Raw genomic sequence first — 57,671 nt, forward strand, 5'->3', positions numbered from 1 at the left:
AGCAGGTTGCGCTGCAAGCACCGCAGGTGCATCCGGTGAAGGAGCGGGCAGCCGAATACCAGGAGAAGTTGCGCGATGCCGCGGTTGCCGAGGCGGCGGCGGAGCGGAAGCGTCGGGAGGAGGCCGCTGCGGCGTCGCGGAAGACAGTCCGTGCGGCGGCGGCGGAACTCGCCAAGGCCAAGGCTAAGGCCAAGGCGGCGGCGGCAGCGAAGCCGTACGATGGCCCGATCCCGGAATCGTGTGCGGAGTTCACCGGCAACCGGAAGATCGGCTGCGCGGAGATGCTCAACGCCGGCTTCGAGATCGACCAGTTCCCCTGTCTGGACAAGCTTTTCACCAAGGAGAGCGGCTGGAACCACAAGGCCCGCAACCCGTCATCCGGCGCCTACGGAATTCCGCAGGCGCTACCCGGTAGCAAGATGGCCTCGAAGGGCGACGACTGGGAGACGAACCCGGCAACCCAGATCCGGTGGGGGCTTGGCTACATCAAGGGTCGGTACCAAACGCCGTGCAAGGCCTGGGCCTACATGCAGGAGGTGGGCTGGTACTGATCCCCAGCGTGGGCTGGTAATGATCATCGGGCGGCGGCAGAGTGTGCTTGGTCACACCCTGTCGCCGTCGGTCTGATTTTGACCGCCGGCCCAGGTGGCGGCTGTCGCCGCGAGCTGATAGCTGTTGACAGGTGAGCCTGCTATCGGAGGGCAGTGACCCGTACCGGTTCGGCACCGAGGCGTTCTACGCCGCGATCGGCCGGTCCTTCGTCGCCATGTGCGCGGTGGTGCCGTTCCTCTTCCTCATCGAGGCCGTTGACCAGGGCCTGGCATTCGGGCTCGACCCGGCGGCCGGCATCATCCCACAGCGCCTCGACGGCCTGGATGGCGTCTTTTTCTCACCGTTTCTGCACCACGGCTTCGATCACCTCTACAGCAATAGCATCCCGCTGATCCTGCTCGGCACCTTCGTGCTCGCGGCCGGTGTGCGTCGCTTCCTCTGGTCCACGCTGATCATCATTCTGATCAGCGGACTCGGCACCTGGTTCACCGGTTCCCCGAACTCCATCGTCGTCGGTGCGAGCGGCGTCATTTTCGGCTACTTCGGCATCCTGCTCACCCGGGGCATCGTGGAGCGGAGCTGGTGGAACTTCGCGGTCGTTCTTCTGGTCGGCCTCCTCTATGGCTGGCAACTCGTCGGCATTCTCCCCACCGACGAGCGGATCTCCTGGCAGAGCCACCTCTTCGGGCTGCTGGGCGGGGCGGTCGCCGCGATCGTCTTCCGGCGGCGTCAACCGGGCCTGGGCGGCTCGCACTACTCCGACTCGACCCGCATCTTCGGCTGACCGGAGCGGCGATGACTGACTGTCGGACATCCTTGCCCGGCGGCTTCGGCCCCTCTACCGTCAGGGATTAGCGTCGGTTGAGCCGGGAGCGGAAAGCGACGGTACGCCCATGCACGAGGTCGATGTCGCGGTAGTCGGGGCCGGGCCTGCCGGCCTCTTCGCCGCGTACTACGCCGGTTTCCGCGGACTCTCGGTGGCGGTGGTCGACGCGTTGCCCGAGCCCGGTGGCCAGATCACGGCGATGTACCCGGAGAAGTTGATTCACGATGTCGCCGGATTCCCGGCCGTCAAGGGCCGGGATCTGGTGGCCAACCTGGTTGCCCAGGCCGCCCCGTTCGACCCGCGCTACCTGCTCGGCACGCGGGCAGAGAAGCTGTCCTACGCCGATGATCGGCCGGTGCTCGGCCTGGCCGGGGGCGAGCAGCTCCGCTGCGGCGCGGTAGTGATCACCGGCGGGCTGGGCAGCTTCACACCCCGCCCGCTGCCGGTCGCGGAGCGCTTCGTCGGCACCGGAATCGTCTACTTCGTGCCGCAGCCGGCCGAGCTCACCGGCCAGGACGTGCTCATCGTCGGTGGCGGGGACTCCGCCTTCGACTGGGCGGTAACCCTCCAACCGCTGGCCCGTTCGGTGACCCTCGTGCATCGCCGGGAGAAGTTCCGCGCGCACGCCGCCACCGTCGCCCGGGTCCGCGCCCTGCCGGTGCGGGTCGTGGTGAACGCGGAGGTGACGAGGCTGCACGGGGGTGGCGCGGTGACCGGTGCCGAGATCACCGTCCGGGGCGGTGCGGCGGAGTCGTTGCCGGTCAACACCGTCGTCGCGGCGCTCGGCTTCACCGCCGACCTCGGCCCCTTGGCGGAGTGGGGCCTGCGCCTGGACCGCCGGCACCTCGTGGTTGACAGCACCATGGCGACCAACCTGCCGCGGGTCTTCGCCGCCGGGGACATCACCGAGTACCCGGGCAAGGTCCGCCTGATCGCCACCGGCTTCGGTGAGGCCGCGACCGCGGTGAACAACGCGGCCGTGGCGCTCGATCCGGCGGCGCACCTCTTCCCCGGACACTCCTCCGACGGGACCTGACTCTCTGGTGACCGGCTTACCGGGGTAGGCCGATGAGGTCGGCCATCAACGCGATCTGGTGGTCGAAGTAGTCGTCGCGGTGCGACAGTCCGCCCTTGATCCGGCCGAAGAGCTCGAAGCTGATCAGCCCGAAGAGCTGGGTCCACCCCGCCATCCCCCGGGCGAGCAGCGCTGCCGGCATCCCCGGGACGAGGCTCGCCGCGATGTCGGCGAGGTCGTCTCGGACGGGTTGGGGCAGGTCGGCGGCGGGGGGTGGGGTGAGCTGTCCGGCGGCAAGCCCGTCGCGGGCGATGCCGAGCAGGGTCATTGGTGGGCGCATTGCCGGCTCGACTGTGTCGTCGGGCGCTGCGTAGCCGGGAACCGGGCTGCCGTAGAGCAGCGCGTACTCGGAGGGGTTGGCGAGGGCCCAGGCCCGGGCCGCCCGACAGCTGGCGAACCAGCGTCCGCGCAGGTCGTCGCGGTCCACGGCGGCGTCTGCTGCCTCGACCGCGTCGCCCAGGGCCACGTACGCCTCCAGGATGAGCGTGGTGAGCAGGTCGTCCCGGCTGGGAAAGTAGCGGTAGATCGCCGAGGAGGCCATGCCCAGCTCTCGGGCGACCGCTCGCAACGACAGGTTGGCGCCGTCGGTGGCCAGATGGCGGCGCGCCGCGGCCTTGATCTCATCGATCATTTCGGCCCGCACCCGGGCCCGGAGCGAGTTGGCGACCATCTCCTTACTCTCTCACGCGCAGGGCGCTGATCCAATTCGAGAACAGTGCTCTTGACAGGTCTGGCAACTATCGACACACTTTTCTTGTGAGCATCGCTCTCGAAGTGATCTCTTGATCCGAAAGGTGAGCTCTGATGTCGATTAACGTGATTGTCGGTGCTGGCCCGGTCGGCACCGCGACCGCCCTCCTCCTCGCCCAGCGAGGGGAGCAGGTCCGGCTGGTCAGTCGCCGTGGTGCCGGTCCCGAGCATCCGGCCATCGAACTCATCGCTGCGGATGCCACTGATCCTGCCCGCCTGATCCGCCTGACGGACGGCGCCGTTGCCCTCTACAACTGTGCCAACCACGCGTATCACCGGTGGGCCCTCGACTGGCCGCCGCTGGCCGCCGCCCTGCTCACCACCGCCGAGCGGACCGGTGCGGTGCTTGCCACGATCGGCAATCTCTATGGGTACGGCCCGGTTGACGGGCCGATGACCGAGGTCGCCCCGCTGGCCGCGACCGGCGTCAAAGGGCGGGTGCGCAAACAGATGTGGGTCGACGCGCTGGCCGCCCATGAGGCAGGCCGGGCCCGGACGACCGAGGTTCGTGGCTCGGACTACCTCGGGATCGGGACCAACTCGATCACCAGCCGGATCCTGCCGAACGTGCTGGCCGGCCGCCGAGTGGTGCTGCCGGTCAACTTCGACGTCCCGCACACCATCACCTACGTCGGCGACGTGGCCCGAACCGTGGTCGCCGCCGCCACCGACCCGGATGCCTGGGGACGGGCCTGGCACGTGCCCAGCCCGCCCGCGCTCAGTCTGCGGGAGTTGGCCACCCGCGCCGCGACCATGGCCGGCATGCCCACGCCGCGGCTGACCCGCCTGCCCTACCCGGCGCTCTGGCTGGGTGGCCTGGTCAATCCGCTACTCCGGGAGTTGCGGGAGACGGCATATCAGTTCGATCGCCCGTACGTGTTGGACTCCTCGGCCACCCAGCGGGCCCTCGGGATCGAGCCGACCGCGCTCGATGAGGCCCTCGCCGAGACCCTTAGCGCGCTGAGCCAGCACCCGGCGCCGGCTCGGCGCAGCTCAGCTCCTAACGCCGCGCGGCGATGAGGACAGCGACCAGGGTCAGTGCCGCGCCGAGCAGGGTGGTGGCGTCCGGGTGGGAAGCCTCGGTCGGTAGGACCACGTCGAGTAGGACAGCGCCGACCACCTGGCCGGCGATCGTGGCCAGGCCGAGGAGCAGGACCCCGGTGAACTTGACAACAGCGGCGGCGATCGCGATGAAGGCGACCCCGATCGGCCCACCCAGATAGAGCCACGGCTCGGCCGGCGGTGAACCGGCGGGCAGCCCGCGTACCGCGATGTCCACCGCGAAGACCGCCAACAGGGCGATGGTGCCCACCGCGAAGTTGACCAGCGTGGCGGTCAGTGGGCTGCCGGTCGCCCGACCGACCAGCCCGTTGACGGCCTGCTGCCAGGCCACCGCGATCCCCGCGAGCAGCGGCAGCACCGCCAGCGCCAGCTCGGCCGGGTCCTCGAGCCGCCCGCCAACGGCCAGCCCGACCGCGAGCACGGTGAGCACCGCCCCGAACAGGCGCCGTCCGGTGACCTGCTGACGTCCGCTCGGACCGATGCCGGCCCAGTCCACGAGGAGACTGGAGCCGGACTGGCCGGCGACCACCGCCACGGTGAAGACGGCGACGCCGAGGGTGCCGACCGTGAGGCCCTGCGTCGCCACCAGGAACGCCCCGCAGAGTCCGCCGAGGCACTGCCACGGGCGCAGCGTGCCGGCGGTCAGCGCGGCGCGGAGGGCGGTCAGCCCGCGCCGTCCGCCGGAAGTCACCGGCACCAGCACCAGCAGCACCAGCAGGCCCAGCCCGAACGAGATGACCGCCGTGGCGACCCCGTCGGCCAGGCGTACGCCCAACTCGCCGTTGATCCGGGATTGCCCGGCGACGGCGACTCCGGCAGCGGTCGCGAGCGCCACCCCGACCAGCCGATGGGCCGGGGGCGGCCGGACCTGTGCCCCCGGCACCGCTTACTCCTGTTCGGCGAGGGGGCGGCCGTCGAAGTCCACCGCCGAGTACAGCGCCAGCTTCTCCAACCGGTGATATGAGTCGATCACGCGAATCGTGCCGCTCTTCGAGCGCATCACGATCGACTGCGTGTACGCTCCACCGGCCTTGTACCGGACGCCGCGGAGCAAGTCACCGGAGGTGACACCGGTGGCGACGAAGAAGCAGTTGTCACCGGTCACGAGGTCGTCGGTGCCGAGCACCCGGTCCAGATCGTGGCCGGCGGCGATGGCCTTCTCCCGCTCCTGCTCGTCACGCGGCCAAAGCTTGGCCTGAAGGGCGCCTCCCATGCACTTCAGGGCGCAGGCCGCGGTGATCCCCTCGGGGGTGCCGCCGATGCCCATCAGCACGTCAACGTCGGACTCCCCGCGGGCGGCGGCGATCGCACCGGCGATGTCCCCGTCCGAGATGAAGCGGATCCCGGCCCCGCTGCGGCGGACCTGGTCCACCAGCCCGTCGTGTCGGGACCGGTCCAGCACACAGACCGTCACCTCGGAGGCGTCGGTGCCCTTGACCTTCGCGATCCGGCGTACGTTCTCGGCCACGCCGGCGTTGATGTCCACCACGTCGGCGTAGGCCGGGCCGACAGCGAGCTTCTCCATGTAGAACACGGCGCTCGGGTCGAACATCGCCCCACGTTCGGCGACCGCCAGCACCGCCAGGGCGTTCGGCATGCCCTTGCTCATCAGTGTGGTGCCGTCGATCGGGTCGACCGCGACATCAACCTTTGGCCCGCTCCCATCACCGACCTCTTCCCCGTTGAAGAGCATCGGCGCGTTGTCCTTCTCACCCTCGCCGATCACTACGATTCCGCGCATCGGAATCGAGTTGATCAACTTGCGCATCGCGTTGACGGCGGCGCCGTCGCCGCCCTCCTTGTCACCCCGGCCGACCCATCGGCCGGCGGCCATCGCCGCGGCCTCGGTCACCCGGACCAGGTCGAGGGCGAGGTTGCGATCGAGATTCTGTGGGGTCCGCGTCGTGGTGTTCGTCATGACGGCTCCTCCTCGCGACGTTGCGGGGTGGCCCGGCGGGCGTGGTCGCCGCCGGCTTTGTCGCTGATCCTCACATGATCGGCCACCCTGCGTGGTGGTGGGGCGGTGATGGCTTGGTCACGTCTGATCGGGTGGCTGCGAAGATAGGGGGGTGGAACCCGCACAGCCCGCCGACCGCGTCCCTGCCGACCAGACCGCGCCGGAGCTCTCGCCGGTCGAGCCGACGCCCACCGGTCCGGCCGCGCCCGCGACTTCCGAGGAGCCGGCGTTGGTCGAGCCGACCACCGGCCCGGCCGCACCCGCGACTTCCGAGGAGCCGGCGTTGGTCAAGCCGACCAGCGGCCCGGCCGAGATCCAGAGCGCCGGGGAGACCAGTGCCGCGGGGGAGGCCGCCGGCGCGGGGGCGAACAGTGCTGAGCGGGAGGCCGGCGAGTCGTCGGCGCCGCCCGCTGGGGCGGACACCACTCGTTCGGAGCGTTCGCCGAAGGACATGGCCATCTCGCTTCTCGTGCTGCTGGTCCCGATCGCCCTGCTGCTCGCCTTCTACCGGGGCTTCCTCGGGGGAGACCAGGCAACCGTCGTGGACCCGGCGCCCGCGTTGGACTCGGCGCAGGCAGCGGCGGCCTTTCCGGTCAGTCAGCCGCAGGGGCTGGACGCGGGGTGGCGTACCGTCCGGGCCGACTTCCGGACGGTCGAGGACGGGTCGACACTGCGCCTGGGCTACCTGAGCCCGGAGGGGCGGGGGGCCCAGATCGTGCAGAGCAGCGTGCCGCCGGAGCTGTTGCTCCCCACCGAGCTGACCGATCAGGGGCAGCCCCAGGGCCGGACTGACCTCGCGGGACGCACGTGGCAGCGGTACACGGCCCGCGGCAACGAGCAGGCGTTCGTGCTCCTCGAACCGGACCGCACCGTGATCGTGGTCGGCGATGCCCGAGACACCGAGCTGCGAGAGTTGGCCGGGGCGCTGGGCTGAACCCGGCCGGACCAACCGGAAGCGGGGCGGGGCCGCGGTCAGTCGGTGGGTTCCTGCCGGGCAGCATCCAGGCGGGCCCGGGCGCCGTCCAGCCACGCCTGGCAGACCCCGGTCAGCTGCTCACCGCGTTCCCAGAGGGCCAGGGACTCCTCCAGCGTGGTGCCGCCGGCCTCCAGCCGTTCGACCACCGACGCCAACTCGGCGCGGGCCTGTTCGTAGCTGAGCCGCTCGTCCTTCGTCTCCTCGGTCATCGCTCACATCCCACCACATCTACCCGTTCGGGCTACCCCCGCCGTGCCCGGTACGCCCTTGATGGCCTCGCCCCGACACCGGTACCGGTTCCGATCCCAACGGCGGCAGAGAACCGCTACCGCCGTTGGGCCTCCGGGCGGTGCTCTCCGGCGTCGATGGTCGCGGCCAGCTCGCCGTCGGCCAGCCGGACCCGCACCGGATCTCCGACGGCGACCTCGGAGACCGCGCGGACGACGTTGCCGTCGGCCCGCCGTACGATCGCGTACCCCCGGTCGAGGGTGGCGGCCGGGGAGAGAGCCCGGAGCCGGGCCCGGGTGTGCCGAAGGTCGTCCTCGGCCGCGGTCAACCGGTGGGCGAGACAGCGGTCGGCGCGGTGGCGCAGCCCGGAGACGTCGGTAGCCCGTTGCTCGATCATCACCTCGGGCCGGGCCAGCACCGGCCGGGATCGCAGCAGCTCCAGCCGGTGTGCCTCACGGTCAACCAGGTTGCGTACCGCGCGTTCGAGTCGGGACCGGGCCTGCCCGATCAGGCGTACCTCCTCGGTGAGGTCGGGGACGATTCGCTTGGCCGCGTCGGTCGGGGTGGAGGCGCGGATGTCCGCGACGTAGTCGAGCAACGGCGCGTCGGTCTCGTGGCCGATCGCGCTGACCACCGGGGTACGGGCGTCGAACACCGCCCGGCACAGCGCCTCATCGGAGAAGGGCAGCAGGTCCTCGATGCTGCCGCCGCCCCGGGCGATCACGATCACCTCGATGGCGGGGTCGGCGTCCAGCACCCGCAGCGCGTCCACGATCTGCGGCACAGCGGACGGCCCCTGCACGGCCACGTTGACCGTCCGGAACGCCACCGCCGGCCAGCGCCGGCGGGCGTTGGTACGCACGTCCCGCTCGGCGGCGCTGGCCCGGCCGGTGATCAGCCCGATCCGGTGCGGGAGGAAGGGCGGGCGGCGCTTGCGCCGGGGGTCGAAGAGCCCCTCGGCGGCCAGCAGCTTCTTCAGCTTCTCCAGCCGGGCCAGTAGCTCGCCCAGCCCCACCTGGCGGATCTCGTCGGCGCGCAGGCTCAATGTGCCCCGGGCGGCGTAGAAGTCGGGCTTGGCGTGCAACACCACCCGGGCGCCCTCGCGAAGCTGCGGTGCGCCGGAGTCGAGCACATCGCGGTTGGTGGTCACGGTCAGGCTGAGGTCGGCCGACGGGTCCCGGAGGGTGAGGAACACCGTGCTCGCGCCGGGGCGGCGACTGACCTGTGCGACCTGCCCGTCCACCCACACCCAGCCCAGCCGGGCGATCCAGGCACTGATCTTCTGGCTGACCACCCGGACCGGCCATGGCTCCTCGGGCGTGCTGCGGGTAACCCTGCCATCCGAACTCACCCGCTCACCCTACGACCGTCCCTGCGGGTCGCAGCCGCTGGCGGGCGGTGGGTCGGCACGTACGATGGGCGGGTGAGTGAGGCTGAAGCGACCCGGACCGGTAAGCGTGTGATCCTGGCGAAGCCGCGCGGCTACTGTGCGGGCGTCGACCGGGCGGTGCAGACCGTCGAGGAGGCGCTCAAGCTCTACGGCGCGCCGATCTACGTCCGCAAGCAGATCGTGCACAACCGGCACGTGGTGCGGACCCTGGAGGCCAAGGGCGCGATCTTCGTGGAGGAGAACGAGGAGGTGCCGGAGGGCGCGACCGTGGTCTTCTCCGCGCACGGCGTCGCCCCCGAGGTCCACGAGCAGGCGCGCAGCCGCTCGCTGAAGGCAATCGATGCAACCTGCCCGCTGGTCACCAAGGTGCACCAGGAGGCGAAGCGGTTCGCCGCCGAGGACTACGACATCCTGCTGATCGGCCACGAGGGGCATGAGGAGGTCATCGGCACCGCCGGCGAGGCGCCCGAACACATCCAGCTCGTCGATGGTCCCCAGGACGCCGAGCGGGTCACCGTGCGGGATCCGAACAAGGTGGTGTGGCTGTCCCAGACCACCCTGTCGGTGGACGAGACGCTGGAGACCGTGGCCCGGCTGAAGACGCGGCTGCCGCTGCTCCAGTCGCCGCCGAGCGACGACATCTGCTACGCCACCAGCAACCGGCAGCACGTGGTCAAGCAGATCGCGTCGGACTGCGATGTCATGATCGTCGTCGGCTCCACCAACTCGTCGAACTCGGTGCGGCTGGTCGAGGTGGCCCTGGACGCGGGTGCGCGGGCCGGCCACCTCGTCGACTTCGCCCGCGAGATCGACGACGCGTGGCTCGAGGGCGCCCGCACGGTCGGTCTCACCTCGGGGGCCAGCGTCCCCGAGGAGCTCGTCCAGGAGGTTCTCGCGCATCTCGCGGCGCGGGGCTTCACCGATGTCGAGGAGGTGGTGACCGCGGACGAGCGGCTGACCTTCTCGCTGCCGCAGGAGCTGAAGCGGGACATGCGGGCCGCGGCGGCCCACGGTTGAGCGGTGGGCCCGCTTCGACCGGACGGGGTTCGACCGGACAGGGCTCGGGCGGCGGGGCGGCGCCGGCGGGGTGGGAACGAACCGACCGGCCGGAGCGTCCGAAACTGTATGAGAAGCCCTTGGCTCGCCACCCCGGCGTTGGCCGTCTGCCTGGCGCTCAGTGCCTGCGGCAGCGGCCAGGGTACGGGCGATGATCCCCTGACCGAGATGGGAGTGACGCCTATGACGACCCCCACCGATCCGGAACCAACGGCCGGCGACTCCGAGTCCTCCAACCCGGCCACCCCCGCCGCTCCGAGGTCAGTGATGGCCTCCCCGCCGACGCGTACCCCGAAGATGCCGGCGGGACCGAGTAAGCCGCCGCCGGTCGGCGCGGCCACCCTGACCGGCACTGTGCAGGCCGGGGTGGAGTCCGGGTGTCTGCTGCTGGATGGATACCTGCTGGTGGGCGGGCCGCGGGCGGTGTTGATCCCCGGTGCGTCGGTGCTGGTGACCGGGAAGGTCCAGCCGGACCTGATGACCACCTGCCAGCAGGGCATCCCCTTCCTGGTGGAGACGGCGTCCCGACGAGGCTGACCCGTCCGCCGAAACCGTCGGAGCCCGCCCCCGATAGCCGGGGACGGGCTCCTGCTGGCGTGACGTACGGGTCAGTTCACCGAGCCGATGGCGACGGCGCTGCGGCCGACGACCGCGCCCTCCGCCGTCACCACGGTCAGCTCACCCTGCAGCTCCCGGCCAGCGGCCGGGCCAGTCAGGGCGGTCACCGTACCGCCGAAGGCGTCGGTGTCACCGTGCCCCAGCGTGAGTGGGGTCGACGGTGCCGACAGGGTGCCGAGCGCCGGGGCGGAGAAGGAGTCCCGGTAGTCGTACGCCGTGCTGCCACCGAGGCCGTCCACCGAGTACCCCTCGACCACGATCCGGTAGGTGCCCGGAGCCGGCTTCGACAGCGTCACCGCCTCCTCCGAGTCCCCGTCTGCGGAGAAGCCGAGCAGCGCGGTGCCCCGGTAGACGTACAGGTCCAGGTCGGCTCCGGCGTTTGCCGGGTTACCGATTCGAGCCGCGAACTCGGCTGCGTCGGCCGGCACCTCCACGAGGAACTCCTGCGCGGCGCCCTCGGCGATGGTCGGGCGGTCGGTGTGGACGCTGGCGAGTGGACCACCCTGGCCGGTGACGGAGACCGGGCCGTAGGTGTTGGTCAGGCTCCACTCGACCGGAGTCGGCGTACCGGCATCCACCGCCGGTAGCTCGACCACGGCCGGCTCGAACGCGACTCCCTGGATCCGCGCCGTCAGCTGGTACGGGTTGTTCAGCGACGGCGAGGTGCGACGCGACTCCACTTCGATCTGCCAGACCCCGGGGAGCGGTTTCTGGTAGTCCCGCTCGTGCGGGTTGCAGGTGTCGGGGTCGGAGTAGTTGGTGAAACAGACCCGGCTGGAGGTGCTCTCCACCGGCACGCCGTACGGGTTGAACGCGATGAACCGGGTCTGCGAGCCGGTGGCGATGCCGTCGAGGTTGACCTGGAGGGCCTCGGTACCCGGCGGAACGGTCACGAAGTAGGACTCGAAGCCGTTCCGGTCGACCGAGCCTTCGGCCGAGAAGGAGAAGTCCGGCTTGCGGGTGTCGTTGCTCGCCACGACCACGAGGGAGACCTCGAAGTCGATCGTGTTGGTCGCCGGGTCATCCACCGTCATGATCGCGCCGTGCGCGCCCGCGTCCGGTCGAGCGACGACGGGGACGGTCACGGTCCGGTTCAGCGGCAACTTGACGGACTTCGGTGCCTGGAAGGTGCCGTCATTGCCGCGCAGCGCGATGTCGTGCTTGACGGTGCCGGCCGGCCCGCTGGTACGGGTGATCTTGACCCGGTAGGTCTTCTTCTGGCCGACCCGGTGACCCCCTTCGCCCTTTGCGCACCGGTTGTAGACGCCGGTACCGCGGTGCGGCGTCCCCAGCTGGTCGGAGAGGACGGTGCAGACCGGCGCCACCGAGGTGTACGAACGGGTCTGCACACCCTTGCGCAGCAGCTTCCACGCGCCCGACACGTTCACCATGCCGTAGCCCTGGCCGTACGTGGGCACGTCCTTGATCGGCTTCGCCGAGCTGTACAGAGCACGGCGCAGCATCTGCGGGGTGACCCCGCGGTCGGTCGCCCGGGCGGCCGAGAGCAACAGCGCGGCGGCACCGGCGGCCTGGGGAGAGGCCATCGAGGTGCCGTTGAACATGGCGTAGCCGGGCGGCAGCGAGTAGCCGGCCTCGGGGACCGGGCTGCCCGCCTGCCAGAGCGGGATGGTGGAGATCGCCGCGCCGGGTGCGGCGACGTTCGGCTTGGTGCCGCCGTCTTCGCGTGGGCCCCGGGACGAGAAGTTGAACAGCGCGTTCTTGGTCCGCACCACCGAGCCGTAGTTGGCCAGCCAGGTGTCCTTGCTGACGCTGGCCGCGACGCTGACGACCCGCTCGGCGACCGACGGGTCGCCGATGGTGTTCAGGCCGGGGCCGGAGTTACCGGCGGAGATGACGAGCTGGACGCCGTAGGTGGTGATGAGGTTGTTGTACAGCTCGGTGCGGGCGTTGTTGCCGTCGTTGAGCGCCGGCAGACCGCCGATCGACATGTTGACCACGTCGACATTCCGGTTGATGACCAGGTCGGCCATGCCGCTGGTGAGCGCCGAGGCGGTGCAGCCACCGCCCCAGGAGCAGGCGCGGGACGACACGAGCTGGGCGCCGGGCGCGGCTCCGTCGAACGCCTCGTTGCCGAACATGTCGTTGGCGGCGGTGATGCCGGCGACGTGACTGCCGTGCGCGTCCGAGACGATGCCGATGTTGATGTAGTCGACCAGGCCGGGGCCGCCGACCGGCGTGGTGTCGACGTCCTCCCGGAACTCGACCACGAAGGGCATCTGCTCGCGGACGGCGGTTGCCGGGTCGTCCGTACCGAAGTGACCGATGTCGAACTTCTCCTGGTACGGGCGCATGACGGTCTCGTCGGTGAAGTCTCCGTCGAGGTCAACGTCGATCAGGATGTCGTTCGTGGCGGGGTCGTAGAGCACACCCCACTCGTCGGAGGTGTCGCCGTCGCGGTTGACGTCACCGAGCAGGTCGCTGCCGGCGGTGATCGCCTCCCGGAAGATGTTGAAGCGGTAGCTGCCCGCCGGTGCCGTCCAAGCCACGCCGGCCGACTCGAACGACGGGCCGGTGACCTCCGTGATCATCGGGCGCCAGGTGGCGTCCTCGAACGGGTGCGTCGCGGTGACCCAGTCGGCGATCTTTCGGTCACCCGTGGTGGTGTGCTGGAGCGCCGGGTGGTCCAGGTCCACGCCGGAGTCCATGATGCCGATGGTGATGCCCCGGCCGTCCCACTCGGGATTCTGGTCAACGAACTTGACGGCGCCGGTTTCGCCGGCCGGCAGGTAGGGGTTATCCGCGCGGGTGTCGGCTCCGGGACCGCTGAACGTGCGGCCCTGCTTCGCCGCCTGCTGGCCGCTGGTCACCGGCCGCGGGTCGGCGAGCTGAATCGTCTCGTCCAGGTCGACCGCGGCGACCCCGGGCAGGGTGGCAGCCTTGATCACCTTGTTGGTCGGGACGGTGGCCAGGACGTAGCCGATGGTGTCGTATCGGTCTGTGACGGCTGCACCGAGCTCGGTCAGGTCAGCGGCGACCTCTTTCGCCTCGTCCTTCTCGGTCGCGACGATCAGCGTTACGGTGTCGACCTTCTTCGCTTCCGCCTCGGCCAGGAGTTTGGCGTCGTGCGAACCCAGCACCTCGATGGGGGTGGATGGCGTGTCGGGTGCGGCGCTCGCGGTGGCGGCGCCGCCCGCGACGGTCACGGCACTGGCGGCCATGACCGAGGCGAAGAGTCCGGCGGAGGCACGCCGGCTCAGCGTTCGGGGTTTGCTCACGTTCTCTCCTCCGGAGAACAGGGCCCTCAGTTCCAGGGCACACGTGAGCGAAATACTTCGGCTATCGATGCCGGTTGTCACCCTCACCGAGGGCGTTGTGACCATCTCGTGACCTATTGGTTTGCCGCTGTCACACCGAATCAGTGTGTTTGCCGTCCACTTGAGAGCGCAAGCGTGTCCACTCTGGCTCTGGATTGAATAGCTCCGGTGCCTGCGGCTGGCGGGGGGCGAGCTCCACCTGCGCCGGCGGGGCCAGCTCCTCATCGGAGACCCCCAACTCGGCGAGCTTGCGGGCGCTGACCAGCACCCGAGACTCCAGCGAACCAACCGCCCGGTTGTACGCAGAAACCGCCCCACCGAGCGCGGACCCCAGCCGGCCCACATGTTCGCCGAGGGTGGCGAGCCGGCCGTACAGTTCCCGGGCCAGCGAGTGCACCGCCACCGCGTTGTTGGCCAGCGCCGCCTGCCGCCAGGCGTAGGCGACCGTACGCAGCAGCGCGACGAGGGTGGCCGGGGTCGCCAGCACCACGTTGCGGGTGAAGGCGTGCTCCAGCAGGGTCGGGTCACGCTGTAAGGCGACATCGAGGAAGGGGTCGGCCGGCACGAAGAGCACCACGAATTCCGGTGCCGGGTCGAACGCGGTCCAGTACGCCTTCGCGGCCAGCGCGTTCACGTGGGCCCGCAGGTGTTTCGCGTGTGCGTCGAGGTGTGCGTCGCGTCCCCGTTCGTCGCGGGCCTCCATCGCGGTCAGGTACGCCTCGAAGGGTGCCTTCGCGTCCACCACCACCGACCGCCCCCCGTGCAGGCGAACCACCAGGTCGGGGCGGACCACCTGCTGATCGGTCGTGGCCGTCACCTGCTCGGCGAAGTCGCAGTGCTCCAGCATGCCGGCCGCCTCGACGATGCGGCGCAGCTGGTGCTCGCCCCACCGCCCCCGGACCTGCGGCGCCCGCAGCGCCGCGACGAGCTGTTTGGTCTCGGTGCGCAGCTCACCGGAGACCGTGTTCATGGCGCGCACCTGCTCGCGCAGCTCGGCGTAGGCGTCAACCCGGTCCCGCTCCAACTCGGCGACCCGCTGCTCGTAGCGGTGGAGCGTGTCGTGCAGGGGGGCCACCGCGCGGGCTACCGCCTCTTGGGACTGCGCGGTCGCCTCGTAGCCCAGCGTCCGCAAGGACTGCTCCAGCCGACCCTCGCCCGCCTGCGCGGCGGCCAGCGTGGCCTCCAGCCGGGCCAGCTCGGTGGCGGATCGGGCCCGGGCGGCGTACCACCCCACCGCGCCTCCCGCCGCGAGGCAGACGAGCACCACTGCCAGCGTCGGAAACTCCATGCCGCCGAGCATCCCAAACGGGTACGACCGGCCGACGCCAGGTCGATCGAAGGTGGCGCCGGCCCCGCCTCCGCCGCCTCCGCGGCCGCCGGCCGCTGGCCGCGGCGCTCAGCCGGTGTTGCGCATGCCGGCGGCGATGCCGTTAACCGTGGTGAGCAGGGCGCGTTCCAGGGCGGTGCCGTCGCTGGGTGCCCGACGGCTGCCCGGTGCCGTCACCACCGCCCGGCCCGGTGCACCGGAGTCCCGGTACTGCCGCAGCAACGCCACCTGGAGGTGGTGCAGCGGCTCCAAATAGGTGTCCCGTACCGCCAGCGTGCGCTGGAGCACCGGCGCGTTCTCCAACAGGTCCGGGGAGACGGTCACGGCGAGCACCTCCCGCCGGGTCAGCTCGTACTCCTGCTCGATCTTGTGGAAGATCGGGTGCAGCTTCTTCGGTACCAGCGTCTCCACGTAGCGTCGAGCGATGGTCAGGTCGGTCTTGGTCAGCATCATCTCCACGTTCGACAGGAACGTCCGGAAGAAGTGCCAGCTGCGGTGCATCTCGGCGAGCACGTCCCCATGGCCGGCGGCGCGGGCCGCCGCCAGCCCGGAGCCGACGCCGAACCAGCCGGGGACGATCTGTCGGGTCTGGGTCCAGCCAAACACCCACGGGATGGCCCGTAGGCCGGCGAGCCCGGCACCCGTGTTCGGCCGCTTCGCCGGTCGCGAGCCGATGTTCAACGCGCCAAGCAGCTCGGTCGGCGTGGACGCCCAGAAGTACGCCGGCAGGTCAGGATCCTCGACCAGGTCCCGGTACGAGTGGTAGGCCGCCGCACTCACCACGTCCATCGTCGCGTCCCAGCGTTCCAGCATCTCGGCCGGCTGTCGGGGCGCGGTGTGCAGCAGCGTCGACTGGAGCACCGCGGCCACCGTCAGCTCAAGATTCTCCCGGGCCAGCGCCGGCAGGCTGTACTTGTCGGAGATCACCTCGCCCTGCTCGGTCACCTTGATCTCGCCGTCGAGGGTCCCGTACGGCTGGGCCAGGATCGCGTCGTGGGTCGGACCACCACCCCGGCCGACGGTGCCACCCCGGCCGTGGAAGAGCCGCAGCTGTACGCCGTGCCGGGCAGCCACGTCCCGCAGGGCGCGCTGCGCACGGTGGATGGACCACTGACTGGTGGTGATGCCGGCTTCCTTGTTGGAGTCGGAGTAGCCGAGCATCACTTCCTGGACGTCGCCGCGGGCGGTGACCAGGGCCCGGTAGGCGGGCAGCGACAGCAACTCGTCCAGCAAGTCACCGCCGGCGTTCAACTCGGCGGGGGTCTCCAACAGCGGTACGAAGCCGATCCGGGCCCGGCTGCTGTGCACGTCCACCAGCCCCGCCTCGCGGGCCAGCACGACGGCGGCGAGGACATCGTCTACGCCGAGCGTCATCGAGATGATGTACGACTCGATCACCTCGGTTCCGAACCGGTCCTGGGTCTCCCGGATGGTGCTGAAGACATCGAAGGTCCGGCGGGCCGATTCGGTCAGCGGAGTGTCGAGCGTAGACAGGGGTCGGCGGCCGGCCAGTTCATCGGCGAGGAGCTTGGTGCGTTCCAGCCGGTTCAGCGCCGGGTAGTCGGACACCTCGCCCACCGCACCGAAGAGCTGGGTCAACACCTCGTGGTGCTTCTCGGCGTGTTCACGGACGTCCATGGTGGCGAGGTGCAGGCCGAAGGCGGAGACCGTCCGGATGGTCGAGGCGAGCCGGCCCACGGCGGTGAGCTGACCGGAGTTGCGGGCCAGCGAGGCGCGCAGCAGCTCCAGGTCGGCGATCAACTCACCCGACCCGCGGTAGTCCCGTCCCGACACGTGCGCCGTGCCCTGGCGTAGCCGCTGCCGGGTGTTGGCGAGCTTCGCCTTCACACACCGGGCCTTGAGCCGGTACGGCTCCTCAGCGTTCACCCGACGGAACCGGGACGCCACCTCGGGCAGCGCGTCCAGGTCGGTGGCGAGGCTCGCGGAGAGGTCGAGGGAGACGCCGCGCAACCGCCGGGAGACGGAGACCTCGTTGATCAGTTGGTCCATGGCCTTCTCGGTGGCGGCGAGGCCGTGTTCGTGCGCGATGGCCAGGACTTCCCGGGTCACCGTGGGGGTGACGAACGGATTTCCGTCCCGGTCGCCCCCGATCCAGGTGCCGAAGGTGAGGGGCCGGGCGGTGGGTGAGGTCTCCACCCCGAGGGTGCGGAGCGTGTCGGCGAGGTCGTCGAGCACCTGTGGCGCCGCCTCGGCGTAGAGGTCGCGTAGGTAGTAGATGGCGTTGCGCGCCTCGTCGGTCGGGTCCGGCCGGTCTAGCCGCAGCTCGTCGGTCTGCCACATCAGGTCAAGTAGCTCGGCGAGGCGGCGGTTGGCCGGGCCCTCGTCGCTAGCGCCGTAGAGGACCGCGTTGGTGGTCTCGGTGTCCAACTCGTCGGCGATCGCGCGCAGCTTGGACAGGATCGAGCGGCGGGCAGCCTCGGTGGGGTGGGCGGTGAAGACCGGGCGGATGGCCAGCCGCCGCGCCGCCGCTGCGATCTCCTCCGCGGGAACGCCGCGCTCGGCGATCATCTTGGCGGTCTGATCCAGCCAGCCGCCCTGAACGGCCCGACGGCGCCGCAGATCCCGGGCGCGATGGACCTGTTCGGTGATGTTGGCCAGGTGGAAGTACGTGGAGAAGGCGCGGGCCAGCCGGGTGCCGGTGGCGACATCCAATCCGGCGAGCCGCTGCGCAGCGGCCGGGGCGTCGGTGCGAACCTGGGCGCGGATCTCCTCGACGAGGTCGAGCAGGGGCCGTCCCTCCTGACGGGCGAGGGTCTGGCCGAGCAGGGTGCCGAGGCGGCGGATGTCGGCGCGCAGTGCGGCGTCGGGGCCGTCGTGGTCGTGCTGGTCGGTCACGATGCGCTCCTTACGTGAGTACGAAGGACAGCGCTGTCCGACTCCCAGGATGGTAACCGCGGGAACCGGGCGGAACCCACGGGGTGTCCTTGTTCACTCTTGGCGAGCCGCTTCGGCCCGCCGGGGATCCGCGTCACGTGGCCGTTGACCCGTTCCCGGAGCGATAGGGTCAACGGGTCAACCCCTCGTCCAGCCGGACGAGGGGCGCTCGTCGTGCCGTCGCCGTGGAAGTGATCATATGCTCACTGGACTCTTCGCCGCCGCCCTCGCCGACCCAGCCCTGGCTCGCGCCCGGGACCTGGCGCGATCCGGCGCGGCCCAGGTCGACGGGCTCGACCTGACCGCACCGCCGGCGCTGCGTCCGTTCGCGGTCGCCGCCGTGGCGGCCGACGAGCCGGTGGGGGGCGCGGGGCGCCCGGTGCTGGCGATCACCGCGACCACCCGGGAGGCGGACGACCTCGCCACCGCGCTGGGCAGCCTGATCCCCGCCGACCAGGTGGCGGTCTTTCCGTCCTGGGAGACGCTGCCGCACGAGCGGCTTTCGCCGCGCTCCGACACGGTGGGCCGCCGACTGGCGGTGCTCCGTCGTCTCGCCCATCCCGAGGCGACCGACGCGCAGGGGCGCAGTGGCCCGCTGCGGGTGGTCGTCGCTCCGATCCGGTCCCTGCTGCAACCCCAGCTCAAGGGGTTGGGGGAGTTGGAGCCGGTGCGGCTGTCCGGCGGCGACGAAGCTGACCTCGAAGACGTGGTGCGCCGGCTCACCGACATGGCGTACGCGCGGGTGGACCTGGTCACCAAGCGTGGTGAGTTCGCGGTGCGCGGCGGCATCCTGGATGTCTTTCCGCCCACCGACGAACATCCGTCCCGGGTCGAGTTCTGGGGCGACGAGGTGGAGGAGATCCGTACCTTCGCCGTGGCCGACCAGCGCACCATCGAGCAGGTTGACCAGCTCTGGGCCCCGCCCTGCCGGGAGCTGCTGCTCACCCCGGCTGTCCGGAAGCGGGCCGCCGTTCTGGCGGCGGAACACCCGGAGCTCGCGGAGATCCTTGATCAGCTGGCCGAAGGTATTCCGGTCGAGGGAATGGAGTCGCTCGCTCCGGCGCTGATCGGCGCCGACTCGATGGAGTTGCTGCTGGACACCATGTCCGCGGGGACCCACGTGTTGCTCTGCGACCCGGAGCGGATTCGCACCCGGGCGCACGACCTAGTGCGTACCTCGGCGGAGTTCCTGCAGGCGAGCTGGGCTGCGGCCGCGGTCGGTGGCGCGGCCCCGATCGACCTCGGCGCGGCCGCCTTCCGGACGCTCGCCGATGTCCGCGTGCGGGCCCGTGCGTTGGGGCAGCCGTGGTGGACGATCTCCCCGTTCGGGCTGACCGAGTCGGCCCCCGCCCGCCAGCCGTGGGAGGACGAGCCGGACGAGGTCGACGTCACCCCGGACGACGCGATCGCGGTGACGGTGGCGGCCCAGCCTGCGCCGCTCTACCACGGTGAGACGGCGCGGGTGGTGGACGAACTGAAGCGTTGGGCCGGCGCGGGCTGGTCCGTCGCGCTGGTCTTCGAGGGGCACGGCCCGGCCCAGCGGGCCGTCGAGGTGCTGCACGATGCCGGGCTCGGTGCCCGCCTAGTTGACGAGGTGACCTCGGCGCCGGCCGCCGGCCAGGTCCTGGTTAGCCGGGGGTCGCTGATCGGTGGTTTCGTCGCCGAGGCATCCCGTTTCGTCCTGCTAACCGGGGACGACGTCACCGGCGGCCGGGGCGCGTCAACGCGGGACATGCGCAAGCTGCCGAGCCGGCGGCGCAACACCATCGATCCGTTGGAGCTGCGGGCCGGCGATCACGTGGTGCACGAGCAGCACGGCATCGGCCGGTACGTCGAGTTGGTGCAGCGCACCGTCAACGGGGCCAGCCGGGAGTACCTGGTTATCGAGTACGCCCCGAGCAAGCGCGGTCAGCCGGGCGATCGGCTCTTCGTCCCGACCGACCAGCTCGACCAACTCTCCCGGTACGTCGGCGGTGAGCAGCCAGCCCTGCACAAGATGGGCGGCTCGGACTGGCAGAAGTCGAAGGCCCGGGCCCGCAAGGCCGTCCGGGAGATCGCCGCGCAGCTCATCCAGCTCTACGCCGCCCGCAAGGCGTCCAAGGGACACTCGTTCGGCCCGGACACCCCGTGGCAGCGGGAGCTGGAGGACGCCTTCCCCTGGCAGGAGACGCCGGACCAGCTCGCGGCGATCGAAGAGGTCAAGCGGGACATGGAGCAGACCGTCCCGATGGACCGGCTGATCTGCGGCGACGTCGGCTATGGCAAGACCGAGATCGCGGTCCGGGCGGCGTTCAAGGCGATCCAGGACGGTCGGCAGGTGGCGGTGCTGGTGCCCACCACCCTGCTGGTGCAGCAGCACTACAACACCTTCGCCGAGCGGATGAGCCAGTTCCCGGTGACGATTCGCCAGCTGTCTCGGTTCCAGACACCGAAGGAGGCCGAGCAGACCCTGGAGATGGCCGGCGACGGTACGGCCGACATCGTCATCGGTACCCACCGGCTGCTTCAGGCGTCCGCCCGGTTCCGCTCCCTGGGGTTGGTCATCGTGGACGAGGAGCAGCGCTTCGGGGTCGAGCACAAGGAGCACCTGAAGTCCGTGCGGGCCTCGGTTGACGTGCTGAGCATGTCGGCGACCCCGATCCCCCGGACCCTGGAGATGGCGATCACCGGCATTCGGGAGATGTCTACCATCGCCACCCCGCCGGAGGAGCGACATCCGGTGCTCACCGCGGTCGGGGCGTACGACGAGCGGCAGGTGGCCGCCGCCATTCACCGTGAACTGCTCCGGGACGGCCAGGTCTTCTACCTGCACAACCGGGTGGAGTCGATCGAACGGGCGGCGCGGCGGCTGCGGGAGCTGGTGCCCGAGGCACGGGTCGCGGTGGCGCACGGCCAGTTGGGTGAGGAGGCCCTGGAGCGGGTCATGGTCGGTTTCTGGGAGAAGGAGTTCGATGTCCTGGTCTGCACCACGATCGTGGAGTCCGGCATCGACATCCCGAACGCCAACACCCTGATCGTCGAGCGGGCCGACCTGCTCGGCCTGGCCCAGCTGCACCAGATCCGGGGCCGGGTCGGCCGGGGCCGGGAGCGGGCGTACACGTACTTCCTCTACCCGTCGGACAAGCCGCTCACCGAGCACGCCCACGAGCGGTTGGCGACCATCGCCCAGCACACCGAGCTGGGTGCCGGCATGTACGTGGCGATGAAGGATCTGGAGATCCGGGGCGCCGGGAACCTGCTCGGCGGCGAGCAGTCCGGTCACATCGAGGGCGTTGGCTTCGACCTGTACGTGCGGATGGTCGGGGAGGCGGTGCAGGCCTTCAAGGGGGAGCGCCCGGAGGAGGAGCCGGAGATCAAGGTGGATCTGCCGGTGGATGCCCACCTGCCGCACGACTACGTCGGGGTGGAGCGGCTGCGCCTGGAGATGTACCGCAAGCTCGCCGAGGCCCGGGACGAGGAGCGGCTGCGCGCGGTGGTCGCCGAGCTGACCGACCGCTACGGCGAGCCGCCCGCTCCGGTGCAGAACCTGGTGGCGGTGGCCCGGTTCCGGCTGCTCGCCCGCCAGTACGGGCTCACCGACGTCAGCATGCAGGGTCGCAACATCCGGTACGGCCCGTTGCCGCTACCGGACTCCAAGCAGCTGCGGCTCAAGCGCTACCACCCGGACGCGGTCTACAAGCAGGCGCTGGAACAGGTCAGTGTGCCCCGGCCGAGTACTCGGCGGGTCGGCGGCGAGCCCCTGCGCGACCAGGCGTTGCTGGAGTGGTGTGGGCAGCTCCTCGCCGACGTGCTCGGCCCGCCTCGGGAGCTGGCCGGTGCCGCCAACTCGACGGCGCAGGGCGGGCGGTGAGGTGGCGCAGCTCCAGCCGGCGGACGCGGGGCGTGGGGGGCGTCCGGTTCTGCGCCGCTGGCGTGAGAGAGTTGCCGTCATGCGTGCTCGCCGTCTTGTCGCCGCCGTCAGCCTGGTGGTCGGCCTCGTCGCCCTCACCGGATGTCGTACCGAGCCGGGTGTCGCCGCGTACGTGGGTGACCAGCAGATCACCGAGAACACCGTGGACCGCCTCCTCGACGAGGTGCGGGCCAACCGCGCCGCGACGGAGGCCCCCGAGCTCGGTGGGCCGGCCCCGCAGCCGCCGTCCCGGTCCGAGGTCGTCAGCGCGTTGGTCCTCGGCACAGTGTGTGACCAGGTCTCCACTGACCGGGGCTACCAGCCGCAGGGGCGGGTGGAGCCGGTTGCGCTCGCCGGTCAGCTCGGTCTGCCCCCGGAGTCGGAGTATGTGCGGCAGCTGGCCGCTCTCTACACCTGCCTCTCCGGGCTGCCGGCGGGCGAGTCGGTCGCCCCGACCGAGCAGGAGCTCGCGGACGTGATCGCCGCTGGGCGGACGGCCGGAGTGATTCCTCCGGATACTCCGGATGCTGTTGTCGCAGGTCAGCTCGACGGCCCCCAGCTGCGCAACGGGCTGGCGAGCCGCCGGGTGCTTGCTGAGGCTGCTGGGGAGTACGACGTCACGGTCAACCCCCGCTACCGGCCGTTGGAGTTCCCGGTGCTGAACTTCTCGCAGGATGTCGCGGCGGTGAGTGTGCTCCTGGGCGAGCCTGGTTCGGACGCGGTCACCGATGTCTCCAGCTCGGAGCCGTTGCCGCCGACCGGGGCGGACCAACCGGCCTGAGCATGGCGGCGCGGATCACACTGCTCGTCACCTCGCCGCGGCTGCCGGCCGGGCTGCTCACCGCAGCCGCGTGGGACGTCGTACGCCAGAATCCCGTGCTGGCCGGGGCGGAGAGCGAGTTGACGGTGGCGCTCCGGGTCGCGGGCGCCGAGGTCACCGTCGTGACCGGTCCGGCCACCCCGGCGTTGCTCGATGCGGCCACGGCCCGCGGTGGTGCGGTCTGGCTCGCCGGCCCGGCGGGTGACGAGTCACTCGCTCGGGAACTGGGCCTTCGCCTGGCCCGGGAGCCGGGGCTGGCGGAGTTGGAGCTGCTGTACGGGTCGTGGGACCCGCCCGGCGCGCGGCTGCTCGACGCGGTGGCGGTGCTGGACCGGCTCGCCTCGCCCGGCGGTGACCCGTGGAAGCGGGCGCAGACCCACCGCAGCCTGGCCGGCTTCCTGCTGGAAGAGTGCTATGAGGCGTACGACGCGATCAGCGCCGGTGACACCGACGCGCTCCGCGAGGAGCTCGGGGACGTGCTGCTCCAGGTGGTGCTGCATGCCCGGCTCGCCGAGGAGCTGCCCGAGGGCGAGCGGTGGAGCGTGGACGACGTGGCCGGTGGTTTGGTCGACAAGATGGTGCGGCGCAATCCGCACGTCTTCGCCGAGGAGCAGGCCGGCACCCTTGCCCAGATCGAGGAGAACTGGGAGCGGATCAAGCGGGCGGAGAAGGCACGTGACTCGGTGCTGGACGGCATCGCCCTGAGCCAGCCAGCCCTCGCCCTGGCCGCCAAGATCATTGACCGGGTCGCCCGGGTGCGGCTCGCTGTCGCGCCCCCGCCGGCGCAGTCGCAGGTCGACCCGGAGGCTCGGCTCGGCGCCGAGCTGCTGGCGGCGGTGGCCGCCGCCCGTGCCGCCGGGCTGGATCCGGAGGCGGCCCTGCGCCGCGCCGCCCTCGCCCACGCCGAGGCCGTCCGCCGGGCGGAACGCGCCGGCAGCACGGGCAGCTGAGTTCCGCCCCGCCAGCTTTCGCGGCGGGACGGAACCCTTGGTGACGTCGAGGCGACGCGTTACCCCGAGCAGCCGGGGACGTTGACGCAGTTTTCCGGTCGGTTCTTGACGACCACGGTGCCGGTGGCGGTGTTCAGGTTGACGGTGCCACCCGGAAGGTTCAGGATGCCGCCGCCTTCGGTGACAGCGATGTTGCCAACGACCTTCGTGGTGAAGAGGGTGAGCCGGCCGAGGACACTGTTAAAGACGCCACCACCCTGGTCGGCTTGGTTGCCGAGGACCTGTGTGCGCCGTAACACTGTCTGCCCCTCGTTGAGGAGCCCACCGCCGAGGGCGGTCGTGGAGTTCCCCTTGATGGTGCTGTCCTCGATTACCGCATCGCTGTCGACGCCCATGCCTCCTTGGACGAACACACCACCGACGTTCTGGGCGGTGTTGTCGGTGACGCTGACGTGCCGCAGGGTCAGCTGTCCGCCCCCCTCCACCCCGACGCCGCCGATGGCGTCGGCGGTGTTCCTCGAGATTCGAGTGCCGACAACCTGGCTGGTGCCCAGGAAGACGGAGAAGCCACCCGACCTGATTGCTTGATTCCTGGAGATACTTCCACCGCTGACAGTGGCGTTGAGGGCGAAGAGGCCACCACCGATGATTCCGGTGTTCTTGTCCAACGTGGAGTCGGTGCTTTCCAGCCAGCCGAGGCTGGCGATGCCGCCGCCGACGTCGGTGGCGGTGTTGTGGCTGACGGTGGAGTGTCTGACTCGGGTGGTGCCGAGGTTGGCGATGCCGCCGCCGCTGGTGCCTCCGCCGGAGATGTTGCGGGTGATGGTGCTGTGGGTGGTGGTCAACGCTCCACCAGCGTTGACGAGTATTCCGCCGCCGCCGTCGAGGAGGGTATGGCCGCCGGTGATCTTCAGCTTGGTGAGGGTGAGGTCGCCGCCGGTGGCAACGGTGAGGATGCGGAACTGATCAGCGGCGGCGGCGCGTTCGATGGTGGTGTGTTTGCCGCCGTTGAGGGTGATGGGGGTGGTGATGGCGGGCAGGCCGGCGCCGTCGAGGTCGGCGGTGAGGAGGTAGGTGCAGTCTGTGGCGAGGTTGAGGGTGGCCCCGCCGCGGGCGTTGGCGAGGGATATCGCGGCGATCAGCGCGTCGGCGTCGCAGGGCACGGCGGTGCCCTTCGGCTTCTCTGCCTTGCGGTTGTCGGGGCTCTTGTCCCGGCCGTGGCGGTCGCCGGCAGTGGGCCTCGCGAGCTCATTGATCATGGCGTGGGCGTGGGCGTGGGCGTGGGCGTGGGTGACGGCGCCAGTAGCCGGGCTGGCGGCGGCACCGATGGTGGTGGTGAGGGTCAGGCCGGTCATTCCGGCGAGCCCGGCGGTCCACCACCGTCGTCGGGACTCTGCCCGGTTTCGGGCCGGGGGCTCGGGTCTGTGGGTGTTGCGCTGATGCCTCATCGCGGTGTCGGTGTCCTTCCCCGGGAACAGCGAGGAACACCGCCAACCAGGCGGGTCATGTTCCTCGGCTACCAGATCGGCGGTAGCAGTCGCCCGTAGGCTAAGCCGACATAAGGTGCCAGAAGGATATGAAGGCGAACATATGCCACAAATCGGTCTAAGGTGACGTTGGGCTCGCCGAACGGTCCACCACGTCGGCCCCCACCGGTAGCTCGAACATCGGCCCGTCCGTCGTCGCCCGGTAGCTGGTCATCGTCACGGTGACAGGTTCGCCGTCCAGGTGACCGGTGAAGCTGCCCAGCGCCCCTTCGGCAGTGACACAGGCGGTGAGGTCGCCGGCCGGCCGGCGCACCTCGACGCAGGTCGCCCGCCGTCCGGCCAGAGTGGTGTCATTGCTGGTGATGGTGGACTCCGGGTCCAGCGCGGCGGCGGTCAGCAGCTCCAGCACCGCTGGCGGGGTGACCAGCCCCTGCCCCTCGGCGGCGGCGAAGACGGCCACTGCGGGCTTGGCCGGGTTAGCCGGCGGCGGTTCGATCGTGCAGGCCGTCCGCCCGTCGGTGGTCTCGCACCGCGTGGTCGCCTCCTCGGTGGCGGTCAGCCGGCCAGCCGTCCAGTGGTACGTGGCGCGGGCCGGCTCCTGGTCCTGCGCGATGGTCGCGCTCTGCCCGGGCGCGAGCTCATAGTCGGCTGTGTAGGTCCGGACCAGGGATCCGTCCAGCCGGTTCGCAAGTTCGTTGATCAGATCGGCGTGGCTGATAGCCTGACCGGCCTCGTCGAAACTTTGACAACCCGTAACGGTGAGCGACGCGATGGCGGCAGCGGCGAGCAGGCGGCGCGGGGTCGAGATGGCGAACATGACGACCAGCCTCGCCGATTGGATTGAGTGCACGCAAACGTCGACGTCGGTTGACATCGGAGAATACGGGAATGTCGGGCGTGCCGTTCGATTGAGTTGGTCGTCCCTTGACGGCGTGGCCGGGGTTTCAACCGCCGGGTGCTGCGCCGTGCCCCAGCGCCGCCCGATACGCTGCGTGCAACACCTTCCCCAGCCGCACCGTCGCGGCCACTAACGATCGGCACACACACGAGGAGCGACTCAGTGGCAACCATCGAGGGAATCGTCGCCCGGGAAATTCTCGACTCACGGGGCAACCCGACTGTTGAGGTCGAAGTTGGGCTCGACGACGGTACGATCGCCCGCGCTGCGGTGCCCTCGGGCGCCTCCACCGGTGCCTTTGAGGCGATCGAGCTGCGCGACGGTGAGAAGGACCGCTACCTCGGCAAGGGCGTTGCCCAGGCGGTCTCGAACATTGAAGACAAGATCGTTGACGAGTTGATCGGGTACGAGGCCAGCGAGCAGCGGCTGATCGACCAGAAGATGCTCGACATCGACGGTACGGACAACAAGAGCCAGCTCGGCGCCAACGCGATCCTGGGTGTCTCCCTGGCGGTGGCGAAGGCTGCTGCCGGCGCCGCCGAGTTGAGTCTCTTCCGCTACCTTGGCGGCCCGAACGCCCACCTGCTGCCGGTTCCGATGATGAACATCCTCAACGGTGGGGCGCACGCGGACTCCAACGTCGACATCCAGGAGTTCATGATCGCGCCGATCGGTGCGCCGACATTCCGGGAGGCCCTGCGTTCCGGCGCCGAGGTGTACCACGCGCTGAAGTCGGTGCTGAAGACGAAGGGTCTCGCCACCGGCCTTGGCGACGAGGGTGGCTTCGCGCCAAACCTGCCGACCAACGCCGCCGCGCTGGACCTGATCTCAGAGGCGGTCGAGAAGGCCGGCTACCGGCTCGGCACGGACATCGTCTTCGCGCTGGACGTGGCGGCGACCGAGTTCTTCGAGAACGGCACCTACACCTTCGAGGGTGCCGCGAAGAGCGCGGAGGAGATGAGCAGCTACTACACCAAGCTCGCCGACGCGTACCCGATCGTGTCGATCGAGGACCCGCTGGCCGAGGATGACTGGTCCGGGTGGCGGACGCTGACCGCCTCCATCGGGGACCGGGTGCAGATCGTCGGCGATGACTTGTTCGTCACGAACCCGCAGCGGATCGCCCGTGGGATCGCCGAGAACGCCGCCAACTCGGTCCTGGTGAAGGTCAACCAGATCGGTTCGCTCACTGAGACGCTGGACGCGGTGGACCTGGCCCACCGGGCCGGTTTCCGGTGCATGATGAGTCACCGTTCCGGCGAGACCGAGGACACCACTATCGCCGACCTGGCGGTCGCCACCGGCTGCGGCCAGATTAAGACCGGCGCACCGGCCCGCTCGGACCGGGTCGCGAAGTACAACCAGCTGCTGCGAATCGAGGAGGAGCTGGCTGACGCCGCGCGGTACGCCGGGCCGGGCGCGTTCCCGCGTTACCGTTCTGCCTGACGGACGCGCAACCTTCGGGGGAGGGGCAGAGGATGCAGCAGCGCCGCACGCCGGGCGGACAGCGTCCGGCCCGCCGGCCCGGTCAGGCCGGTCGGTCGGGCGGTGCCCGGCCGGTCCGTGCGGGCGGCGTCCGCGGCGAGTCGCGGGCGACCGCCAGCCGCGCCTCGGGCGCGGGCCGGGGCGCCGACGCAGCCCGTTCGGCGAACCGGCCCGGCGCTCGACGATCGGCGCCCGGGGGTGCGGTGAAGCGGCTCTCCGCACCCCGCCCCCGACGGGGTACCGGGCGGGCGACCGTGCTGGTCGCGGTGCTGATCGCCCTCGCTCTCGGCTACACCTATCCGGTCCGGGTCTACCTTGACCAGCAGGCCGACATCGTCCGGATGGAGGCGGCGCAGGCGGCGCAGCGGGCGGAGATCGAGAGGCTTACCGCCGAAGCCGCGAAGTGGCAGGACGCGAAGTACATCGAGGCAGAGGCCCGGGAACGCTTCTTCATGGGCCGCGAAGGCGAACAGCTGCTGATCGTGCTCCCCAACCCGCCGGGGGAGGCCGAGGCCGCGGGTCAGCCTGCCGGTCCGGATGGCCGGGCCGGGACCGACCGGTGGTACGACACACTGTGGTCGAGCGTGACGGCCGCGGACCAGGAACGGCCCGGCGAGTGAGTGCCCGGCACTGAACCAGGAAGGACACCGTGACAGTCGTACCACCGCAGGAGCCGGCGGCATCCTCCGTACCCTTGCCGCGGCGCGAGCCGGCGACCCCGGCCGACCTGGCCGCGGTGGCGGGACAGCTCGGCCGCCCGCCCCGGGACACGCGGGCGGTGGCCCACCGCTGTCCATGTGGCATGCCCGATGTGGTGGAGACGACACCGCGGCTCGCCGACGGCACGCCCTTCCCGACGCTCTTCTACCTGACCTGCCCCCGGGCGACGGCGGCCTGTAGCCGGCTGGAGTCAGCCGGGCTGATGAAGGAGATGGCCGACCGGCTCGCGGAGGATCCGGAGTTGGCCGCGCGCTACCGCGCCGCGCACGAGGACTACCTCCGGCGCCGGGAGGCGATCGGTCATGTGCCGGAGATCGCCGGAATCTCCGCCGGCGGGATGCCGGATCGGGTCAAGTGCCTGCACGTGCACCTCGGGCATGCGCTCGCAGCCGGTCCTGGCGTCAACCCGTTCGGAGACGAGGTGCTGAGGCTGATCGAACCGTGGTGGGCGGGGGGACCATGCGTGGCCGCGCCGGCGGACGAGTGAGATGACCGCTGCCGGCGGAGCCGTGGTCCGTCGGGCCCGGACGGCGGACGTTCGGGGGATCCGGCGGCTGATCGACACGTACACCGATGGCCGGCGGCTACTCAGCAAGGCGACAGTGACCCTGTACGAGCACGTGCAGGAGTTCCGGGTCGCGGTGACACCCACCGGGGACGTGGTCGGCTGTGGCGCCCTGCACGTCATGTGGGAGGACCTGGCGGAGATCCGGACCGTGGCGGTCGACCCGAGCTGTCGGGGTGGCGGGATCGGGCACCAGATCGTGGGCGGTCTGATCGACAGTGCCCGGGAGCTGGGCGTGGCGCGGATCTTCGTGCTCACCTTCGAGACCCGCTTCTTCGGTCAGTTCGGGTTCACCGAGATCGACGGGGCACCGGTGCCGCACCCGGTCTACGAACAGCTGCTGCGCTCGTACGATGAGGGTGTCGCGGAGTTTCTCGACCTGGAGCGGGTCAAGCCGAACACGCTCGGCAACACCCGAATGCTGCTGCGGCTCTGAGCGGGTCGTCCGGCCTGCCGTAGGGTTGCGGGCGTGACAACGCGTGTGGCCGCCATCGACTGCGGAACCAACTCGATTCGCCTGTTGGTCGCCGATCTACCGGACCCGGGCGCCGGAGCGGGCGCGCCGCTGGTCGAGGTGAGCCGCCGATTGGAGACTGTTCGGCTGGGCCAGGGCGTTGACCGCACCGGTCGGTTGGCCCCGGAGGCGATCGAGCGGACCCGGGTGGCGCTGGCGGAGTACGCCGCTGAGATCGAGAAGCTGGGCGCCGATCGAGTCCGGATGTGTGCCACGTCGGCCTCCCGGGATGCGGAGAACGCCGCTGAATTCCGGGACATGGTGGTGCGGACGCTGGGGGTCGCCCCAGAGGTGGTGACCGGGGAGGAGGAGGCGCGACTCTCGTTCACCGGGGCAGTTCGTGGCCTGCCCGGCTCGACCCGGGAGCCGTACCTGGTGGTCGACATCGGCGGCGGTTCGACGGAGTTCGTCGTGGGCACCGGCACCGGTGGTGTGGCGGCGGCGATCTCGGTGGACATCGGTTGTGTCCGGATGACCGAGCGCCATCTGCATGGTGACCCGCCGGATCCCGCCGAGATCAGGGCTGCCGAGGTGGACATCGTTGCTGCCGTGGACCGGGCGCTCGATGCGGTGCCCGGTCGGGAGGCCGCCACGCTGGTCGGGCTCGCTGGCTCCGTCACCACGGTGGTCGCCATCGCCGAAGGGCTGACTGGGTACGACCCGCAGCGGATCCACCACGCCCGGGTGTCCTACCGGGCGGTGGCGGAGGTGACGGCTGACCTGTTGAGGGCGACCCGTGCGCAGCGGCTGGCGATCCCGGTGATGCATCCGGGCCGGGCTGATGTGATCGCGGCGGGTGCCTTGGTGCTCCGCGTGATTATGGAGCGTGCGGGCAAGGACTTCGTGGTCGCCTCCGAGCACGACATTCTCGACGGTATCGGCTACAGCTTGCGGTAGAGGCGGAGCCCGACCGAGCCAGGCTCAATGTGGCCGAACTAGCTTGCTGTTTGAGTGGTTCGGATAGGGTCAGGTTGTCCCGAGGTCGGTTTTAGGCACCGTGAACGGGGGTGCGGTGGAGAGGGAAGCTGGGTCGGTCACGGTCGGAGAACTGTTGCTCGGTCGCCTCCACGACCTAGGGGTGCGTCATGTGTTCGGAGTGCCTGGCGATTATGCGATGGACTTCACAGATCAGGTCATGGCCTTCGACGGTATTGACTGGGTTGGTAGTTCTAACGAACTCAACGCCGGCTACGGTGCGGACGGCTACGCGCGGGCTTCCGGGGTAGGGGCAGTCATCACCCAGTTTGGTCCGGGTGAATTATCGGTCATCAATGCTCTGGCTGGTGCGATGGCCGAGTCGGTGCCTATCGTATCAATCGTGGGCGGCCCCTCGCTGGAGATCATGCGGCGGCGCACCTTGATTCACCACTCACTTGTGGATGGCGACTCCGACCATTGGGCGCGGATGGCGTGCGAGGTGACGGTTGCCCAAACCTCGTTGACCCCGGAATGCGCGCTGAGGGAGATCGACCGGGTGCTGGCCGAGTGCTGGTTGCAGCAGCGGCCCGTGTACATCCGGATTCCCGGTGATGTGGCGCTAACTCCCGTCGAACGGCCGGTGCGATGCTTTGCCCGTCCGGATCCGGTGACGAATTCCGGGCAGCTGGACGCCTTCGCCGCTGCTGCGCAACGCCGACTCGCGGACGCGGAGCGGCCGGTGCTGCTGGTGGGAAGCATGCCGATCCGTCTGGGCCTCGGGCCCGCGGTCGCCGCGTTCGCGAGCGAGTACAACTGGCCTGTTGCCGCCCAAGCGCTGGGTCGGGGCTTGTTCGACGAGTCTGATGCTCGTTTTGTAGGAGTCTATAATGGACTGGAGAGTCCGGACTCGGTCCGGAAAGTGGTCGAAGGTGCCGACGTTCTGATCTGCTTGGGTGCCGTGTTCTTTGACTGGAGCGGTTTGTTCACCGCAGACCTGGATCCGGATCGGATCATTAACCTGGGGCGGGATGCTGTATCGGTGGCTGGCACCCGGTTCGGCCCGATCTCCATGGCTGCGGCACTGGGGCGACTACACGAAATGGCTTCCAGTCGAACCAGCGACTGGCCGAGTGCTGCAACCTTGTTGCACAGATCCTCCGAACTGGATCGGGTGAGCGGCGAGTCAATCAGTCACAAACGACTCTGGCCGGCAGTTCAGGAGGTGCTGCGTCCGGGGGACATTTTGGTCGGGGAGGTTGGGACGGCGTTCTTCGGTGCCGCCATGATGCGGCTACCGGTTGGAGTGTCCGTTTTGACCGCACCGGTATGGAGCTCGGCCGGTTTCGTTATTCCGGCGGCTTTCGGCGCCGGGGTTGCGGTGCCGGAGCGGCGGGTGGTGGCGATTACTGGTGATGGGGGCCTGCAAATTTCCCCGCAGGAAATCAGTCGGATGTTCACTTACGGTCAACATCCGATCATTTTTGTGATCAATAATCGTGGCTACACGACCGAGCGGGCGCTCGAAAAAGCGGTTGGGGAAGAAGTTCAGGCTTACGCGGAGATACCGGATTGGCGATACAGCGCGCTGCCGGCGGTGTTTGCTGCGGAGGGAGCCTTCGTGGCGCACACCGCCCGCACCGAGGCGGATCTAGCTGAGATCTTGGATAGTGTCGACGAGCGTCCGGACCGGTTGACCCTCATCGAGGTGATCGTTGACCCGACGGACCTGCCGGAAGGGATGCCGCAGTGGAGCCGGGAGGCCTCCGCCGCCATCTATCATGCACAGTTCCATGCTCCGGCTCGCCTGCCCTGGGGTGGACTCAGCTAGTAGCTGCTTCTTTAGCCAGCTGGGCTCAGCTTGTCATATCCACCGGGCAGGTTCTGCAAGCGGCGGAGCCCCTCCGCCGTCGAGGCAACGCGGGACGGACTCCCTTCGGGCCTGGCTACGCGCAAGGTGCTGGCGGTCGCGTCTGTGCGCCGGGCCTCGCGGTGCCAGCCCTGGGGTCCAGTCGGACACGCGGGTTGACGCTATTGTGCATTGAATACTACTGTTCATTGTATGGACACCACACAGCTCTTGAAGGGCGTGCTGGACCTGGCTGTTCTAGCGGTGCTCCGGGAAGAGGACGGCTACGGCTACGACATCCTGCGGCGGCTGCGCGACGCCGGCCTGGCGGAGGTGGGCGACGCCTCCGTCTACGGCACGTTGCGCCGCCTCTTCGCGGCCGGCCTACTCACCACGTACGTGGTGCCCAGCGAATCCGGTCCGCACCGCAAGTACTACTCGCTAAACGCCGCCGGCCGCGATCAGTTCGCCCGCTCCGGCCAGCTCTGGCGCTCGTTCGCCACCACCATGGACACGCTGCTCGACGATCGGGGGAGGGCGGCATGACCGTCACTGAGCAGGAGATAGTCGACTACGTCGCCCGGGTTCGAGGCGCCCTGGGTGACCTGCCGCCGGCGATCCGCGACGAGCTGACCGAAGACCTGCCGGAGCATTTCGCGGTGGTGGCCGTCGAGTCCGGTGGGACGCTGGTGGAGCGGCTCGGCGAGCCGGAGGCGTACGCCGTTGAGCTGCGGATCGCCGCCGGGGTCGGTGCCGGTCGCCGTCCGGTGACCGAAGAGCTGGCCGCCTTCGTCAGCCGGGTCCATGCCCGGCTGAACACGCTCGACCGGCAGCTCGGCCGATCCCTCGGGTATCCCACGGTGCGGGCCTTCCTGCACCTGCTCACCCCGGGCTGGTGGGTTCTGCGCGGCTACCTCGCGACGATGCTGCTGGCCGTGCTCACTACTGGTCTCAACGGCGGAATCGGGCTACTACCCAGGTTTGAAGGCAACCTGTTGCTTGGCCTGATGGTCCTGGCAGCCCTGGTCGTCGCCTCGGTCATGCTCGGTCGCCGGGAGGCCCGGTCGCGAACCTGGCCAGGGCGGCTGCTGGTCCTCGGCAACCTGGTGCTCGTCGGGTTCGGGCTGGCGGCGTTGGTCTACCTGGACGATCGGCGTGGTGGGGGTGACTACTACGCCCCGATCTCGGTCGACAGCCGGTACGACCATATCCGCGATGTCTTCGTCTATGACACCGAGGGGCAGCTGGTGGACTACGCGCGGCTGTTCGACCAGAACGGCGACCCGATCCGGCTCGGCTACCCGGACTGCGATGACGTGCGGGATGTAATCAACCGGGATGAGATCGGTAGCGCCAACCCGCTGCTGCGCGGCTACCCGTACTGTCCAGAGGCGGCGCCGTTCGGGCCGCGGCCCACGACTGCCGCGTCTCCGCCGGGCCTTCCCGCTCCACCCGGCACGGTCCGACCGGATTCCGTTGCCCCGCCAACCGTGCCGGAGACCTCTCCGGCCGTGCCGCCGGCCCCGCCGGAGGCCCCGCCGACATCCGCGCCCGCGCCGAGTGTCGCGCCCACCGGGTGAGCGCTTCGGGAAGCTCCGGCCCCGGCTCGAATCGGGAAGCTCCGGCCCCGGCTCGGATGCGGAAGCTCATATCTTCTCGCGACGAAAGTGGCCGAAGGGATGAGGCTGCAGGGCAATAGCGGCGTTGTTGATCGTCTACGGTGTCCTCCGCACTACTAGCCCCCGAAAGGAAAACTCGTGCCGGAGCAGGTCGTACCCCCCGCCCACCCCGACGTCCCGCAGCCGGCAGGTGCGCAGCAGCCAACCGACGTACCCCAGGCGGATGCCCCGGTCCAGGCTCCAGAGCCAGCTCGGAAGTCCGGCCGCAAGAAGGTGCTCGGCATCGTTGGCGCGATCATCACGTTCTTGGTGGTCGCCGGCCTCAAGTTCGGCCTCGGCGCGGTGCTCGGTGGGAGTGACGAGACCGCGGAAGCCAAGGCTGGTGACTGCATCGCCGAACTACCCACGACCATCAGCGACGAGCTGGAGGAGGTCGACGGCGGCAAGGTAGTCGACTGTGCCTCCGCCGAGGCGACCTACAAGGTGGTCGGTCGAGTAGACGATCAGACCGAGGAGCAGGCCGAGTCCGGCGAAGCGTGTGACCAGTTCTTCCAGGAGAACGAGGAGTACTTCATCTTCAGCAACATCGTGCCGGGCAAGACGGGCTATCTGCTCTGCCTGACCACCAACTCCTGAGCGTCGTACGGGAGTCCCCCGACGGCGGCGCGGTGAAGCCGCGCCGCCGTCGCCGTACCTGGGTCATCGATTGGTGTTCGGGAGGTGAACGCCACTTCTCCGGCGTCTTCCCGGGGCTCGTGTGGCGTGGCAGGCTACCGGCACGTAGGACCACTGGGCGACCAGCCAACGATGACTGACCGCTAGGAGGACGGCCGATGGGCGACATGGTGACGTACCGGTGCAACGGTGGTACGGGCGGGGGGTATCTCATGGTGCCGCCCGGCGGTACGGCCAGCCCGGCGGTCATTGTGATCCAGGACTGGTGGGGCCTGGCATCGCACGTCCGAGCGGTCGTTGACCGCTTCGCTGAGGCCGGCTTCGTCGCGCTCGCCCCGGACCTGCGGCGCGGCGGGCCGGCCGACAAGCCGGACGAACCCCGGCAGCTGCTCAACAGCGGGCAGTTGGACGCCGCCGCGGCGGATATCGCCGCCGCGGCCGACTACCTCGCGGGCCGGCCGGAGGTCGCCGGCAAGATCGGTTGCGTAGGCTTCTGCGCCGGAGCCAGCCTGGCGCTCTGGTCCGTTACCCGGACCGAGCGGATCGTGGCGACCTCGGCCTTCTACCCCCGGCTACCCGGGGAGGGAATGCGCCCGGAGTGGACGGAGTACGCGGGCAAGGCTGCCGCCATCCACTGCTGCGAGGCCGACGGCACCTCGGCCGACCCAGGGGTGCAGTTCGTTCGTCGGGCAATCGAGACCGGTGGCGGCGCTTGCCGGACCTACGACTACCCGGGTACCGCGCACGCCTTCTTCAACGAGGACCGGCCGGAGAACTATGACCAACGGGCCGCCGCCACGGCGTGGGCCCGCACCCTCGAACTATTCCGGGCGAAGCTTGGCTGACCACGGATCGGCGAACCCCGGCGGAACACCCGCCGGGAATCGGCGTGTGCAGCGGGTACGCCCGGACGCAGCCGGGTCACGTACCGCTGAGCAGGTAGCCGGGGACGCGGCGGGGGCGACCAGCCTCACCGCACTCGATGCGGCGATCAGCGACTGCTTCGCCTGCCCCCGCCTCGTCGAGTGGCGGGAGGAGGTGGCCCGCACTCGACGCGCGGCCTTCCGGGAGCAGGAGTACTGGGGGCGCCCCGTGCCCGGCTTCGGCGACCCGAAGGCCCGCATCGCTCTCCTCGGCCTCGCGCCGGCCGCGCACGGTGGCAACCGGACCGGCCGGGTCTTCACCGGTGACCGCTCCGGCGATGTCCTCTTCGCCGCCCTGCACCGGGCCGGGCTGGCCAACCAGGCGACCAGCGTCGCCGCCGACGACGGGTTGACCCTGCGCCACACCCGGGTCTTCGCGGCGGTGCGCTGCGCGCCACCGGGCAACAAGCCCACCCCGGGCGAGCGCGATACCTGCCAGCCGTGGCTGCACCGCGAGGTCGCGCTACTCCGGCCGAACCTGCGGGTCGTGGTCGCACTGGGCGCCTTCGCCTGGGCCGCGTGGTGGCCAACCCTGCACCGGGTGTACGGGACGCCCCCGCCCAGCCCGCGACCCACATTCACGCATGGGGCACACTGGTCCGGGAGCGCCGTACCGGATCTGCTCGGCTGCTACCACGTCAGCCAGCAGAACACCTTCACCGGGCGGCTGACACCAGGGATGCTGGACGACGTGTTCGCCCGGGCGAAACGACTGGCCGGGGTGGAGTAAGGGCTGCGGGGCATTGGGATGACGGACCGGAAGCGTCGATCCGCATCCTCGGTCCCCGCCGACAGCGGTGTGCTGCGCCGGTGGTGGCCGGTCGCAGCGGTGCTGCTCCTGCTGGCCGCCGCCACCGTCGCAGCCGCGCATTCGTCGCTCGGGGCAAGCCGCATCCCGCCCGCGGCCGAACAGGTGCCGTTCGTCCCGGAGTACCCGACGGTGGAGCCGGTCGCATCGATCCCGGTAGAGCCACGCGACGCGGGTGAGTTGACCAGCCAGCAGCGCCCAGACTGGCTGCGAACCGCAGTCTTTGCGCTGCTCGGGTTGGCCGGGTTGGCCGTCGTCGGTTTCCTCGCCTGGACGCTCCTGCGCGGTGTGCTGCGCCGAATCACTCGGCGTGGGTCCGCGCGCCGGGTCCCGCGTACGGCCGAAGGCACGGCTCGGGAGGTCGTCGCCGCGCTCGACGCCGGCCTGGTTGACCTCGACGACACCGGCACCGATCCGCGTACGGTGGTCATCGCCTGCTGGGTTCGCCTGGAGGAGGCCGCCGCCGGTGCCGGGGTGCGTCAACTGGCCGGTGACACCTCCACCGAACTGGTGGTTCGCCTCCTGCGGGGCGATCCGGCCGCCGGGGTGCCCGCGATCGCCAGCGCCGACGTGCTGGCCGATTTCGCACATGTCTACCGGGAGGCGCGCTACGCTACCCGGCCAGTGGATGAGCGTACCCGGGACCAGGCCCGGGCCGCGTTGCGCCGGCTCCGCGGGGAGCTGACCGCGCTGGCCGGCGCGAGCGGGGAGGGGCCGGCGTGACCAACCGAGGGCTCCGGACCGGGTACGAGGAGGTGTCGCGGTGAGCGGCACCAGCATCGACGACCTACTCAGCGGCGAGGAAGAGCGGCGCCCGCAGCGGCGCCCGCACCGGGGTTCGGCTCGCGACCGACCGCTGCGGCTGTTGCTGCGTAACCTGGCTGGCGCCGGGGCCATGGTGGTTGTTCTGGTCGCCGGTCTACGCGCGGTCGGGCTCCAGGTGTCGTTGCCGGTACTGGTCGCTGGCGTACTCGCGCTTTTCGTGGTGCGTCAGGTTGTCCGGGTGCTCCGCCCACCACCTGCGTCGCCGGCCGTCCACCTGGCCCTGCCCGACCCGGCCGAGCTCCACGGGAATCGTGGCGACCAGCATGACGCGCTGCGCGTGGCGATCAACAGTTGGGAGAATCCGCTCGGCTGGGCGGCCACCCGGGCCAAGCGATTCAACGGGACCATCCTGCCCCGACTCGGCGAGTTGGCCGACGAACGGATCCGGCTGCGGCACGGGGTGACCCGCGGGTCGGATCCCGCCCGCGCCCGCGTACTGCTCGGTGATCGGCTGTCGACCTTCCTGGACCATCCGCCTCGCCGCCCGCCGTCGCCGCGCGAGCTCGCGGCGATCGTCGCCGAACTGGAGAAACTGTGATGAACGACGTGGACCAGAAGCTCCCCGCCAGCCAGGTCGGCGACCTTGCCCACGCCGTGCTGGACGCGGTGGGCGAGGTTGTGGTGGGAAAGCGGGAGGCGCTGGAGCTGGTCCTCGCCGGGATTCTGGCCGGTGGGCACGTGTTGCTCGAGGACCTGCCCGGGCTGGGTAAGACGCTGACCGCCCGGTCCTTCGCCCAGGCCCTCGGGCTTGACTTCCGGCGCCTCCAGTTCACGCCGGACCTGCTGCCCGCCGATGTCACCGGCTCCTTCCTCTACAACCAGCGCAGCGGGGACTTCGCGTTCCGCGCCGGGCCGGTCTTCACCAACCTGCTCCTCGCCGACGAGATCAACCGCACTCCGCCGAAGACCCAGTCCGCGTTGCTGGAGGCGATGCAGGAGAAACAGGTCTCGGTGGAGGGCGTCACCTACCGGCTCGATGAGCCGTTCCATGTGCTCGCAACCGCCAACCCGGTCGAGTACGAGGGCACGTACCCATTGCCCGAGGCCCAGCTGGACCGCTTTCTGCTGCGGGTCTCCTTCGGATATCCCGACCCCGGCGAGGAGTGGGAGGTGCTGCGCCGCCGGATTTCTCGCCGTCGGGAGGAGGCGGAGATCAAGCCGGTGGTGAACGCCGCGACCCTGCGCGCGATGCAGGCCGCGCTGGAGGACGTGGTGGTCGAGGACTCGATCGGTCGATACCTGGTCGCGCTCGCCGCGGCTACCCGGGAGCACCCCTCGGTGCTGGTCGGTGCCTCCCCGCGTGGCTCGCTGGCGCTGCTGCTGCTGGCCCGGGTGCGGGCCGTGATGGCCGGGCGGGATTACGTGGTGCCGGAGGATGTCAAGGAGGTGGCGACCCCGGCGCTGGCACACCGGATCACGCTCCGTCCGGAGCTGTGGCTACGGCGGGTCGCTCCGGCTGCCATCGTTGACGAGGTGCTGGCGGCCACCCCGGCTCCGGCCAGCGGCGCGCTGCCCAGCTACGCCACCGGCCTGCCCGTCCGCTGATGACCTCGTCCGCCGCGCCGTCACCGCCGGAGCAAACCGGTGGCTGGACGCCGACCTGGGCGTTCGGTCGGGCGGTACTCCTGACCGGTCTGCTCCTGATCGCCGGCGTGCTGCTCGGACGGGTTGACCTGGTCGTGTTGGCCGCCCCGTTCGCGATCGGCACCGCCTACGCCCTGCGCCGCCGCCCCGCCGCGTTGCCGCAGGTCCAGATAGTCGCCGTCGAGGGGAACCAGGTGGAGGGGGGCGAGCTCTCCGGGCAGGTCACCGTCGGTAATCCGGACCTGGTCGACTACGATCTCGCGCTGCTGCGGGGTCGAGCGTCGCGCTGGTTGCGGGTCGACCGGGTGACCATCGCCGGTACGGCGGCGACCGCCACGTCGCGGGGCGGGCATTCGGTGGTTGACCGTCCTTTGGCGACCACCGTGCCGGGTGGTGCCCTGGTTGAGGTGGACCTCACCGGCACCGTGCGTCGCTGGGGACGGCATCCGCTGGGGCCCGTCGCGGTTCAGGCCTGCGCCGCGCTCGGACTACTGGTCTCCCGCGCGGTGGTGGCCGAGGCGGTCTCGGTCAGTACCTACCCGGTGACTGATCCTTTCGATGCGGTGGAGGCGATGCCCCGGGCTGCGGGCCTGGTCGGCGCACACCATTCGCGCCGCCCCGGCGAGGGCGGTGAGCTGGCCGGCGTACGGGTCTTCGGCCCCGGTGACCGGCTGCGTCGGGTTGACTGGCGGGTCTCGCTGCGGACCCGGCAGCTGCACGTCGCGGCCACCCTCTCCGACCGGGACGCCGAGGTGGTGCTGCTGCTCGATGTGCTCGCCGAGGCGGGTCGCTCTGGCGGCGTCGGGGGCACTGCCTCGGTGCTGGACACGACGGTTCGGGCCGCGGCGGCGATCGCGGAGCACTACCTGCACCGGGGGGACCGGGTGTCGATGCTGGAGTACGGTCCGGCCGGCCGGCGGTTGCGTCCCGCCACCGGCCGGCGTCACTACCTGACGGTGCTGGAGTGGTTGCTCGACGTTCACCCCCCGCGTTCCCCCCACGAGCTGCACGACTCGGTCTTCGGACCGCAGCTGCTCTCCTCGGATGCGTTGGTGGTAGTGCTCACGCCGTTGCTGGACGAACGATCCGCGCAGATGTTGGCCCGGCTCGCCTGGTCGGGGCGCTTCGTCGTGGCGGTGGACACGCTCCCTGCTGATCTGACCCCCTCGCGGGAGCGGCGGTGGTCGGAGACCGCGCATCGGCTGTGGCGGCTGGACCGGGACACGATGCAGCGCCAGCTGCGGGAGCACGGTGTGCCGGTGGTGCAATGGGCCGGCGCGGGCAGCCTGGATGAGGTGCTGCGGGACGTGGCTCGGCTGGCGGTTGCGCCGAGAGCGGGGGCCCGGTGAGCCGGCGGGCCCAGGCCGAGGGTGGGCGGCGATGAGCGCCGTGGTCGCCCGGATCCGCGCGGCCGGGCGCGCGGTGCCCCGGATCACGTTGCTGCCGTTGCTGCTCCGGGCGGGCATCTTCCTCAGTGCGCTGGTCGGGCTGCTGCTCGCCTATCCGGTGGAGGTCCTGCGGGGGCAGTTGCTGGTGGTGCCGGTGGTGGCGCTGCTGCCGGCGGTGGGGCCACGGCGGTTCTGGCCGACCGTCGTCGCCTTGCTGACGGTGGCCGGGTGGGTGTTGGCCATCGACGGCTATGGTCGGCCGGTCGCGCTCTGGCGGTTGCTTGCTGTGGCGGCGGCGCTCTATCTCAGCCACACCCTGTGCGCGCTCGTGGCCGTGGTGCCGTACGACGCGGTGGTGGATTCGGCCCTGGTTCTGCGCTGGCTGCTTCGGGCAGTCGCCGTGCTGCTTGGCACGGCGGTGCTGGGCGTGCTCCTGGTTGAGCTGGCTGGAGTCGGCGGAGAGCAGGGACTGCAGGTGGTGACGGTGGCCGGGTTGGTGGTAGCGGTGCTGACGACTGCGCTGCTGGGGTGGCTACTCCGTCGACGCTGACGGTGGTATGTCCGGGTTAGGCAGGGTCACGGGTTGTGCTCAGTCACAACTGGCTCCGTAGCCGGGGATTTGCCGAGTCGCCGGGGAAAGATAGAGGCGTGAATCCGAAGCGGATCCTTGTAGTGGGTGCCGGACATGTCGGGCTCTACGCGGCGCTGCGGTTGTCGAAGAAGCTCGGCCCGCGGGAGGCCGAGGTTATCGTGGTCGACCCCCAGCCCCACATGACCTATCAACCGTTCCTTCCGGAGGCGGCGGCGGGCAGCATCTCGCCCCGGCACTCCGTGGTGCCGTTGCGGCGGGAGCTGCGCCGGTGCACCGTCGTCGTGGGCGCGGTCACCTGGATCGACCACGCCACCAAGACCGCGTCGGTCCAGCCGATCGTCGGTCCGACCCGCGAGATCCGGTACGACCAGGTGGTCGTCGCCCCCGGCTCGGTCTCCCGGACGCTGCCGATTCCGGGGCTGCACGAGCATGGCATCGGCTTCAAGACCATCGGCGAGGCGATCTACCTACGTAACCATGTGCTGGACCGGCTCGACGTCGCCGCCGCCACGCCGGATCCGGCGCTGCGCCGGCGGGCCCTGACGTTCGTCTTCGTCGGCGGTGGTTACGCCGGCATCGAGGCGCTCGCCGAGATGGAGGATATGACCCGGAGCGCGCTGCGGTACTACCCGGAGCTGAACCCGGACGACATGCGGTGGGTGCTCGTCGAAGCGACGCAGCGGGTGCTGCCCGAGGTCGATCCGGACATGGGCGCCTATACGGTGCAGCAGCTCCTCCGGCGCAAGATGGACATTCGGTTGGGTACCCGGCTCGAGTCCTGCGTTGACGGGCTGGTGCAGCTCAGCGACGGAGACAGCTTCCCGGCCGACACGATCGTCTGGACGGCCGGGGTGAAGCCCTCGCCGATGCTGGACGCGACCGACTTTCCCCGCGACGAGCGGGGGCGGATCACCTGTCAGCCCACGCTGCAGGTCGTTGCCGGCGATCAGGTGGTGGCGGATGCCTGGAGCGCCGGGGATTGCGCCGCGGTGCCGGATCTGACGAAGGAGCCCGGCAGCTACTGCTCGCCGAGCGCCCAACACGCGGTACGTCAGGCGAACCGGATGGCCGACAACATCGTCAACGTCATCCGGGGCCTGGAGCCGGTGCCCTACCAACACCGGCACGCTGGCAGCGTCGCCAGCCTCGGCCTCTACCAGGGGGTCGCGCAGGTGTACGGCATCAAGATGAAGGGCCTGCCCGCCTGGTTCATGCACCGGACCTATCACATGAGCCGGATCCCGTCGCTGAACCGAAAGGTCCGAGTGGTCGCCGACTGGACGTTGGCGTTCTTCCTCAAGCGTGAGGTTGTCGCTCTCGGCCAGCTGCATGATCCGCGGGAGGAGTTCGTCGAGGCCTCCCAGCCGGTCAGCCCCCGCTAGCCCGGGCGCAGGGCCCAGCACCGTGCCGCGCCCGGGGCCGGCGAAGCCCAGGGCGCGGGACTGCGGGTACGCCTGGTGCCCAAAGACCGGCTACGGTGGCACTGCACCGTCGCGTGTCGGCGTGCCGGTGTCACCCGCCCGGGTGGTGGAATGGCAGACACGGCCGCCTTAAAAGCGGCTGCCGCAAGGCGTGCGGGTTCGATCCCCGCCCCGGGCACCTGCGGCCAGCCGCCGTCGGAGCGTCGTCCAAGACCGCCGCACTGTGCGATCTCCACGAGTCCCGTTGGCCGTTTATCCTTGATGCTGCACGTTGACGTGCAACGACCCCCTGAGGGAGGCCTGACAGTGAAGACCTCGAACCCGGTGCTCGCCCGGCTCGGCCAGGCGGCCGAGCGTGAGCGGGCCACCGGGTACGCCCCGACCGGGCCGTACGGACAGCCCGGTTATCCCCAGCAGTACCCGATGCAGGCCGGTTACCCGGCCGCGCCGCCGACCGTCAACACCATGACGGTTGACGACGTGGTGGTGAAGACGGTCAGCCTACTCGGCATCCTCGGCGTGGTGGCCGCTGCCGCGTGGGTGATGATCCCGGATGCGCTGCTCGGCGCCGCGTGGATCGGCGCGGCAATGGTTGGCCTGGTGCTCGGCCTGATCATCTCGTTCTCGCGGATGGCGAACCCAGCGCTGGTTGTCGCCTACGCCGTCGTTGAGGGCGTGCTTGTCGGTGCCGTCAGCAAATACTTCGAGACGGCCTACGACGGCATCGTGCTTCAAGCGGTCGTGGCCACCTTCGGGATCTTCTTCCTGATGGCGATGCTCTACCGGGCCAAAGTCATCCGAGCCACCCCGAAGTTCGTCAAGGGCATGATCGCGGTGATGGCCGGTCTCTTCGCGGTCATCATGGTCAACCTGGTGTTGTCGCTCTTCGGCATCAACACCGGGCTGCGCGACGGCAGCCCGCTGGCGATCGGCTTCAGCCTCGTCGTCATCGTCGTGGCAGCGCTCAGCTTCGTGCTGAGCTTCAAAGAGGTCGAGGACGGCGTCCGGATGGGGCTGCCGCAGCGTTACTCCTGGGTCGCCGCCTTCGGCATCCTGGTGAGCCTCATCTGGCTCTACATCGAGATCCTTCGACTGTTGAGCTATTTCCAGGGCGACGACTGACCGTCTCCGCTGCACCGGCGATGCCCGGCCCGCTCCCGGGCCGGGCATCGCCGTTTCCAGGTAACGATCGCGAGCCGGCTGCTCCACCGTGGCTCGCAGCCCGACGGCGACGAAGCTGGTCAGCGACGTTGTCGGGCAGGGCGCCGACGGGTCCGGCGTAGACTCGGCGGCGTGGATCAGGCCGGGGACTTGAGGCGGACGGTGGAGCTGATCGTGCGGCAGGTGGGGCACTGGCAGCAGCCACGGTGGGCCGCCAGCGCCGCCGGCGGAAATGTCTCCCGGGCTGATCTCGTGCACCGGCTCGTGCAGGAGCTCGCGAATCTGGCCGCCGATGCCGAAGCGCGGCCGCGCCGGGTCGTGCCTCGACTTGACCACGACCTTGCCCTGCCGGACCAGCTGCGGGTGGTGGCGGCCGACCTGCTTGCCGCGAAGGCGTCGGACGCAGCGCTCGCGCAGGCCACCAACGCGGTCACAGCGACCCGCGCGGCCCTCTGAGGGCGACCCCGCGCGGCCGTCGTGACCCCGCGCGGCCGTCGTGACCCCGCGCGGCCGTCGTGACCCCGCGCGGCCGTCGTGACCCCGCGCGGCCACGTGTCTCGGGTGGGCAGGCCATCGTGCGGCCGGCCGGTGACCCGCATGGCCTTTTGCCAGGGGGCCAGCGGAGCCGGCCCGCAGCGGGCCGGCTCCCGAAGGCTCAGTTCAAACGTTCGAGCACCATCGCCATGCCCTGGCCGCCGCCGACGCACATCGTCTCCAGGCCGATCGTCGCGTCGTGCCACTGTAGGGCGTTGATCAGGGTGCCGGTGATCCGCGCGCCGGTCATGCCGAACGGGTGACCGACGGCGATGGCGCCGCCCATCACGTTCAGCTTCTCTTCCGCTATGCCCAACTGCCGGTAGGAGGGGATCACCTGTGCGGCGAAGGCCTCGTTGATCTCCACCAGGTCCACGTCGTCAACGGTCATCCCAGCCCGTTTCAGGGCCTGCTTCGACGCCTCGACCGGGCCGAGTCCCATGATTTCCGGCGAGAGCGCGGTCACTCCGGTCGAGACGATTCGCGCCAGCGGGGTGACCCCGAGTTCACTCGCCCGCTGCGCGCTCATGACCACTACGGCGGCGGCGCCGTCGTTGAGGGGGCAGCAGTTGCCGGCGGTGATCCGGCCGTCGGGCCGGAAGACCGGATCCAGCTGGGCGACGGCGGCGCGGGTGACACCGGGTCGGGGGCCGTCGTCGGCGCTGACCACGGTGCCGTCCGGAGTGGTCACCGGGGTGATCTCCCGAGCCCAGAACCCGGCAGCGATCGCCTGCTCGGCGCGGTTCTGACTGCGTACGCCGAATTCGTCCATCTCGTCCCGGGTGATGCCGTGGATCTGGGCCAGGTTCTCTGCGGTCTGCCCCATGGCCAGGTAGATGTCGGGCAGGTCGCCGGAGTCGCGCGGGTCCGTCCACACCTCGGCCCCGCCCTTCGCCCGCGCCGTGGAACGCTCCTGGGCGGCGCTGAAGCGGGGGTTCTCCCAGCCCCCACCGACCAGGGCCTGTGCCTCCGGCGGCAGACCGTCCGAGTTGCCCCGGGCGTACCGGGAGACGGCCTCGACGCCGGCGGAGACGAAGATGTCCCCCTCGCCCGCCCGGATCGCATGCATCGCCATCCGCGTGGTCTGTAGGGACGAGGCACAGTAGCGGGTCAGGGTGGCTCCGGGCAGGTCGTCGTGCCCCATCAGGGTGGCGACCACGCGGGCCAGGTTGAACCCCTGCTCGCCGCCGGGCAGACCACAGCCCAGGTACAGATCGTCGATCTCACTCCGGTCCAGCTGGGGGATCTTGTCGAGGGCAGCCTGCACGATGGTGGCGGTGAGGTCATCCGGGCGGACCTCGCGCAAGGATCCCTTGCGGGCCCGGCCGATGGGGGAGCGGGCGGTGGCGACGATGACAGCGTCACGGGACGACTCAATCGGCATGGGCCAAACCTAACCGGTCAGTAACATCGGGCGGAAGCCGTGCCGGAATCGGGAAATGTCACCGTGCCCGGCCGTGCCGGGCCGCCATCGTCGCGGCGGCGGCCACCGCTGGGAAGAGAGCGTGCGCCCACACCCGATACCCATCGGCAGACGGGTGGAAGCCGTCGTGGCAGAACGTGCCGGCGTCGGCGCGGAAGACCGGACCGGCCTCAGTGGCGAGATCCACCACCGTCCCACCGGCGGTGAGTACCGCGAGGGTCTGGGCGCGCGCCGTCCGTCGACCGGACCACCCGACCAGGTGCCGCAGCGGGGGCGCGATCGCGCGCACCGCCCCGAGGTCAGGGCAGGTCCCGACCACGACCTCGACCCGCGCCTCACGGAGCCGGTGCACCGTGGCCCCGAGGCAGGCCGCGGCGTCGGTTGACCGACGCAGGGTAGTGGCGTCGTTCGCGCCAATCAGGATCACCGCCACATCGGGTTGTTCCCCGAGCAGTGCCCGGGCGACCTGGGTGGCCAGATCGGCGGAGCGGGAGCCCGAGACGCCCACGCTGGAGAGGTGGACCAGCTGCCCGGTCGGTCCCTCCGCGAGCAGGTAGGCGAGCTGTCCACCGACGGTCTCCGCCAGCCGGCTCACGCCGACCCCGAGTGCGGACGAGTCCCCGAGGAGCACGAGCCGCAGCGGGGGAGCGTCGGCCTGGCCGATCGTGGCCCGCAGGGCCAGCCCCAGTTCAGGTTGGGCGTAGCGTCGATGTCGGGCGGCGAAGGCCTGCCCGGCCAGGAGGGCGGCACCCCCCACCGCCGCGGCCGCGAAGCAGCCGACCGTGGCCCGCCCGAGCCGGCGGGAGAAGCCCGGGCGGAAGCGGTCGGTCACGGTGCCACCGCCCCGTGCTCATTGTTCCGCTCCTGCATGCCTTCTTCTCCACTGTGGGGTGAGTCCACGGCTGGGTCGGATTGGGTCACGGCACCGAAGAAGGCCCGTCGGCGCAGCTGCGCCCATCGGCCCGCCGGACCACGATCGTGGCCCCGAACCTGGGCGCCGCTGACCTCGGTCCCCGCGTGCCGCGCCGCCTCCTGCGCGGCCTCCGGCAACGACCGTACGCCTCGGACCCGCGATGACGCAGCCCCCCGCTCTGGCCCTGCGCCGAGGGCGGAGAGGACGGTCGGCAGGAGTGCGGCGGCGGCCATCGCGTAGCCCTCAGCCGACGGGTGGAATCGGTCCCAGGCGAACATCCGGGCCGGCTCGGCCGTGAACCGGGGACCGAGCAGGTCGCCGAGGGAGACCGTTGCCCCGCCGGCCTCGACCACGGCTACCGTCTGGGCGGCGGCGAGCTGGCGACTCCACCGGCGGGCCAGCCAGCGCAGCGGCGGCTGGATGGGGCGGATCGCCCCCAGGTCCGGGCAGGTGCCGACGACCACCGCACAGCCAGCGGCGCGAAGCGTGGTGACCGCCTCGATCAGGTAGCGCACGGCCACGGCGGGCGGGGTGCGGTTGGTGACGTCGTTCCCGCCGATCAGGATGACGGCTACATCGGGCCGGGCTTCGAGCGCCGCCTCGACCTGGTGGCGCAGCACGGCGGAGAGCGCCCCCACCACGGCGAACCGGTGCAGCCGGACCGGTCGGTGTAGCCGTCGGGAAACCCCGGTGGCGAGCAGCGCCCCCGGTGTTTCGCGGCGACGGTGCACGCCGTAGCCGGCGGCGCAGGAGTCGCCCAGCACGACCATGGTGACCGTCGGGCCGGGCAGCTTTGCCCCGTAGACTCCATCGCAACGCGGCGGCGGCGCCTCCGCCGGCGGGATGCTCCGTCGCGCCTGCCGGGCCTGGCCGATCAGGACACCGCCCGCGGTCGCCGCGGCGGCGGCCATGGCGCCCGCGCCGAGCACCACCAGCCGAGTGACGCGCCAGGCGACCCGCCAGCGCCCACCGGCCGGGACAACGGAATCAGCGAGCCCCATGCACCGACATTACGCGAACCCGCCACCGGACACCGGCGCCGTGACGGCTCCCCCGCTGCCGGGAGCCGGTACCGGGGTGGCTTGAACCGGGGCGGCACGCTGGCGTACGGGAAGGAGTGAGCAGATGGGGAAGACACTGCACCGACGGGCGGCGTTTCTCGCATTGGCCCGGGCGCTCGTGGTCGGCGTACGAGGTGGGCCGGGGCTCGGGGCGCGCGTGGCGGCGCTGCCTCGGATGATTCTGGCGACTGTTCGGGGACGGTATGACGGGGGCGTTCGGCTGGCGCTGATGACCGCTGCCACGGTGTACATCGTCTCGCCGGTCGACCTGCTGCCGGAGCTTGGGCTGGCGTTGCTCGGGCTGGCCGACGATGCGGTCATGGTCACCTGGCTCGCCGGCAGCGTACTCGCCGAGACCGAGCGGTTCCTGGAGTGGGAGGCGCGCCAGGCTTCGGTCGTCCCGGGCGAGATGGCGGGCGGACGGGACGTAGGCTGAGCGCGACATCCGTATTCGTCTGCCCGGGCGCTGACCGGCGGCACCGGAGGAGAAGGGCACAACCAGGTGCAGTACTACGACAATGTCGTCGAGTTGATCGGGAACACCCCGCTGGTACGCCTGCGCAACGTGACCGAGGGCATCCAGGCCACCGTCCTGGTGAAGGTGGAGTACCTGAACCCCGGCGGGTCGGTCAAGGATCGGATCGCCCTGCGCATGGTGGAGGACGCCGAGCAGGCGGGGATCCTCCGGCCGGGCGGCACGATCGTCGAGCCGACCAGCGGCAACACCGGGGTCGGGCTGGCGCTGGTGGCCCAGCTCAAGGGCTATCGGTGCGTCTTCGTCTGCCCGGACAAGGTCAGCCAGGACAAGCAGGACGTGCTGCGTGCCTACGGCGCCGAGGTGGTCGTCTGCCCGACTGCCGTCGCGCCCGCGGATCCACGCTCCTACTACAACGTCTCCGATCGCCTGGCCCGGGAGATCCCCGGCGCCTGGAAGCCCAACCAGTACGCCCATCCGGCGAACCCCCGCTCCCACTACGAAACCACCGGACCGGAGCTGTGGGCGCAGACCGAGGGTCGGATCACCCATTTCGTCGCGGGGGTCGGCACCGGTGGCACGATCTCCGGTATCGGGCGCTATCTGAAGGAGGCGTCGGAGGGACGGGTCAAGGTGATCGGCGCTGACCCGGAGGGGTCGGTCTACTCCGGTGGCACCGGTCGGCCGTACCTGGTCGAGGGGGTCGGTGAGGACTTCTGGCCGGAGACCTACGACCGGGAGATCGCCGACGGGATCGTTGAGGTCTCCGACAAGGCGTCGTTCGAGATGACCCGTCGGCTGGCCCGAACCGAGGGGCTGCTGGTCGGTGGCTCCTGCGGGATGGCGGTCGTCGCGGGGCTGGAGGTGGCCCGTGCGGCCGGCCCGGACGACGTGGTCGTGGTGCTGCTGCCGGACGGAGGGCGTGGCTACCTGTCTAAGATCTTCAACGACTCGTGGATGGCCCGGTACGGCTTCCTGGACAACTCTGGCAGTGAGCCGACCATCGCTGAGACGCTCGCCGGCAAGCCGGGTGGGTTGCCGGAGCTGGTGCACGTGCACCCGACCGAGACGGTCCGCGACGCGATCGACTACCTGCGCGAGTACGGCGTCTCCCAGCTGCCGGTGCTGAAGGCCGAACCGCCGGTGGTAACCGGCGAGGTGGCGGGGTCGATCGCGGAGCGGGACCTGCTCGATGCCCTCTTCACCGGTCAGGCGCAGCTGCACGACACCATCGAGCGGCACATGGCCGCGCCACTGCCGATGATCGGCGGCGGGCAGCCGGTCAGCGAGGCCGTGGCCTTGTTGGAGAAGTCCGACGCCGCTCTCGTATTGATCGATGGCAAGCCGAAGGGGGTTCTCACCCGGCAGGACCTGCTCGTCCACCTCGGTGCCCGCTGACTGGTGCTGGATCTATCCGCAGGGCCCTCGCCGACCCGGGCGTGGGCAAGGGCCCTGCGGGACACCTCGCCTAGCCGGAGTTACAACTCCCGCCGGTAGCGGAGTAGCACGGTGGGGGTCGAGCCGACCAGTTCTTCTTGGGTGACGCCGGTCGGCCGCCACCCGCCCCGCTCGTAGAAGCGGCGGGCCGGTCCGTTCTGCCGCAACACCCACAGGGCCGCGACTCGCCACCCACGGGAGCGCATCTCGGCCAGGGCGTTGGCCATGAGCATCCGGCCCAGCCCGCGGCCCCGCTCCGCCGGCTCCAGGTGGAACGCGTGGAGTAGCCCGGTGGTGGGGTCCCCCTGGTCGTCCGGGCCAAGGTAGCTGAAGCCGATGAGCTGGCCCTCCCGTTCTGCCACGGTCAGCACGTGGTCGGCGCGTTCGTAGCTCCAGCGTTCTCGCCAGTATTGCCCCAGCGCAGCCGGGGTCGGCTCGGCCAGCGTCTCGGCGGTCAAGAAGGGGGCGTAGGCGGCGACTCGGGAACGCTGGTGCAGTGCCCCAACCGCGATCAGGTCATCCGCCCTCGCGGCGCGGAGCGTGACGGTCACCGGGCCGAGGGTACCCGTCGAGGCGGGACCGGCACGGTCGTCAGGTCCTCGGCGACCACCAGATCACCCGTGAAGTGCTCCCGGGCCTCGGCGGCAAAGCGGCCCAGGTCCGGGTAGCGCTGGGAGAAGTGGGTGAGTACGAGGCGGCGTACTCCGCACTCGGTGGCGACCTGCGCCGCCTGCCCCGCGGTGAGGTGCCCAACCTCGGCGGCGAGCGCGGCCTCCGAGGCCAGAAACGTGGCCTCGATGACCAGGAGGTCGGCGTTGTCGGCGAGGGCGTACACCGCGTCGCAGAGGCCAGTGTCCATGACGAACGCGAACCGCTGGCCCGGCCGCGGCACGCTCATCTGCTCCCGGGTGACGCGGCGTCCCGCCACGTCGAGGTGGCCGACGCGCTGCAGCTCGCCGATGGCCGGGCCGGTGACACCGTGGGCGGTGAGCCGCTCCGGCAGCATCCGGTACCCGTCCGGCTCGATGAGCCGGTACCCGTAGGTCTCGACGGGGTGCCGGAGCCGGCGGGCCTCCAGCGTGCCGCCGCGGATCGCGATCTGCTGTCCGTCCGTGTCAATCGGCGCGACGGCCAGCTCGGCGGTCTCGTAGAAACTCGACGCGTGTCGCAGCCGGGCGAAGTACTCGGCACCGCCGGCCGGATAGTGGACCGCGACCGGGTGGGGCACCCGGTCCAGGGAGAGTCGCTGAATGGTGCCGGGAAGCCCGAGACAGTGGTCGCCGTGGAAGTGTGTGACACAGATCCGGGTCAGGTCCGTGGCGGTCACCGTGCTGTACAGCAGCTGCCGCTGGCTGCCCTCACCCGGGTCGAAGAGGATTACCTCGTCGTCCCAGCGCAGGACGTACCCGTTGTGGTTTCGGGTACGGGTCGGCGTCTGGCTGGCCGTTCCGAGTACCACCAGTTCCCGCGTCGACATGCCACCCTCCCGGCTGAGCTGACCGTCTGGACTGCCCCGGCTCGGACCGTTTTGGCTGGGCGGACCGTCGTGGCTGCGCGGACCGTCGTGGCTGCGCGGACCGCACTGGCGCTGCCGGGGATAGAACGACCCCCGGGGCTTCCGCGCTGATGCGCGGGCCGGCTGGACTGGGCCGGCACCCCGGGGGTCGGGTGGCTGTCATGGATTCGCCGCACCGCTGCCACACGGTCTCGACGATCTTTGCTGCCCACCCGGCGGGGTGGACGACTGTCGAGGACAGCGGCTAGCGGGCAGCCACCTCACGAGTCCGATTGCTATACAAGTCTGGACCACCTCCTTTCCCGTGTACCGTCACGCTATCCACAGCGCTGTGCCCGGGGCAACGGATTTCGATCACTAGCCGGCGGGACGTGAATTTGATTCGCGATAGCCGCCCGGGGGCGCTGGGCATCCTCAGCTGCGGCCGTGCAGGCCGATCGGGCCCTCGCGTGGTCCGTCCTCCTGTGCGGGTTGCACGGCCAGCGACGGGAAATTGACGAGTTCACCCGCGGGCTCCGCGTCCCACTCCGGGAAGACCAGATCGCTCTGGAGGTAGAGGCAGAGCAGCTGGGTCAGGTGGCGCAGCCCATCCAGGTGGGTGCGCTCATGGCCGTGGGTGGCGTCCACCCCGAACCCGAGTAGCGCCACCCGAGCGTGCGCACCGGCCTCGACCGCCGCCGCGACATCCGAACGGTAGTTGTCGAAGACATCCCGGACCAGGTCGACGCCGTTCTCGCGGGCGATCGCCGCCAGGTTGCGGGTCAGGTGGTAGTCGAACGGGCCCACCCCGTCGCCCATCGCCAGAGTCGCCGCGTCCTCCCGGGACTGCTGACCGGGGGCGACCACGGCCGCGTCCACCGAGACGATCTCGGCTACATCCGGATCCAGCCCGTGCGAGGCGCCGTGGCCGATCTCCTCCGTGACCGTGATCAACAGGTGCGCGCTGACCGCTGGGGTGACCCCAGCGTCAACCAACGCCTTGCAGGCGGTCAGCACCGCCGCCACGCCCGCCTTGTCGTCCAGATGGCGGGATTTCACGTACCCGGCGGGGGTGACCTGCGGGTTGGGTAGGAGCGCCACGAAGTCCCCCACGTCGACCCCGAGGGCGCGGAGGCCGGGGGCATCGTTCACCGGTTCGTCCACCCGGACCTCGACCAACTCCCAGCCGATGCCCTGGGAGTCCACCGCGTCGTTGTAGCGGTGCCCACTGGCCTTCAGCGGCAGCACCTGACCGGTGACCACTCGATCCAGATGGTCGGTGAAGACCCGTACGTGGGCGCCCTCGGCGAACCGTGCGCTGTGCGTCCCGATTGGCTGGAGCTCCAGCCGCCCGTTCTCCTTGAGCCGCTTCACCATCCCGCCGATGACATCGGTGTGCACCACGATCGCCCGGTCGGCCCCAGTCGTCCGGGGGCCGGGCAGGTAGGCGCTGAGCGCGCCGCGTCGGGTCAGCGTGGACGGGATCCCGAGCGCCGCCAGCCGCTCGCCCACGTACTGCTGTACGTGGTCGGTGCGCCCGGACGGGCTCGGGATCTCCAGCAGCTCCACCAAGACATGGCGTAGGTAGTCGAGGTCGAGCGGGAGGGGTGCGGGCTGGTTCGGGGTCATACTCCAGAGCTTGCCGCACCCGCCGGGGACCAGAGGCGTTGCGGGGCCCGGGTCCCAGGGAAGAGTAGGTCAACGAAGCGTTCGGCGGTCGGCTGCGGCTCGTGGTTGGCGAGGCCGGGTCGTTCGTTCGCCTCGATGAAGACGTGCTCGGGGTGCTCCGCGGCGGGTACCAACAGGTCCAGCCCGGTCACCGGAATATCCAGTGCCCGGCTCGCGGTCACACACGCCTCGGCGATCTCCGGGTGCAGCTCCGCGGTGACATCGTGGATCGTGCCACCGGTGTGCAGGTTGGCGGTCCGGCGGACGACCAGCAGCTCGCCCTCCGGCAGGAGGTCGGCCATGGTGTACCCGGCTTCGGCGACCACCTCGCGAGTCATCCCGTCCAGTGGGATGCGGGACTCGCCGCCGGTCGCGGCGGCCCGACGGCGACTCTGCCGCTTGATCAGCTCAGCGATGTCGTGCACCCCGTCGCCGATGATCGTCGCTGGCCGGCGCACCGCGGCCGCCACCACCTCATGATCGATCATGACGACCCGGAGATCCTCACCGGCGCGCAACTCCTCGAGCAGCACCTCCGGGCAGTACTGGGCGGCCAGCTCGACCGCCGTGCGCAGGGCCTCGGGGGTGCGTACTCCGACGGTGATTCCCTTGCCCTGCTCGCCCCGGGCCGGCTTCACGACCAACGCGCCGACCTCGGCCAGGAACGCGGTGTCGGCCCCATCCCCGGTGGCCGTCCGGCCCTGCGGCACGGAGAGCCCGGCCTGGGCGAGAATCCGGCGGGTGACCCGCTTGTCGTCACAGCGGCTCATCGCCACCGCCGAGGTCAGCTCGGAGAGCGACTCGCGGGTGAGGATCGTCCGGCCACCGCTGGTCAGCCGCAGCTCACCCCAGGTCGGGTCGGTTACCTCCACCCGGATGCCTCGGCGCATCGCCTCGTCCGCGACGATCTGCGCGTACGGGTTGAGCTCGTCGTACCCCTCCGGCATGGCGGGCAGGAAGAGTCGTTCGTTGATCGGGTTCTTCCGCTTCACGCAGAGTGCGGTGACGCGGTAGAAGCCGAGCCGCTCATAGAGCCGGATCGCGCCCTCGTTCTCGGCGAGCACCGACAGGTCCACGTACGCCCGTCCCCGGTTGACCAGCTGGGCCGCCAGCTCAGTGATCAACGCCTGGCCGGTGCCGGGCGGTGCGGCGTTGAAGTCCACGGTCAGGCACCAGAGGCTGGCACCGCCGTCCGGGTCGTCGAAGACGGCGACATGGTCCACTCCGGTGATGGTGCCGACGATCTCGCCGGTCGCGTTCTCGGCGACCAGATGCAGGAAGCTGTCGGTGGCGGCGTTGGTAACAAGTACCTCTACCGGCGCAGTCACCATGCCGTTGGCCGCGTAGATCCGATTGACATCTTCGGCGTCCTGCGCGTCCCGCAGCGGCCGGATCCGCAGGCCGGGAATCTCCGGGGCAGCGAGCCCTTCGCCGTGCAACGGCAGCCGGAAGGTCAGCGACGGGTCGATGAACAGCTCGTCCGGTAGCCGGGAGACGAGTACGTGCGGGTCGTCCAGGTAGATGCAGATGTCCCGGGCGCCGGCCGCCTCCGAGCGCAACACGTCGGCGACGTCGGCCTGGTCGGCGTAGGTTTGGCCGAACACCAACCGGCCCCAGCCGCAGTCGAGCACCACGCCCGCGGCGGGCGGGTCGGCGACGTGCTCCGCCGTGGCCGCGACGGCCGGGCCGGCTGAGGTGGCCCCGGCGGCCACCGGGTCGCCGCCGGGGCCGATCCGCTCGAACCGACGACTCCGGCCCCGTACCTGATCTGCTAGCGCTACCCCGGTTGCGAGGGTCCCCGACATGGTCAATCGATTCCGTGGTTCTGGAGCCACATCTCCAGGAGTCCGAGTTGCCACAGCTTGTTTCCGTTCAACGGGGTCAGTTCGGCGTTCGGGTCGTCGAGCAGCGCGTTGACGTAGTCGGTGCGGTACAACCCTCGACGACGAGCCTCGGGCGCCGAGAGCGCGTCGCGGACCCGATCGAGGAGCTTGCCCTCCAGGTGGGTGAGGCCCGGAACCGGGAAGTAGCCCTTCGGCCGGTCGATGACCTCGTGCGGCAGAACCCGCCGGCCGATCTCCTTGAGTACGCCCTTGCCGCCCTGGGCCAGCTTCAGCTCCGGCGGGCAGGTCGCGGCGAGCTCCACGAACTCGTGGTCCAGGAATGGAACCCGAGCCTCCAGCCCATGTGCCATGGTCATGTTGTCAACCCGCTTCACCGGGTCGTCGGTCAGCATGATCTGCGTGTCGATCCGCAGGCCGGCGTCGACCGCGGTCTGCGCCCCGGCCTGGGCCAGGTGGGCGGCGACGAACTCGCGCGCCGGGTCACCGTCGGCCAGCCAGGAGGGGTTGAGTACGCGGGCCAGCCCGGCCGCGTCCCGGTCGAAGAACGCACGGGCGTACGTTTCGAGCGCCTCCTCCCGCGCGGCCTGTGCCAGCGGCGGGTACCAGTGGTAGCCGCCCAGGATCTCGTCCGCGCCCTGACCGGACTGGACGACCTTGACGTGTCGGGCTACCTCCTGGCTGAGCAGGTAGAACGCGACGCAGTCATGGCTGACCATCGGCTCGCTCATCGCGGCGACCGCCGCCTCCAGCGGCGGCACCAGGTCCTGCGTCGGGACGCGGATCTGGTGGTGGTCACTGTCGAAGGTCTTCGCCACCAGGTCCGAGTAGCGGAATTCGTCGCCCTCCCGACCCCCGACCGAGTCGAAGCCGATAGAGAAGGTGGAGAGGCCGCGCTGGCCTTCCCCGGCGAGCAGGGCCACCACCAGGCTTGAGTCCAGGCCGCCGGAGAGCAGCACGCCGACCGGTACGTCGGCGACCATCCGTCGCCGCACGGCGGTGGTTAGCGAGCCCAGTAGGGCATCCTGCCAGTCCTCCGCCGACCAGCCAGCGCGTTCGGGGTTTCGGGTGAAGGACGGATTCCAGTAGACCCGCTCGTGGCTGCGGCCGTCCGGCTCGTAGACCCGGATGGTGGCCGGGGGGAGTTTGGCCACCCCGCGCAGGATGGTGCGTGGGGGCGGCACGATGCTGTGGAAGCTCAGGTAGTGCGCGAGCGCGACCGGGTCGATCTCGGTGTTGACGCCACCGCCGGCCAGCAGCGCCGGCAGGGTGCTGGCGAAGCGGACGACGCCCGCCGACTCGGCCAGGTAGAGCGGCTTGATGCCGAGCCGGTCCCGGGCCAGCACGAGCCGGCCGGTGTCCCGCTCCGTGATCGCCACGGCGAACATGCCGACGAGGTGGTCGACGAAGTCAAGCCCCCATTCCGCGTACGCCTTGACTACTACCTCGCTGTCTCCGGAGGAGAAGAAGTGGTGCCCCTTGGCCTGCAGCTCACTGCGCAGTTCCCGGTAGTTGTAGATGCAGCCGTTGAAGACGCCGGTCAGGCCGGCGGCGGCGTCCACGACGGGCTGTCCGCTGGCGGCCGAGAGGTCAATGATCTTTAGGCGGCGGTGCCCCAGGGCAATCGCTCCCTGTGCCCACACCCCGCTGTCGTCCGGCCCTCGGTCACTCATCGTGGCCGCCATGCGCTCCACCGCGGCCACATCGGCCCGGGAACCATCACGGCGAAACTCTCCCGCAAGTCCGCACATGTCAGCCCATGCTGCCAGAGGATATTGCGATTAGCCTGTTGAGACCATGACGGTCGTGTAAAAGGGTTGCTAGAATTCCCGTCCTTCATTGCACAGAGTGACGGTTCGTGGGGGTGAGGGTGGCAGTTCGTGTCACGCGTGGTCACTCTGCGAGGATCTGCCGCCGTCACCCGATGTGATGATCGACCCATTTATGGAATGTGATGTGTGGCGGGCGAGTCGCCGGCCAAGCAACTCGCCCACCGGATCAGTCGGCGGTACGGGCGACACCAACCGGACAGCTCAGCCCATTGGGCCCGTGGTTGCAGTAGCCGCCGGGGTTCTTGGTCGGAGCGAGGTACTGCTGGTGATCTCCCTCGGCCAGGTAGTACTCGCCGAGGGGGCTGATCTCCGTGGTGATCTCGCCCTTGCCGGCGCGGGCCACAACCGGTGCGAACGCGTCGCGGGACGCCAGCGCGGCGGTCAGCTGCTCGTCGGTGGTGGTGTAGATCGCCGACCGGTACTGGGTGCCCACGTCGTTGCCCTGCCGCATGCCCTGGGTCGGGTCGTGGTTCTCCCAGAAGACCTTCAACAGGTCCTCGAATGTGATCTTCGTCGGGTCGTAGCCGACCTGGACGACCTCCGCGTGTCCGGTCCGGCCGGAGCAGACCTCGTCGTACGACGGATTCGGCGTGTAGCCGCCCGCGTAGCCAACCGAGGTGGTGAACACGCCGGGCAGCGTCCAGAACAGCCGCTCGGCTCCCCAGAAACAACCCATCCCGAAGACGGCGACCTCGGTACCCGCGGGGAACGGGCCCGTCAGCGAGGTGCCCAACACCTCGTGCGGGTCGGTGACCGGCGTGGCGACCGGGCGGCCTGGCAGGGCCTCCTCCGGGGTGATCAGCTGGGCCTTCGTACGGCGCAGGAACACGGTGGGACTCCTCTCATACCCTTCCCCGACTGCAACGCCGGCGGGCCCCGCTTCCTTACCCGCGACGACCGCGCTCAGGCGCGGCCCGGCAGCGCCGCGCGGATCCGGTCGGCGTGGCGGGCCGCCTCAGCGTCGTCCCGGTAGCGAGTGCGGGGCCAGAAGAAGCCGCGCAGCCCGTCGCCCTTCGTCCGCGGCACCACATGGGTGTGCAGGTGCGGAACCGATTGCGACACCTTGTTGTTCATCGCCACGAACGTGCCACCCGCACCCAGCCCGGCCTCGACCCCGACGGCGAGTCGGCGGACCAACCCGAAGTAGCCCGGCAGTGTCTCCGCCGGCAGGTCCGCCAGCGTGACCAGGTGGGGACGCGGCACCACGAGCAGGTGCCCCTTGAAAACCGGCCGGGTGTCCAGGAAGGCCACCCCGTCCGGCTCGTCCACGACCCGAAACGCCGGCACCTCGCCCGCCACGATCCCGCAGAACACGCATCCGCTCATCCCCCGGCAGGGTAGTCCAGACCGGTCCCGCCCCGCCGGCACCGGCACACCCGTTGGTGGCGGGCTCTGCCACCGGCACACCCGCTGGTGGTGGGCTCCGCCGCCGGATCCGCCGACGGTTACCCGCGCCCGTGAGACCGGGCCCGACTAACGTTCCGGTCATGAGTAACGGCTTCGAGACGCTCGCCATCCACGCCGGCCAGGCCCCGGAGGCCCGCACCGGTGCGGTGATTCCCCCGATTTACCAGACCAGCACGTACGCGCAGGACGCGGTCGGCGCGCCGCGCCAGGGCTACGAATACAGCCGTTCCGGCAACCCGACCCGGGACGCCCTGCAGGAGTGCCTGGCCGCGCTGGAAGGCGGCGCGGTCGGTCTCGCCTTCGCCAGTGGCCTCGCCGCCGAGGACACGCTGCTGCGGGCGGTCTGCACCCCCGGCGACCACGTGGTCATCCCGGACGACGCCTACGGCGGCACCTATCGGCTCTTCGCCCGGGTCACCGAGCGCTGGGGCCTGGCCTACACCCCGGCCCGGGTCTCCGACCCCGACGCGGTGCGGGCCGCAATTCGGCCGGGCCAGACGAAGATCGTCT

Annotated in this window: 52 protein-coding genes and 1 tRNA gene (2 of these 53 cut by a window edge); 33 read left to right on the forward strand and 20 right to left on the reverse strand. The window is 70.4% G+C overall.

Annotated elements, in window-relative coordinates; genetic code table 11:
- The 3 genes from B116_RS0103900 to B116_RS0103910 form a co-directional block, all read left to right on the forward strand.
- Positions 1 to 551, forward strand: partial view of an aggregation-promoting factor C-terminal-like domain-containing protein gene (locus B116_RS0103900; RefSeq protein ID WP_018721176.1) — the 3' portion only. It extends 130 nt beyond the left edge of the window; 551 of the gene's 681 nt are visible here — the last part of the coding sequence; its start codon lies off the left edge, out of view; its stop codon occupies positions 549 to 551.
- 131 nt (positions 552 to 682) lie between these two features.
- A complete protein-coding gene (locus B116_RS0103905; RefSeq protein ID WP_018721175.1) occupies positions 683 to 1,336 on the forward strand; it encodes a rhomboid family intramembrane serine protease in 654 nt (217 codons plus the stop codon).
- Positions 1,337 to 1,445: 109 nt separating this feature from the next.
- Positions 1,446 to 2,414, forward strand: coding sequence for an NAD(P)/FAD-dependent oxidoreductase (locus tag B116_RS0103910; RefSeq protein ID WP_027659265.1), 969 nt, complete (start codon positions 1,446 to 1,448; stop codon positions 2,412 to 2,414).
- A 16-nt stretch (positions 2,415 to 2,430) separates the two neighbouring features.
- On the opposite strand, the gene B116_RS0103915 is transcribed toward B116_RS0103910, so the two are convergent.
- Positions 2,431 to 3,123, reverse strand: a complete 693-nt coding sequence (locus B116_RS0103915) for a TetR/AcrR family transcriptional regulator (RefSeq protein ID WP_027659266.1) — start codon at positions 3,121 to 3,123, stop codon at positions 2,431 to 2,433.
- A 134-nt stretch (positions 3,124 to 3,257) separates the two neighbouring features.
- Between B116_RS0103915 and B116_RS0103920 the strand changes: the two genes are divergently transcribed.
- The gene (locus B116_RS0103920; protein WP_027659267.1) at positions 3,258 to 4,223 is read left to right on the forward strand and encodes an NAD-dependent epimerase/dehydratase family protein; all 966 of its coding nucleotides are present in this window, start codon (positions 3,258 to 3,260) and stop codon (positions 4,221 to 4,223) included.
- On the opposite strand, the gene B116_RS0103925 is transcribed toward B116_RS0103920, so the two are convergent.
- Positions 4,204 to 5,148, reverse strand: a complete 945-nt coding sequence (locus tag B116_RS0103925; protein ID WP_027659268.1) for a DMT family transporter — start codon at positions 5,146 to 5,148, stop codon at positions 4,204 to 4,206. The genes B116_RS0103920 and B116_RS0103925 overlap by 20 nt on opposite strands.
- Before the next feature lie 3 nt (positions 5,149 to 5,151).
- Entirely contained in the window at positions 5,152 to 6,183 is a 1,032-nt protein-coding gene (glpX, locus tag B116_RS0103930) for a class II fructose-bisphosphatase (RefSeq protein WP_018721172.1), read from the reverse strand.
- A 151-nt stretch (positions 6,184 to 6,334) separates the two neighbouring features.
- On the opposite strand from glpX, the gene B116_RS0103935 reads away from it, so the two are divergent.
- Complete coding sequence (locus tag B116_RS0103935) at positions 6,335 to 7,156, forward strand: DUF4245 domain-containing protein (protein WP_027659269.1); 822 nt, start codon at positions 6,335 to 6,337, stop codon at positions 7,154 to 7,156.
- Between the two features lie 38 nt (positions 7,157 to 7,194).
- Here B116_RS0103935 and B116_RS0103940 read toward each other — a convergent pair whose 3' ends face one another.
- Positions 7,195 to 7,407: an exodeoxyribonuclease VII small subunit gene (locus B116_RS0103940; RefSeq protein ID WP_018721170.1), complete on the reverse strand. Its 213-nt coding sequence runs from the start codon at positions 7,405 to 7,407 to the stop codon at positions 7,195 to 7,197.
- Positions 7,408 to 7,523: 116 nt separating this feature from the next.
- Complete coding sequence (gene xseA, locus B116_RS0103945) at positions 7,524 to 8,777, reverse strand: exodeoxyribonuclease VII large subunit (protein WP_082312695.1); 1,254 nt, start codon at positions 8,775 to 8,777, stop codon at positions 7,524 to 7,526.
- A 72-nt stretch (positions 8,778 to 8,849) separates the two neighbouring features.
- Here xseA and B116_RS0103950 point away from each other — a divergent pair, with 72 nt between their 5' ends.
- On the forward strand, positions 8,850 to 9,833 hold the full coding sequence (locus tag B116_RS0103950; RefSeq protein ID WP_027659271.1) for a 4-hydroxy-3-methylbut-2-enyl diphosphate reductase: 984 nt from the start codon (positions 8,850 to 8,852) through the stop codon (positions 9,831 to 9,833).
- Between the two features lie 108 nt (positions 9,834 to 9,941).
- Positions 9,942 to 10,409, forward strand: a complete 468-nt coding sequence (locus B116_RS0103955) for a hypothetical protein (RefSeq protein ID WP_027659272.1) — start codon at positions 9,942 to 9,944, stop codon at positions 10,407 to 10,409.
- A 71-nt stretch (positions 10,410 to 10,480) separates the two neighbouring features.
- Here B116_RS0103955 and B116_RS0103960 read toward each other — a convergent pair whose 3' ends face one another.
- From B116_RS0103960 to ppc, 3 genes are all read right to left on the reverse strand, one after another.
- Positions 10,481 to 13,726: a S8 family serine peptidase gene (locus B116_RS0103960; protein WP_027659273.1), complete on the reverse strand. Its 3,246-nt coding sequence runs from the start codon at positions 13,724 to 13,726 to the stop codon at positions 10,481 to 10,483.
- A gap of 130 nt (positions 13,727 to 13,856) precedes the next feature.
- Complete coding sequence (gene rmuC, locus B116_RS0103965; RefSeq protein ID WP_027659274.1) at positions 13,857 to 15,065, reverse strand: DNA recombination protein RmuC; 1,209 nt, start codon at positions 15,063 to 15,065, stop codon at positions 13,857 to 13,859.
- A gap of 96 nt (positions 15,066 to 15,161) precedes the next feature.
- Positions 15,162 to 17,948, reverse strand: coding sequence for a phosphoenolpyruvate carboxylase (gene ppc, locus B116_RS0103970; protein ID WP_027659275.1), 2,787 nt, complete (start codon positions 17,946 to 17,948; stop codon positions 15,162 to 15,164).
- Between the two features lie 238 nt (positions 17,949 to 18,186).
- Here ppc and mfd point away from each other — a divergent pair, with 238 nt between their 5' ends.
- The 3 genes from mfd to B116_RS0103985 all read left to right on the forward strand — a co-directional run bounded on the left by mfd (position 18,187) and on the right by B116_RS0103985 (position 23,646).
- The gene (gene mfd, locus B116_RS0103975; RefSeq protein ID WP_018721163.1) at positions 18,187 to 21,837 is read left to right on the forward strand and encodes a transcription-repair coupling factor; all 3,651 of its coding nucleotides are present in this window, start codon (positions 18,187 to 18,189) and stop codon (positions 21,835 to 21,837) included.
- Positions 21,838 to 21,916: 79 nt separating this feature from the next.
- Positions 21,917 to 22,657, forward strand: coding sequence for a hypothetical protein (locus B116_RS0103980; protein WP_027659276.1), 741 nt, complete (start codon positions 21,917 to 21,919; stop codon positions 22,655 to 22,657).
- Between the two features lie 2 nt (positions 22,658 to 22,659).
- Entirely contained in the window at positions 22,660 to 23,646 is a 987-nt protein-coding gene (locus B116_RS0103985; RefSeq protein ID WP_027659277.1) for a nucleoside triphosphate pyrophosphohydrolase, read from the forward strand.
- Between the two features lie 59 nt (positions 23,647 to 23,705).
- Here the strand turns inward: B116_RS0103985 and B116_RS0103990 are convergent, their stop codons facing one another.
- Together B116_RS0103990 and B116_RS0103995 are read right to left on the reverse strand one after the other, a co-directional pair.
- Positions 23,706 to 25,094 (reverse strand): autotransporter outer membrane beta-barrel domain-containing protein, encoded by a 1,389-nt coding sequence (locus B116_RS0103990; protein WP_033667276.1) that lies wholly within the window; start codon positions 25,092 to 25,094, stop codon positions 23,706 to 23,708.
- 157 nt (positions 25,095 to 25,251) lie between these two features.
- Complete coding sequence (locus B116_RS0103995) at positions 25,252 to 25,950, reverse strand: hypothetical protein (RefSeq protein ID WP_033667277.1); 699 nt, start codon at positions 25,948 to 25,950, stop codon at positions 25,252 to 25,254.
- Between the two features lie 243 nt (positions 25,951 to 26,193).
- On the opposite strand from B116_RS0103995, the gene eno reads away from it, so the two are divergent.
- The 20 genes from eno to B116_RS0104095 all read left to right on the forward strand — a co-directional run bounded on the left by eno (position 26,194) and on the right by B116_RS0104095 (position 43,531).
- Entirely contained in the window at positions 26,194 to 27,477 is a 1,284-nt protein-coding gene (gene eno, locus B116_RS0104000) for a phosphopyruvate hydratase (protein WP_018721158.1), read from the forward strand.
- A gap of 32 nt (positions 27,478 to 27,509) precedes the next feature.
- Entirely contained in the window at positions 27,510 to 28,136 is a 627-nt protein-coding gene (locus tag B116_RS0104005) for an FtsB family cell division protein (RefSeq protein WP_018721157.1), read from the forward strand.
- A 29-nt stretch (positions 28,137 to 28,165) separates the two neighbouring features.
- Positions 28,166 to 28,723 carry a DUF501 domain-containing protein gene (locus B116_RS0104010; RefSeq protein WP_026321506.1) on the forward strand — a complete coding sequence of 186 codons (558 nt, stop codon included), beginning with the start codon at positions 28,166 to 28,168 and terminating at the stop codon, positions 28,721 to 28,723.
- A gap of 1 nt (position 28,724) precedes the next feature.
- The gene (locus B116_RS0104015; protein ID WP_018721155.1) at positions 28,725 to 29,237 is read left to right on the forward strand and encodes an amino-acid N-acetyltransferase; all 513 of its coding nucleotides are present in this window, start codon (positions 28,725 to 28,727) and stop codon (positions 29,235 to 29,237) included.
- A 45-nt stretch (positions 29,238 to 29,282) separates the two neighbouring features.
- On the forward strand, positions 29,283 to 30,212 hold the full coding sequence (locus tag B116_RS0104020; RefSeq protein ID WP_033667278.1) for a Ppx/GppA phosphatase family protein: 930 nt from the start codon (positions 29,283 to 29,285) through the stop codon (positions 30,210 to 30,212).
- 115 nt (positions 30,213 to 30,327) lie between these two features.
- Positions 30,328 to 32,061 carry an alpha-keto acid decarboxylase family protein gene (locus B116_RS0104025; protein ID WP_082312713.1) on the forward strand — a complete coding sequence of 578 codons (1,734 nt, stop codon included), beginning with the start codon at positions 30,328 to 30,330 and terminating at the stop codon, positions 32,059 to 32,061.
- A 231-nt stretch (positions 32,062 to 32,292) separates the two neighbouring features.
- Complete coding sequence (locus B116_RS0104030; protein WP_018721153.1) at positions 32,293 to 32,625, forward strand: PadR family transcriptional regulator; 333 nt, start codon at positions 32,293 to 32,295, stop codon at positions 32,623 to 32,625.
- Complete coding sequence (locus B116_RS0104035) at positions 32,622 to 33,659, forward strand: DUF1700 domain-containing protein (protein ID WP_027659282.1); 1,038 nt, start codon at positions 32,622 to 32,624, stop codon at positions 33,657 to 33,659. The genes B116_RS0104030 and B116_RS0104035 overlap by 4 nt, the downstream gene beginning before the upstream one ends.
- A gap of 177 nt (positions 33,660 to 33,836) precedes the next feature.
- Positions 33,837 to 34,334, forward strand: coding sequence for an LppU/SCO3897 family protein (locus B116_RS0104040; RefSeq protein WP_027659283.1), 498 nt, complete (start codon positions 33,837 to 33,839; stop codon positions 34,332 to 34,334).
- Between the two features lie 197 nt (positions 34,335 to 34,531).
- Positions 34,532 to 35,218 carry a dienelactone hydrolase family protein gene (locus B116_RS0104045; protein WP_018721150.1) on the forward strand — a complete coding sequence of 229 codons (687 nt, stop codon included), beginning with the start codon at positions 34,532 to 34,534 and terminating at the stop codon, positions 35,216 to 35,218.
- The gene (locus tag B116_RS0104050) at positions 35,211 to 36,026 is read left to right on the forward strand and encodes a uracil-DNA glycosylase (RefSeq protein WP_188115989.1); all 816 of its coding nucleotides are present in this window, start codon (positions 35,211 to 35,213) and stop codon (positions 36,024 to 36,026) included. The genes B116_RS0104045 and B116_RS0104050 overlap by 8 nt, the downstream gene beginning before the upstream one ends.
- Positions 36,027 to 36,044: 18 nt before the next feature.
- A complete protein-coding gene (locus tag B116_RS0104055; RefSeq protein ID WP_027659284.1) occupies positions 36,045 to 36,827 on the forward strand; it encodes a DUF4129 domain-containing protein in 783 nt (260 codons plus the stop codon).
- A gap of 40 nt (positions 36,828 to 36,867) precedes the next feature.
- Positions 36,868 to 37,467, forward strand: coding sequence for a hypothetical protein (locus tag B116_RS0104060; protein WP_027659285.1), 600 nt, complete (start codon positions 36,868 to 36,870; stop codon positions 37,465 to 37,467).
- Positions 37,467 to 38,474, forward strand: a complete 1,008-nt coding sequence (locus B116_RS0104065) for an AAA family ATPase (RefSeq protein ID WP_018721146.1) — start codon at positions 37,467 to 37,469, stop codon at positions 38,472 to 38,474. The genes B116_RS0104060 and B116_RS0104065 overlap by 1 nt, the downstream gene beginning before the upstream one ends.
- Positions 38,474 to 39,862, forward strand: coding sequence for a DUF58 domain-containing protein (locus B116_RS0104070; protein WP_027659286.1), 1,389 nt, complete (start codon positions 38,474 to 38,476; stop codon positions 39,860 to 39,862). Before B116_RS0104065 ends, B116_RS0104070 begins: the two co-directional genes overlap by 1 nt.
- Positions 39,863 to 39,893: 31 nt before the next feature.
- Entirely contained in the window at positions 39,894 to 40,451 is a 558-nt protein-coding gene (locus B116_RS0104075) for a hypothetical protein (RefSeq protein WP_018721144.1), read from the forward strand.
- Between the two features lie 98 nt (positions 40,452 to 40,549).
- Entirely contained in the window at positions 40,550 to 41,875 is a 1,326-nt protein-coding gene (locus B116_RS0104080; protein ID WP_026321504.1) for an NAD(P)/FAD-dependent oxidoreductase, read from the forward strand.
- Between the two features lie 136 nt (positions 41,876 to 42,011).
- Positions 42,012 to 42,092 (forward strand) — tRNA-Leu (locus B116_RS0104085).
- A gap of 128 nt (positions 42,093 to 42,220) precedes the next feature.
- Positions 42,221 to 43,036: a Bax inhibitor-1/YccA family protein gene (locus tag B116_RS0104090; RefSeq protein WP_018721142.1), complete on the forward strand. Its 816-nt coding sequence runs from the start codon at positions 42,221 to 42,223 to the stop codon at positions 43,034 to 43,036.
- A gap of 171 nt (positions 43,037 to 43,207) precedes the next feature.
- Entirely contained in the window at positions 43,208 to 43,531 is a 324-nt protein-coding gene (locus B116_RS0104095; RefSeq protein WP_082312697.1) for a hypothetical protein, read from the forward strand.
- Between the two features lie 199 nt (positions 43,532 to 43,730).
- On the opposite strand, the gene B116_RS0104100 is transcribed toward B116_RS0104095, so the two are convergent.
- From B116_RS0104100 to B116_RS0104110, 3 genes are read right to left on the reverse strand one after another with little or no spacing between them, the layout of a single operon-like run.
- Complete coding sequence (locus tag B116_RS0104100; protein WP_018721140.1) at positions 43,731 to 44,993, reverse strand: acetyl-CoA C-acetyltransferase; 1,263 nt, start codon at positions 44,991 to 44,993, stop codon at positions 43,731 to 43,733.
- A 58-nt stretch (positions 44,994 to 45,051) separates the two neighbouring features.
- Entirely contained in the window at positions 45,052 to 45,864 is an 813-nt protein-coding gene (locus tag B116_RS0104105; RefSeq protein ID WP_027659287.1) for an SGNH/GDSL hydrolase family protein, read from the reverse strand.
- Positions 45,861 to 46,946 carry an SGNH/GDSL hydrolase family protein gene (locus B116_RS0104110; RefSeq protein WP_027659288.1) on the reverse strand — a complete coding sequence of 362 codons (1,086 nt, stop codon included), beginning with the start codon at positions 46,944 to 46,946 and terminating at the stop codon, positions 45,861 to 45,863. Before B116_RS0104110 ends, B116_RS0104105 begins: the two co-directional genes overlap by 4 nt.
- 124 nt (positions 46,947 to 47,070) lie before the next feature.
- On the opposite strand from B116_RS0104110, the gene B116_RS0104115 reads away from it, so the two are divergent.
- Both B116_RS0104115 and B116_RS0104120 read left to right on the forward strand, forming a co-directional pair.
- On the forward strand, positions 47,071 to 47,442 hold the full coding sequence (locus B116_RS0104115; RefSeq protein ID WP_018721137.1) for a DUF1232 domain-containing protein: 372 nt from the start codon (positions 47,071 to 47,073) through the stop codon (positions 47,440 to 47,442).
- Between the two features lie 66 nt (positions 47,443 to 47,508).
- A complete protein-coding gene (locus B116_RS0104120; RefSeq protein ID WP_018721136.1) occupies positions 47,509 to 48,879 on the forward strand; it encodes a cystathionine beta-synthase in 1,371 nt (456 codons plus the stop codon).
- A gap of 80 nt (positions 48,880 to 48,959) precedes the next feature.
- Here the strand turns inward: B116_RS0104120 and B116_RS0104125 are convergent, their stop codons facing one another.
- From B116_RS0104125 to B116_RS0104155, 7 genes are all read right to left on the reverse strand, one after another.
- Positions 48,960 to 49,469 carry a GNAT family N-acetyltransferase gene (locus tag B116_RS0104125; RefSeq protein WP_027659289.1) on the reverse strand — a complete coding sequence of 170 codons (510 nt, stop codon included), beginning with the start codon at positions 49,467 to 49,469 and terminating at the stop codon, positions 48,960 to 48,962.
- Positions 49,466 to 50,395 (reverse strand): ribonuclease Z, encoded by a 930-nt coding sequence (locus B116_RS0104130; RefSeq protein WP_018721134.1) that lies wholly within the window; start codon positions 50,393 to 50,395, stop codon positions 49,466 to 49,468. The genes B116_RS0104125 and B116_RS0104130 overlap by 4 nt, the downstream gene beginning before the upstream one ends.
- Positions 50,396 to 50,848: 453 nt before the next feature.
- Complete coding sequence (locus tag B116_RS0104135; protein ID WP_018721133.1) at positions 50,849 to 52,042, reverse strand: osmoprotectant NAGGN system M42 family peptidase; 1,194 nt, start codon at positions 52,040 to 52,042, stop codon at positions 50,849 to 50,851.
- A complete protein-coding gene (gene ngg, locus B116_RS0104140; RefSeq protein ID WP_027659290.1) occupies positions 52,039 to 53,886 on the reverse strand; it encodes an N-acetylglutaminylglutamine synthetase in 1,848 nt (615 codons plus the stop codon). The genes B116_RS0104135 and ngg overlap by 4 nt, the downstream gene beginning before the upstream one ends.
- Before the next feature lie 2 nt (positions 53,887 to 53,888).
- Complete coding sequence (locus B116_RS0104145; protein WP_027659291.1) at positions 53,889 to 55,673, reverse strand: N-acetylglutaminylglutamine amidotransferase; 1,785 nt, start codon at positions 55,671 to 55,673, stop codon at positions 53,889 to 53,891.
- A gap of 247 nt (positions 55,674 to 55,920) precedes the next feature.
- Positions 55,921 to 56,583: a peptide-methionine (S)-S-oxide reductase MsrA gene (gene msrA / locus B116_RS0104150; protein WP_018721130.1), complete on the reverse strand. Its 663-nt coding sequence runs from the start codon at positions 56,581 to 56,583 to the stop codon at positions 55,921 to 55,923.
- A 74-nt stretch (positions 56,584 to 56,657) separates the two neighbouring features.
- Entirely contained in the window at positions 56,658 to 57,068 is a 411-nt protein-coding gene (locus B116_RS0104155) for an HIT family protein (RefSeq protein WP_018721129.1), read from the reverse strand.
- A 173-nt stretch (positions 57,069 to 57,241) separates the two neighbouring features.
- Between B116_RS0104155 and B116_RS0104160 the strand changes: the two genes are divergently transcribed.
- A protein-coding gene (locus B116_RS0104160; protein WP_018721128.1) for a cystathionine gamma-synthase crosses the window boundary here: on the forward strand, positions 57,242 to 57,671 show its start. 713 nt of this gene lie beyond the right edge of the window; only the first 430 of its 1,143 coding nucleotides appear in the window; its start codon is at positions 57,242 to 57,244; the stop codon falls past the right edge of the window.

Origin of the sequence: Salinispora fenicalii (genome assembly GCF_000514815.1) — a bacterium.
Lineage (GTDB): Bacteria > Actinomycetota > Actinomycetes > Mycobacteriales > Micromonosporaceae > Micromonospora > Micromonospora fenicalii.

Coding starts and splice junctions, on each gene's coding strand:
- B116_RS0103920 (WP_027659267.1), top strand. CDS start 3,258: ATGTCGATTAACGTGATTGTCGGTGCTGGCCCGGTCGGCACCGCGACC.
- B116_RS0104135 (WP_018721133.1), bottom strand. CDS start 52,042: ATGACCCCGAACCAGCCCGCACCCCTCCCGCTCGACCTCGACTACCTA.
- B116_RS0104045 (WP_018721150.1), top strand. CDS start 34,532: ATGGGCGACATGGTGACGTACCGGTGCAACGGTGGTACGGGCGGGGGG.
- B116_RS0104065 (WP_018721146.1), top strand. CDS start 37,467: ATGAACGACGTGGACCAGAAGCTCCCCGCCAGCCAGGTCGGCGACCTT.
- B116_RS0103940 (WP_018721170.1), bottom strand. CDS start 7,407: ATGACCGAGGAGACGAAGGACGAGCGGCTCAGCTACGAACAGGCCCGC.
- B116_RS0104100 (WP_018721140.1), bottom strand. CDS start 44,993: ATGCCGATTGAGTCGTCCCGTGACGCTGTCATCGTCGCCACCGCCCGC.
- ngg (WP_027659290.1), bottom strand. CDS start 53,886: ATGTCGGGGACCCTCGCAACCGGGGTAGCGCTAGCAGATCAGGTACGG.
- rmuC (WP_027659274.1), bottom strand. CDS start 15,065: ATGCTCGGCGGCATGGAGTTTCCGACGCTGGCAGTGGTGCTCGTCTGC.
- B116_RS0103915 (WP_027659266.1), bottom strand. CDS start 3,123: ATGGTCGCCAACTCGCTCCGGGCCCGGGTGCGGGCCGAAATGATCGAT.
- B116_RS0104070 (WP_027659286.1), top strand. CDS start 38,474: ATGACCTCGTCCGCCGCGCCGTCACCGCCGGAGCAAACCGGTGGCTGG.
- glpX (WP_018721172.1), bottom strand. CDS start 6,183: ATGACGAACACCACGACGCGGACCCCACAGAATCTCGATCGCAACCTC.
- B116_RS0104055 (WP_027659284.1), top strand. CDS start 36,045: ATGACGGACCGGAAGCGTCGATCCGCATCCTCGGTCCCCGCCGACAGC.
- B116_RS0103985 (WP_027659277.1), top strand. CDS start 22,660: ATGGCGGCGCGGATCACACTGCTCGTCACCTCGCCGCGGCTGCCGGCC.
- B116_RS0104145 (WP_027659291.1), bottom strand. CDS start 55,673: ATGTGCGGACTTGCGGGAGAGTTTCGCCGTGATGGTTCCCGGGCCGAT.
- B116_RS0103990 (WP_033667276.1), bottom strand. CDS start 25,094: ATGAGGCATCAGCGCAACACCCACAGACCCGAGCCCCCGGCCCGAAAC.
- mfd (WP_018721163.1), top strand. CDS start 18,187: ATGCTCACTGGACTCTTCGCCGCCGCCCTCGCCGACCCAGCCCTGGCT.
- B116_RS0103955 (WP_027659272.1), top strand. CDS start 9,942: ATGAGAAGCCCTTGGCTCGCCACCCCGGCGTTGGCCGTCTGCCTGGCG.
- B116_RS0104075 (WP_018721144.1), top strand. CDS start 39,894: ATGAGCGCCGTGGTCGCCCGGATCCGCGCGGCCGGGCGCGCGGTGCCC.
- B116_RS0104130 (WP_018721134.1), bottom strand. CDS start 50,395: ATGTCGACGCGGGAACTGGTGGTACTCGGAACGGCCAGCCAGACGCCG.
- B116_RS0104110 (WP_027659288.1), bottom strand. CDS start 46,946: ATGGGGCTCGCTGATTCCGTTGTCCCGGCCGGTGGGCGCTGGCGGGTC.
- B116_RS0104030 (WP_018721153.1), top strand. CDS start 32,293: ATGGACACCACACAGCTCTTGAAGGGCGTGCTGGACCTGGCTGTTCTA.
- B116_RS0104005 (WP_018721157.1), top strand. CDS start 27,510: ATGCAGCAGCGCCGCACGCCGGGCGGACAGCGTCCGGCCCGCCGGCCC.
- B116_RS0104115 (WP_018721137.1), top strand. CDS start 47,071: ATGGGGAAGACACTGCACCGACGGGCGGCGTTTCTCGCATTGGCCCGG.
- B116_RS0103980 (WP_027659276.1), top strand. CDS start 21,917: ATGCGTGCTCGCCGTCTTGTCGCCGCCGTCAGCCTGGTGGTCGGCCTC.
- B116_RS0104035 (WP_027659282.1), top strand. CDS start 32,622: ATGACCGTCACTGAGCAGGAGATAGTCGACTACGTCGCCCGGGTTCGA.
- B116_RS0104015 (WP_018721155.1), top strand. CDS start 28,725: ATGACCGCTGCCGGCGGAGCCGTGGTCCGTCGGGCCCGGACGGCGGAC.
- B116_RS0103910 (WP_027659265.1), top strand. CDS start 1,446: ATGCACGAGGTCGATGTCGCGGTAGTCGGGGCCGGGCCTGCCGGCCTC.
- B116_RS0103995 (WP_033667277.1), bottom strand. CDS start 25,950: ATGTTCGCCATCTCGACCCCGCGCCGCCTGCTCGCCGCTGCCGCCATC.